This is a genomic window from Dyadobacter sp. CY326 (genome assembly GCF_021390515.1).
Taxonomy (GTDB): domain Bacteria; phylum Bacteroidota; class Bacteroidia; order Cytophagales; family Spirosomataceae; genus Dyadobacter.
The window spans coordinates 346,030-403,700 of sequence record NZ_JAJUXI010000008.1; the positions used below are offsets into that span (position 1 = coordinate 346,030).

52 protein-coding genes and 1 other RNA gene (2 of these 53 only partly in view) are annotated in these 57,671 nt (G+C 44.3%); 24 read left to right on the forward strand and 29 right to left on the reverse strand.

Annotation, left to right across the window (positions count from 1 at the left end; all coding sequences use genetic code 11):
• The 7 genes from LZG73_RS17875 to LZG73_RS17905 form a co-directional block, all read left to right on the forward strand.
• A protein-coding gene (locus tag LZG73_RS17875; RefSeq protein WP_233853142.1) for a nuclear transport factor 2 family protein crosses the window boundary here: on the forward strand, window positions 1–184 show its end. The gene continues 212 nt to the left of window position 1, outside the view; 184 of the gene's 396 nt are visible here — the last part of the coding sequence; its start codon lies off the left edge, out of view; its stop codon occupies window positions 182–184.
• 308 nt (window positions 185–492) lie between these two features.
• Window positions 493–1,446 carry a GIN domain-containing protein gene (locus LZG73_RS17880; protein ID WP_233853143.1) on the forward strand — a complete coding sequence of 318 codons (954 nt, stop codon included), beginning with the start codon at window positions 493–495 and terminating at the stop codon, window positions 1,444–1,446.
• Window positions 1,447–1,494: 48 nt separating this feature from the next.
• Window positions 1,495–3,879, forward strand: coding sequence for an ABC transporter permease (locus LZG73_RS17885; protein WP_233853144.1), 2,385 nt, complete (start codon window positions 1,495–1,497; stop codon window positions 3,877–3,879).
• Window positions 3,880–3,997: 118 nt separating this feature from the next.
• Window positions 3,998–4,534, forward strand: a complete 537-nt coding sequence (locus LZG73_RS17890; protein WP_233853145.1) for a hypothetical protein — start codon at window positions 3,998–4,000, stop codon at window positions 4,532–4,534.
• Window positions 4,535–4,797: 263 nt separating this feature from the next.
• On the forward strand, window positions 4,798–5,370 hold the full coding sequence (locus tag LZG73_RS17895) for a type VI secretion system tube protein Hcp (RefSeq protein ID WP_233853146.1): 573 nt from the start codon (window positions 4,798–4,800) through the stop codon (window positions 5,368–5,370).
• A gap of 17 nt (window positions 5,371–5,387) precedes the next feature.
• Complete coding sequence (locus tag LZG73_RS17900; protein WP_233853147.1) at window positions 5,388–6,161, forward strand: T9SS type A sorting domain-containing protein; 774 nt, start codon at window positions 5,388–5,390, stop codon at window positions 6,159–6,161.
• Between the two features lie 67 nt (window positions 6,162–6,228).
• Window positions 6,229–6,915: a DUF1579 family protein gene (locus LZG73_RS17905; RefSeq protein ID WP_233853148.1), complete on the forward strand. Its 687-nt coding sequence runs from the start codon at window positions 6,229–6,231 to the stop codon at window positions 6,913–6,915.
• Between the two features lie 234 nt (window positions 6,916–7,149).
• Here LZG73_RS17905 and LZG73_RS17910 read toward each other — a convergent pair whose 3' ends face one another.
• Complete coding sequence (locus LZG73_RS17910; protein ID WP_233853149.1) at window positions 7,150–7,413, reverse strand: helix-turn-helix domain-containing protein; 264 nt, start codon at window positions 7,411–7,413, stop codon at window positions 7,150–7,152.
• A gap of 85 nt (window positions 7,414–7,498) precedes the next feature.
• On the opposite strand from LZG73_RS17910, the gene LZG73_RS17915 reads away from it, so the two are divergent.
• Complete coding sequence (locus LZG73_RS17915; RefSeq protein WP_233853151.1) at window positions 7,499–7,855, forward strand: lipocalin-like domain-containing protein; 357 nt, start codon at window positions 7,499–7,501, stop codon at window positions 7,853–7,855.
• Window positions 7,856–7,973: 118 nt separating this feature from the next.
• Here LZG73_RS17915 and LZG73_RS17920 read toward each other — a convergent pair whose 3' ends face one another.
• The 3 genes from LZG73_RS17920 to LZG73_RS17930 form a co-directional block, all read right to left on the reverse strand.
• Complete coding sequence (locus tag LZG73_RS17920; protein WP_233853153.1) at window positions 7,974–8,528, reverse strand: hypothetical protein; 555 nt, start codon at window positions 8,526–8,528, stop codon at window positions 7,974–7,976.
• A gap of 363 nt (window positions 8,529–8,891) precedes the next feature.
• Window positions 8,892–9,500, reverse strand: coding sequence for a dihydrofolate reductase family protein (locus tag LZG73_RS17925; RefSeq protein WP_233853155.1), 609 nt, complete (start codon window positions 9,498–9,500; stop codon window positions 8,892–8,894).
• 180 nt (window positions 9,501–9,680) lie between these two features.
• Window positions 9,681–9,911 carry a hypothetical protein gene (locus tag LZG73_RS17930; protein WP_233853157.1) on the reverse strand — a complete coding sequence of 77 codons (231 nt, stop codon included), beginning with the start codon at window positions 9,909–9,911 and terminating at the stop codon, window positions 9,681–9,683.
• A gap of 51 nt (window positions 9,912–9,962) precedes the next feature.
• Here LZG73_RS17930 and LZG73_RS17935 point away from each other — a divergent pair, with 51 nt between their 5' ends.
• Together LZG73_RS17935 and LZG73_RS17940 are read left to right on the forward strand one after the other, a co-directional pair.
• Window positions 9,963–10,307 carry a PadR family transcriptional regulator gene (locus tag LZG73_RS17935; protein ID WP_233853159.1) on the forward strand — a complete coding sequence of 115 codons (345 nt, stop codon included), beginning with the start codon at window positions 9,963–9,965 and terminating at the stop codon, window positions 10,305–10,307.
• A gap of 3 nt (window positions 10,308–10,310) precedes the next feature.
• Window positions 10,311–12,938, forward strand: coding sequence for an ABC transporter permease (locus tag LZG73_RS17940; protein ID WP_233853161.1), 2,628 nt, complete (start codon window positions 10,311–10,313; stop codon window positions 12,936–12,938).
• Window positions 12,939–13,150: 212 nt separating this feature from the next.
• Here the strand turns inward: LZG73_RS17940 and LZG73_RS17945 are convergent, their stop codons facing one another.
• On the reverse strand, window positions 13,151–13,906 hold the full coding sequence (locus LZG73_RS17945) for an SDR family NAD(P)-dependent oxidoreductase (protein WP_233853163.1): 756 nt from the start codon (window positions 13,904–13,906) through the stop codon (window positions 13,151–13,153).
• Window positions 13,907–14,017: 111 nt separating this feature from the next.
• Here LZG73_RS17945 and LZG73_RS17950 point away from each other — a divergent pair, with 111 nt between their 5' ends.
• Window positions 14,018–14,428, forward strand: a complete 411-nt coding sequence (locus LZG73_RS17950) for a helix-turn-helix domain-containing protein (protein ID WP_233853165.1) — start codon at window positions 14,018–14,020, stop codon at window positions 14,426–14,428.
• A 389-nt stretch (window positions 14,429–14,817) separates the two neighbouring features.
• On the opposite strand, the gene LZG73_RS17955 is transcribed toward LZG73_RS17950, so the two are convergent.
• Together LZG73_RS17955 and LZG73_RS17960 are read right to left on the reverse strand one after the other, a co-directional pair.
• Complete coding sequence (locus LZG73_RS17955) at window positions 14,818–15,738, reverse strand: AraC family transcriptional regulator (protein WP_233853166.1); 921 nt, start codon at window positions 15,736–15,738, stop codon at window positions 14,818–14,820.
• A complete protein-coding gene (locus LZG73_RS17960) occupies window positions 15,739–16,527 on the reverse strand; it encodes an SDR family oxidoreductase (RefSeq protein WP_233853168.1) in 789 nt (262 codons plus the stop codon).
• A 403-nt stretch (window positions 16,528–16,930) separates the two neighbouring features.
• Here LZG73_RS17960 and LZG73_RS17965 point away from each other — a divergent pair, with 403 nt between their 5' ends.
• Window positions 16,931–17,266 carry a hypothetical protein gene (locus LZG73_RS17965; RefSeq protein WP_233853169.1) on the forward strand — a complete coding sequence of 112 codons (336 nt, stop codon included), beginning with the start codon at window positions 16,931–16,933 and terminating at the stop codon, window positions 17,264–17,266.
• Between the two features lie 7 nt (window positions 17,267–17,273).
• Here the strand turns inward: LZG73_RS17965 and LZG73_RS17970 are convergent, their stop codons facing one another.
• A complete protein-coding gene (locus tag LZG73_RS17970; protein ID WP_233853171.1) occupies window positions 17,274–17,612 on the reverse strand; it encodes a helix-turn-helix domain-containing protein in 339 nt (112 codons plus the stop codon).
• Window positions 17,613–17,729: 117 nt separating this feature from the next.
• Here LZG73_RS17970 and LZG73_RS17975 point away from each other — a divergent pair, with 117 nt between their 5' ends.
• The gene (locus LZG73_RS17975; protein WP_233853173.1) at window positions 17,730–18,143 is read left to right on the forward strand and encodes a DoxX family protein; all 414 of its coding nucleotides are present in this window, start codon (window positions 17,730–17,732) and stop codon (window positions 18,141–18,143) included.
• 388 nt (window positions 18,144–18,531) lie between these two features.
• Here LZG73_RS17975 and LZG73_RS17980 read toward each other — a convergent pair whose 3' ends face one another.
• The 7 genes from LZG73_RS17980 to LZG73_RS18010 all read right to left on the reverse strand — a co-directional run bounded on the left by LZG73_RS17980 (window position 18,532) and on the right by LZG73_RS18010 (window position 28,154).
• Window positions 18,532–19,440: an alpha/beta hydrolase gene (locus tag LZG73_RS17980; RefSeq protein ID WP_233853175.1), complete on the reverse strand. Its 909-nt coding sequence runs from the start codon at window positions 19,438–19,440 to the stop codon at window positions 18,532–18,534.
• 66 nt (window positions 19,441–19,506) lie between these two features.
• Window positions 19,507–20,586: an esterase gene (locus LZG73_RS17985; RefSeq protein ID WP_233853234.1), complete on the reverse strand. Its 1,080-nt coding sequence runs from the start codon at window positions 20,584–20,586 to the stop codon at window positions 19,507–19,509.
• A 14-nt stretch (window positions 20,587–20,600) separates the two neighbouring features.
• Window positions 20,601–21,761 (reverse strand): alpha/beta hydrolase-fold protein, encoded by a 1,161-nt coding sequence (locus LZG73_RS17990; RefSeq protein ID WP_310588449.1) that lies wholly within the window; start codon window positions 21,759–21,761, stop codon window positions 20,601–20,603.
• A gap of 36 nt (window positions 21,762–21,797) precedes the next feature.
• Complete coding sequence (locus LZG73_RS17995) at window positions 21,798–22,778, reverse strand: alpha/beta fold hydrolase (RefSeq protein ID WP_233853177.1); 981 nt, start codon at window positions 22,776–22,778, stop codon at window positions 21,798–21,800.
• Window positions 22,779–22,828: 50 nt separating this feature from the next.
• Window positions 22,829–25,567 carry a PQQ-dependent sugar dehydrogenase gene (locus LZG73_RS18000; protein ID WP_233853179.1) on the reverse strand — a complete coding sequence of 913 codons (2,739 nt, stop codon included), beginning with the start codon at window positions 25,565–25,567 and terminating at the stop codon, window positions 22,829–22,831.
• A complete protein-coding gene (locus tag LZG73_RS18005; RefSeq protein WP_233853181.1) occupies window positions 25,567–26,877 on the reverse strand; it encodes a serine hydrolase in 1,311 nt (436 codons plus the stop codon). The genes LZG73_RS18000 and LZG73_RS18005 overlap by 1 nt, the downstream gene beginning before the upstream one ends.
• Before the next feature lie 137 nt (window positions 26,878–27,014).
• Window positions 27,015–28,154 (reverse strand): glycoside hydrolase family 26 protein, encoded by a 1,140-nt coding sequence (locus LZG73_RS18010; protein WP_233853183.1) that lies wholly within the window; start codon window positions 28,152–28,154, stop codon window positions 27,015–27,017.
• A 336-nt stretch (window positions 28,155–28,490) separates the two neighbouring features.
• Here LZG73_RS18010 and LZG73_RS18015 point away from each other — a divergent pair, with 336 nt between their 5' ends.
• The 5 genes from LZG73_RS18015 to LZG73_RS18035 all read left to right on the forward strand — a co-directional run bounded on the left by LZG73_RS18015 (window position 28,491) and on the right by LZG73_RS18035 (window position 31,706).
• On the forward strand, window positions 28,491–28,628 hold the full coding sequence (locus LZG73_RS18015) for a hypothetical protein (RefSeq protein ID WP_233853190.1): 138 nt from the start codon (window positions 28,491–28,493) through the stop codon (window positions 28,626–28,628).
• Between the two features lie 232 nt (window positions 28,629–28,860).
• Window positions 28,861–29,271 (forward strand): helix-turn-helix transcriptional regulator, encoded by a 411-nt coding sequence (locus LZG73_RS18020; protein WP_233853192.1) that lies wholly within the window; start codon window positions 28,861–28,863, stop codon window positions 29,269–29,271.
• Window positions 29,268–30,287, forward strand: a complete 1,020-nt coding sequence (locus LZG73_RS18025) for a YhcG family protein (RefSeq protein ID WP_233853197.1) — start codon at window positions 29,268–29,270, stop codon at window positions 30,285–30,287. Before LZG73_RS18020 ends, LZG73_RS18025 begins: the two co-directional genes overlap by 4 nt.
• 313 nt (window positions 30,288–30,600) lie before the next feature.
• On the forward strand, window positions 30,601–31,170 hold the full coding sequence (locus LZG73_RS18030) for a hypothetical protein (protein ID WP_233853198.1): 570 nt from the start codon (window positions 30,601–30,603) through the stop codon (window positions 31,168–31,170).
• Window positions 31,171–31,445: 275 nt separating this feature from the next.
• The gene (locus LZG73_RS18035) at window positions 31,446–31,706 is read left to right on the forward strand and encodes a hypothetical protein (protein WP_233853199.1); all 261 of its coding nucleotides are present in this window, start codon (window positions 31,446–31,448) and stop codon (window positions 31,704–31,706) included.
• A gap of 12 nt (window positions 31,707–31,718) precedes the next feature.
• Here the strand turns inward: LZG73_RS18035 and LZG73_RS18040 are convergent, their stop codons facing one another.
• The 7 genes from LZG73_RS18040 to LZG73_RS18070 all read right to left on the reverse strand — a co-directional run bounded on the left by LZG73_RS18040 (window position 31,719) and on the right by LZG73_RS18070 (window position 37,396).
• Window positions 31,719–32,030 carry a helix-turn-helix transcriptional regulator gene (locus LZG73_RS18040; RefSeq protein WP_233853200.1) on the reverse strand — a complete coding sequence of 104 codons (312 nt, stop codon included), beginning with the start codon at window positions 32,028–32,030 and terminating at the stop codon, window positions 31,719–31,721.
• Window positions 32,031–32,032: 2 nt separating this feature from the next.
• Window positions 32,033–32,638, reverse strand: a complete 606-nt coding sequence (locus LZG73_RS18045) for a hypothetical protein (protein ID WP_233853201.1) — start codon at window positions 32,636–32,638, stop codon at window positions 32,033–32,035.
• Between the two features lie 37 nt (window positions 32,639–32,675).
• Window positions 32,676–32,858 carry a JAB domain-containing protein gene (locus LZG73_RS18050; protein ID WP_310588451.1) on the reverse strand — a complete coding sequence of 61 codons (183 nt, stop codon included), beginning with the start codon at window positions 32,856–32,858 and terminating at the stop codon, window positions 32,676–32,678.
• A gap of 193 nt (window positions 32,859–33,051) precedes the next feature.
• Window positions 33,052–34,593, reverse strand: coding sequence for a sensor histidine kinase (locus tag LZG73_RS18055; RefSeq protein WP_233853205.1), 1,542 nt, complete (start codon window positions 34,591–34,593; stop codon window positions 33,052–33,054).
• A 256-nt stretch (window positions 34,594–34,849) separates the two neighbouring features.
• Entirely contained in the window at window positions 34,850–35,497 is a 648-nt protein-coding gene (locus LZG73_RS18060; protein WP_233853206.1) for a response regulator transcription factor, read from the reverse strand.
• Between the two features lie 198 nt (window positions 35,498–35,695).
• Complete coding sequence (locus tag LZG73_RS18065) at window positions 35,696–36,610, reverse strand: AraC family transcriptional regulator (RefSeq protein ID WP_233853207.1); 915 nt, start codon at window positions 36,608–36,610, stop codon at window positions 35,696–35,698.
• 45 nt (window positions 36,611–36,655) lie between these two features.
• Window positions 36,656–37,396: an SDR family oxidoreductase gene (locus LZG73_RS18070; protein ID WP_233853208.1), complete on the reverse strand. Its 741-nt coding sequence runs from the start codon at window positions 37,394–37,396 to the stop codon at window positions 36,656–36,658.
• Between the two features lie 165 nt (window positions 37,397–37,561).
• On the opposite strand from LZG73_RS18070, the gene LZG73_RS18075 reads away from it, so the two are divergent.
• Entirely contained in the window at window positions 37,562–37,906 is a 345-nt protein-coding gene (locus LZG73_RS18075; RefSeq protein ID WP_233853209.1) for a nuclear transport factor 2 family protein, read from the forward strand.
• 65 nt (window positions 37,907–37,971) lie between these two features.
• Window positions 37,972–38,838: a nucleotidyltransferase domain-containing protein gene (locus LZG73_RS18080; protein WP_233853210.1), complete on the forward strand. Its 867-nt coding sequence runs from the start codon at window positions 37,972–37,974 to the stop codon at window positions 38,836–38,838.
• 5 nt (window positions 38,839–38,843) lie between these two features.
• On the opposite strand, the gene LZG73_RS18085 is transcribed toward LZG73_RS18080, so the two are convergent.
• From LZG73_RS18085 to LZG73_RS18110, 6 genes are all read right to left on the reverse strand, one after another.
• Window positions 38,844–42,650 carry a hypothetical protein gene (locus LZG73_RS18085; protein ID WP_233853211.1) on the reverse strand — a complete coding sequence of 1,269 codons (3,807 nt, stop codon included), beginning with the start codon at window positions 42,648–42,650 and terminating at the stop codon, window positions 38,844–38,846.
• 62 nt (window positions 42,651–42,712) lie between these two features.
• Window positions 42,713–43,414, reverse strand: coding sequence for a hypothetical protein (locus LZG73_RS18090; protein WP_233853212.1), 702 nt, complete (start codon window positions 43,412–43,414; stop codon window positions 42,713–42,715).
• Window positions 43,415–43,689: 275 nt separating this feature from the next.
• Window positions 43,690–44,061: a transfer-messenger RNA gene (gene ssrA, locus LZG73_RS18095) on the reverse strand.
• Window positions 44,062–44,297: 236 nt separating this feature from the next.
• Window positions 44,298–46,610, reverse strand: a complete 2,313-nt coding sequence (locus LZG73_RS18100; RefSeq protein WP_233853213.1) for a TonB-dependent receptor — start codon at window positions 46,608–46,610, stop codon at window positions 44,298–44,300.
• Window positions 46,611–46,773: 163 nt separating this feature from the next.
• Window positions 46,774–48,537 (reverse strand): RagB/SusD family nutrient uptake outer membrane protein, encoded by a 1,764-nt coding sequence (locus LZG73_RS18105; protein ID WP_233853215.1) that lies wholly within the window; start codon window positions 48,535–48,537, stop codon window positions 46,774–46,776.
• 34 nt (window positions 48,538–48,571) lie between these two features.
• The gene (locus LZG73_RS18110; RefSeq protein WP_233853217.1) at window positions 48,572–51,808 is read right to left on the reverse strand and encodes a TonB-dependent receptor; all 3,237 of its coding nucleotides are present in this window, start codon (window positions 51,806–51,808) and stop codon (window positions 48,572–48,574) included.
• Between the two features lie 364 nt (window positions 51,809–52,172).
• On the opposite strand from LZG73_RS18110, the gene hemF reads away from it, so the two are divergent.
• Complete coding sequence (gene hemF / locus LZG73_RS18115; RefSeq protein WP_233853219.1) at window positions 52,173–53,090, forward strand: oxygen-dependent coproporphyrinogen oxidase; 918 nt, start codon at window positions 52,173–52,175, stop codon at window positions 53,088–53,090.
• On the opposite strand, the gene menC is transcribed toward hemF, so the two are convergent.
• A complete protein-coding gene (menC, locus tag LZG73_RS18120; RefSeq protein WP_233853221.1) occupies window positions 53,061–54,143 on the reverse strand; it encodes an o-succinylbenzoate synthase in 1,083 nt (360 codons plus the stop codon). The genes hemF and menC overlap by 30 nt on opposite strands.
• A gap of 67 nt (window positions 54,144–54,210) precedes the next feature.
• Between menC and lpxK the strand changes: the two genes are divergently transcribed.
• The 3 genes in view from lpxK to LZG73_RS18135 are tightly spaced (at most 10 nt apart) and all read left to right on the forward strand, a layout consistent with a single transcriptional unit that may run on beyond the window.
• Window positions 54,211–55,263, forward strand: a complete 1,053-nt coding sequence (gene lpxK, locus LZG73_RS18125) for a tetraacyldisaccharide 4'-kinase (protein ID WP_233853223.1) — start codon at window positions 54,211–54,213, stop codon at window positions 55,261–55,263.
• 8 nt (window positions 55,264–55,271) lie between these two features.
• Window positions 55,272–57,281 (forward strand): putative porin, encoded by a 2,010-nt coding sequence (locus LZG73_RS18130; protein ID WP_233853225.1) that lies wholly within the window; start codon window positions 55,272–55,274, stop codon window positions 57,279–57,281.
• 10 nt (window positions 57,282–57,291) lie between these two features.
• Window positions 57,292–57,671, forward strand: partial view of a PD-(D/E)XK nuclease family protein gene (locus LZG73_RS18135; protein WP_233853227.1) — the start only. 2,527 nt of this gene lie beyond the right edge of the window; 380 of the gene's 2,907 nt are visible here — the first part of the coding sequence; the start codon lies at window positions 57,292–57,294; its stop codon lies beyond the right edge, outside the window.

Sequence of the window (57,671 nt, forward strand, 5' to 3'; positions counted from 1 at the left end):
CCTAGCCCTTTATTTTGAATATGAATGGACCGTAAGATCTGGCAAAATCGTCATATTTGATGTTGTTGACATTATTGAATTTAACACTGAAACTAAGATTGAAAGGTTAAAAATTATTTATGATACGGTGCTGGCCAGAAAGTTAATCGAAGATATCAGGTCTATGAACAACTCACAGCAGTGATTCTGCCAACAAACTTTCCCTGCAATTTAATTTTCGTAACTAACACGGTCGAACCGCCCTTAAAAAGGAGTTGTTTTTGCGGATAGCAGGCGCACTACTGACCTATGCAAAGTTTGTGGCAAAAGATAAAATAGTGATATTTAACGATAATCCCCCTACGCTGGCCACCGCACAATTCAATGGTTGACTGTCCGAAATCGAACATGCAAACTTTGAGTAAAGACCATTCTGAACGATTCAAGCCATCTTTGGAATCATGGTATAATAGTTGAATTGAGATAGTTAAAACAAACCTTAACTAGCTCAATTTGAAAACGTTCCTGATTGCATGCACCATGGCGCTTTGCCTATTCAATTCATTATCGGCGCAAACCCAAGGGGATATTCGGGAGGTCCGCGGCAATGGCAAGATTGTCTCCAAAGTTTTTCCTGTTACTGCTTTTGAAGCAATCGAAATAGAACAGTTTCCTGCAGATGTGTCGATAGAGGTTTCAGATAAAACACCTTCACTGGAAATTTCGCTGGATGATAACCTGCTTACCCGACTTAACGTTAAAAGCGAGAACGGCATCTTAAAACTGGCATTAAAAGATCCTGAGGATAAGAACTTCTGGATCAGCAAAGCAGCAATCGCCGTCAAAATTTCGACAAAAAACCTCAAAAGTCTCCGCAACGGATCAAATGGAAATGTCAATGTAAATGGCCTGAAAGGTGCCGCTTTCGATCTAATCAACGACGCAAATGGAAACATCACCCTGCAAGGCACATCAGGTACGTTTAGCCTGATCAGCCGCGCAAACGGAAGCATTAACGCTGAAAAACTGGAAGTAAACACTGCCTACGTGGTTGCTGACGCTAATGCCACCATCCGCTTGAATACACGGAAAATTCAGGCGGCTACCCAGGCTTTTGCAAGGATAGAAAATGTAAATGAATCCCCGGCTGCGCAGAAGACGAAAGTAGACATGCCGAATGCTGAGGACTCAAAGCTTGTGACACTCCAATTTATTAATGGCAATGCAGCAGCCCGGCAAATTACCCTCATATCTTATGCTCCCGGAGAGACAGGTAACGAGACGAACGGATTTACGCTGGCGCCCAACGAGAAAAAAGAAAAGCAATACAGGGTCGGCACCAGGGTGTACATCGCAAGCAAAAATCAGGTTGATCTTGTCATGAGTGGCAAGGAGTTGCAAGACAAACCCTTTTTGACTGTTCAGGAAAGTGATCAGGGTCGCAAGATCATGCTACCAGGTAAATAATCCGACCATTATCAAGTCCAATCCTATCACCATTGTAAATATCTTGACATGCTTGGCAACTACTTAAAAATCGCTTTCAGGAGCATTGTGAATAATAAGGTTTACTCTGCAATCAACATCATAGGATTGTCCCTGGGGCTTACCTGCTGCCTTGCAATCGGACTCTATATTGCCGATGAGCTTTCATACGATCGTTTTCATTCCCATTTCAGTTCCATCTACCGGGTTATTGAAAAACAAAAGCAGGCCGATGGTGACTATACGGTTGCCGTTACACCTGGCCCGCTTGCAGTGACATTAAAAAAAGATTTGCCCGAAATTATTGAAACGGTCCGCGTAGGCCGGTGGGGCGGCACGTTTTCGAACGGAAAACGGACCTCAGAAGCGCAAAACCTGCTGATTGTAGATCCATCGTTTTTCAGCATTTTCGACTTCCCCCTTGTTGCAGGTAATTCTGCCAAAATGTTTCAAGGCGTTAATGAAGTGATCATCAGTGAATCCATGGCGCAAAAGTTGTTCGGGACTAACTGGATAAGAAAATCGGTGATCGGCAAAACCCTTTCATTCAATAGTCAGCAGCCGCTGACGCTTGTTGGTGTCGCAAAAAACCCGCCGGTACATTCTCATTTACAGTTTGATGCATTGCTTCCATTTAAATACCTGGTTAGCATCGACCCATGGAGCGATAAATGGAACAGCAACAATTTTCATACATACCTGCGGGTGCGCCCGGAAACGGATATGGCTGCTTTTAGCTCAAAGATTCTTCCACATTTGAGCCGCTACTCGGAAGACAAATCAACTAAACTTGCCTTACAGCCGTTATCCGAGATTTACCTAAAATCTAAATTTGATTTTAAAACCGATTGGGGCAAACGAAGTGAGATCCTGTATGTCCGGATTTTTGTCGCTGTCGCGTTTATTATCCTTCTAATCGCCATTGTAAATTTTGTCAACCTGGCAACAGCAAGAGCGTCCAAACGGGCCAAAGAAGTCGGCGTCCGCAAAACGATTGGCGCGCAAAAGTCTAGCTTGGTGATTCAGTTTCTATGTGAATCTTTCCTGATGACGATCACTGCGGTAGCCGGCGCCTTTATATTAACGCAGCTATTTCTGCCATTTTTTAATGCACTGTCCGGCAAGGAGCTGACACTACCCTATGAATCGGCCCGTTTCTGGCTGGTGGTTGCAGGATTAACCATTTTAGTGGGGTTACTGACGGGCCTTTACCCTGCGTTTTTCCTTTCTACATTCCGTCCGGCGCGCGTGTTGAAAGGTGTTTTTGATGTTAAATCGGGAAAGACATTTCGCCAGTCCCTGGTAATAGCCCAATTTGCGATTTCAGTCATATTGGGAATCGGCACACTGGTAATCCATCTGCAACTGGATTTTATTCAAAACAGAAAACTCGGCTTTAATCAGTCGCAGCTCATGTTTGTGCAGTTAAAGGGTGATTTGCGAGGTAAAGCGCTCGCATTCAAAGAAGACATAATGCATTTGACTGGTGTGGAGCGTGCTTCGGCAACAACGAGCAATTTGGTAGATGTATCCAATTCCACGCAAATAGAATGGGAAGGGCAATCGCCCAAAGATCAGTTCCTGATCACACAGATGAATGTGGACGCTGATTTCTTGAAGACAACGGGGATTTCGCTTTCATCCGGACGGAATTTTTCCAATCAGATTGCTTCGGACACATCCGGCAGCAACGGGAATTACTTGATCAATGAAACGGCCGCAAAACGAATGGGCTGGACGCCGGAAAAAGCGCTGGGCAAGTCAATTAAATTCTGGGGCTCCCAGGGAAAGATCATCGGCGTATTGAAAGATTTTCACTTCCGGCCTTTGCAGGTGTCGATCGAACCTTTTGTTTTCCGCTACCGCCCCAGGGACTTTTATTTTACTATTTTGATTAAAACAAATCCCCGGGCACTAAAAAATACCATTAGCAGCATTGATCAAATTTGCAAAACATACGATCCGGCCAGTCCACTCAATTACGGGTTTGTAGACCAGGAGCTGAAAACGCTATATAAAACTGAGCAACGCACAGGTGAAATCGTGCTTAATTTTTCCATGCTGGCCATCTTCGTATCCTGCCTGGGTCTTTTCGGGCTTGCAACTTTTACAGCTGAACAACGCAGAAAAGAAATCGGTGTTCGCAAAGTAATGGGCGCTTCCATTGCTGGTATTGTGAGCTTGTTATCAAAGGATTTTGTCAAACTGATCATGCTCGCCATCGTTATTGCTTCACCCGTAGCCTGGTGGCTTATGACAAACTGGCTCCAAAGCTTCGCCTATAAAATCGAGCTCCAATGGTGGATGTTTGCTATTGCCGGAATACTTTCCATGTTGGTCGGCGTAGCAACCGTCAGCTTTCAAAGCGTAAAAGCAGCGCTTTCAAATCCTGTGAAGGCGTTGAAGAGTGAATAAATGTTTGTTTTGAAAACAGCAGAGATACTCTACATTCAGGCCTGTTACAAAATATTATTTGTTATAAATGTTTTGGGACTTGAACCTGATATTCATCTCAGTAAATCGCCCGTAAGTCATGAAGACAAGGTTGTTAATTTCCGCTATTGCAATGCTGTTTACCATCACGTCTACAACAGGCTGTGACGACCGCGATGCTATTTCAACAAAGACCCAGGAGGCATATTTCGCGGTTGTTTATGCCAATGACGCCTGGGTCCACCAGTTTCGGGGATTCATTGTAAACAAAGAAGGAAAGGTGATAACCTTTGACAAACCTCAAAATTGGCATCAGTTCGACCAGGGCTCAGAATTGACCCCGCAACAACTAATTGAAAACTTGTCCAAGACAACCCCATCATCGGTGATTATTCCAGCGGAAGAATTCACTAGATATGCGGCAAAAGTCAATTCAGTTAGCAATGCAGACTTATCCAAGCCGCAAGCCGTCGGGGCGGATGGGGGATCGACAAGTTTTTACGCTTTCCGCCTGGACAAAGGGGCGTATAAGCCTGTTTTGCTCAAACAGACCGGTGACGTGCAAATCAAAAACGACAATGAAACTGCCACAGAAATGGCGCCCTGGCTGGAAGGCATTATGCTTGAAGTTTATTAAAAATCAATGAAGCGGCCAGGAGCCCGGTGCATCATTATAACTAGCATATTGATCGGACACCTAAAACATGTTGGACATGGCTTTTAGCCGTTTTTCGAGCTCCTCAATCGTGGGCAATTTCCCTTTTAAGTTTTCTAGTATTATCGTCAAGTCCTTCCTTAACCGGAATTCCCGTTAAGTAACTAATCATGCAAGCTACAGGATATTCTTTCCTGATTCATTAAGCTTAATTGCTACCTTAGGATAAACCTTAACAGTCCCTTATGAAAACACTTTCCCGCCCATTCATTACACTTGTTTTTTGCCTTTTCGCCCAACACCTTTTTGCCCAGGCTATTTTTTTGAAGGTGGATCAGCTCACCACTGATGGTAGCCCATATGAAGGATTCACGGATTATGTTGAAATTAATAGCAGACAACTAGGAGCAATCAAAGAAGTGTCTACGACAGCTGGTTCTGGTTCCGGTTCCGGCAAAGCGCAATTTCAGGAGTTGGTAATTACCAAACCCTCTGACAAGCTTTCAAACAGACTGTGGGATTTTTTGGTTAACGGAAAGAGGATCCAAGAAATGGAGATTGTGACCACTATTAATGCTGCCAATGGCGGGTCGCGAATCGTTGTCAATAAAATGGAGTTTAAAGATGTGCAGGTCTCAAACATTTCCAGTGCTGGGGTAAAGGACTGCGAGACAGGGTGTCAGGGAATTATAGAGAGCTTCAAATTGGTCTATACCCGCATTAAAATCACCACCTATTCTCAAAATGAAAATGGGGCCTGGCAAGCGGACCCATACGTCTTTATGTACAATGTTGCAAGCGGCCAGAATCAATTTTGATCTATGACCAGCATATTATGAGACTTCTCCTATACTGCATTGCCTGTCTTATGTGCTTCGGATCTGTTTTGGCACAAGGAACGATTCCTGAATCCCCTGTAAAGATTGCCGCAGACCGATTTCTTGCGATGACACAAGCGGATTACTATCCAAATCTGATTAAGCAAAAAACACGCATTTCACATGTCAATGCGTGTGACGAAAGCTCGTGTAGTGGAACAGGCTTGCCGGTGACGCTCATCAAATTTGAGGGCGAACGGATAGACGATGCAACCGTTTCATTGTCTTGGCAGACTAGCGAGGAAATCAATAATGATTATTTCGAATTAGAGCGCACCCTCAATCCAAGCTGGGGATTTGAAACGGTGGCCAAAGTAAAAGGTGCCGGTTCTATTGCATCGCTTCAAAGCTACCATCATATTGATTTTCATCAGTACGCGGGCTACACCTATTACCGGCTCAAACAAGTGGATTTTGACGGCACCTACCAGTACAGCGCAATTATCAGCATCAAAGGGAGCTCCGCCCTCCTATCGGTAACGGCGCTCCCAAATCCAGGCCAAGGCAAAACGATTGCTTTTAAAATCGATGGTTTAAAAGAATCTGAAAAGTTTACGAGTGTGATTTATGATGCACGCGGAGCAATCATTTATTCAGATATTGATCTCCGGACGATCTCAGAGCGACAGATCATCAAGCCAACATTAAAAGACATCTCTCCTGGAAAATACACCATTAAAGTCAAAAGCGCCAATCGCCAGGCCACATTCTCTTTCGTAGTTATTCCGTAAGATTGGTAGAGATAAACGGGCTTACCAGGCGCGCCTTTCCTAGGGCCTCCATTGTTTCAATTATAACGTGATCAAACCAATGAGATTTTTAGATTCTATCAGACGTAACATGTCACCATCTTCTAAACGCATCTATGCTAAGTTTGGAATAGTAATCATCATTTTACTGCATGCGATGACTCCGACTTTTGCCCAGGTAAAATCCAATGATAATAAAGTGGGTGATACCAAAAATGAGAATGAAGCCATGAAGCAGATGCTTGATTATTCGGGGCCAGGCAGCAATCATGCAATTTTGGCTCAGCTCGCTGGCACATGGAATTTTGTAGACCCGAAGCGCCCATTTATTAAGGGGATACTCATTAGGAAACCTATTTATGACGGCCGTTTCTACACTGTTGAAATCACAGGTGGCAAATTACCGCTGCCAATTGGAAATGGCAAAATGAAGGATGGCAACTATCAAAACTTGCAAATTGAAGGTTACGATAATCCACAGGCGAAGTTTGTTACCACTTCTGTTAATAATCACATTGGTAGTAACATTGAAATGCAGAATGGATCTTTTGATAAAGAAAAAAACGCTTTCACATATGATTGGGAAACAGAGCTCGTTCCTGGACTCAAAAAAGCTAACAGAAGGGTGCTAAGGATTGTTGACAAACAGCACTATACCGAGGAATATTACGAATTGCGGGATGGCAACCAAATCAAAATCAGGGAATTAGATTTTACCAAGTCAGCAGAATATTGACAATGCTCCTTAAATATTGTTAGCATACAGACACTATTCTCTTGACTCTTCATCGCCGTGACCAATCATTTTCGGTATAAGAGCTATCCACAACTCCTCCGCGGTGCGCAATTAAGTGTATCGAGTCCCATTGCGCATCTGCACTGTTATTAAAAGGAAGGACAAGAAACATAAGATAAGGCGAAAACTAGTTTCCATCATAAGCCTCTTGCAATTTGGCGATAATCATTTTTATTAGCAAGAAAGCAGGTGGCTTTCGTCTGTAAAACTCAGTTCATCCGCAATTTCGTTGATTCGCATGTCCGTATTCAATAACCGGATTTCGATAAGCCTTATTATGTATTTGGTGATATATTCCTGCAAGGTTTCTCCGGTTTGCTTTTTAAAATACCGGCCGAGATAACTAAATGAAATCCCCAGCTGCTTACTGATTCCCTCGGCTTTGAGATCTCGGGGTGTATGAATATGCTGCTGAATGTAGTGTAGAATATCCAGCACGGTTTCGCCAATATTTTCCTAGACCATTGCACGCCAGCCCCGTCCATAATGTATACCAGTTCTGACTGTATATTAATCTAGTATAATGAAAGCGATAATGACATTTCTGTTTTCCCTGACAACATTCCGAAGTTCTCAAGCGCAGGAGGCAGGCAAAGACACAACTTCTTCCTGGAAGATTTTAATTGGAGCCTGGTCATTGGTTGCCGTGGAAAACATACTGCCCGACAAAAGCAAGGTACAGCCATACGGTGAAAATCCGCAGGGTTTGTTGGTATTTGATTCTAAGGGACATTATGCGATCCAAATACTCAAAGCATTACGGCCGAAAATAGTCGCTAATGATAAGAATAAGGCAACTTCTGATGAAAATGCAGCATTTTGCCACGGAGCGGTTGAAGTTTTGGACAGAAAGGATTGTGAGTTTACTGTAATTCAGTAGTCTTATTTGAGGATACATAGCTGGTAGAATACAATTGCGCCATTGATAGTTTCAAAAGCCGTACATCTTTTTCCAAAGCTCCATGCTCTCCATTAGTTTTCAGAGGCTGCTATATCTGCTAGATGGTCCTGAGTAGGTGGTAAATGACCAATATTCCAAAGCTGCCCAATCCAACACCCCAGAGCCAATGGTTAACCGTCAGGCAATAGCCTAACGTCAATTTGGAGTTGCCCAGTAAAGACTTTTCGTAGATATCATATTCCGGGGAAAACGCACCCAACAAGTGATTATGAATTTTCATTGCCTGTAGTGGGAGCGATGATAAAATCCAGGCACTGCAAAATATAGCAGATCCTATCATTGCAAAGGCTAGCAAGGCAAGGAACTTTTCTGGACAATGATTGAGAGTTAGGCAATGGTCATCAAATGCAAACCATGCCAATCCTCCAATAGATAAAGTCTGTATACCAGACACCCATTTTGCCCACTCTTGGATAAGGCCTATTGCCTGCATTGCACCATCCCTGGATGTAATATATTTTTTTGGTGAGGGCAGAAAGCTAATTAGAGTAAATACAATGGCAAATGATAAGACAATCCCTAATAAGTAGCAATACCATTCCATTTCTGTATTTTGATCAAGTTTGACTCCCAAACTAAGTTGTTCACTCACAAATTAGCTCTTTCAATTTAAAAATAAAGTATTGTCCGATCAAAGGTAAATTAGTTAGCGGTGTAATGACTTGCTGCTAAATTACAGCACACGGTTTTTTACAAACTCCAATTTATCACCAGAAGTGCCGCCAACCACGAGCTCTGGGCTAAAATAGGAAATTTGCTGAACACTTAGTTTGAAGACTTTCACCCATTGACATGAGCTTTCTTCAGTGAGCACCTAAATGATCAGCTCCATTTATCACCGCATTAACATTTAAAATCAATAATGGAGTGTTTTAGGATACTTAAAATTATTCTGCTATTCCCAAAGTTCACACTACGTATAGATATTGTCGTTCTGAAGGCGACTGCGCGGCGTCTACGAAGCAAATGATCCGATTGGTATCTTTCCGTTGTGTTCAAAGGACGTGATTATTACACCGGTAGTCGAGATTGCATGTTTGACGAGTTTGAAGTTAGATGGAACTGTCCCCTCCCCAAAAAGTCTTTTCCCTTTTCCAATAACAAGGGGATAGATCCAAATATTCATTTGATCAATAAGTCCATGGTGTAGCAAAGATTGAATCAGGTTGGCGCTACCATGTACTTGCAGGTCAATGCCATCGCTTAACCTTAGGGCTCTTATCTGGTCAATTGTATCCTGATTGAGCAAAATCGTATTTTCCCAAGTTGCATTTGTTAATGAATTTGTCGCAACATATTTGTTGATCCGATTAAATAAGTCAGCTGTGGGATCATCTTTCAGCAATGGCCAGTGGGCCGCAAAAATTTCGTACGTAACTCGGCCTAACAAAAGGTCATATGGGTGCTTCATTGCTTCAATCATTGCGTCATTCATAACATGATCCCATTGTGTTACCGACCAGCCACCATATTCAAATCCACTATCGGTATCTTCATCCGGGCCGCCCGGAGCCTGCATTACACCATCCAATGTCATGAAGGTGTTCGTAATAATCTTTCTCATTTGTTTATAAATATGATTTGACGGAGCAATATTATGAAAAGAGCTTAAATCAAGGTGGGTGCAAAAACGACTATTAAATGGGGGTAATGCGACAAAGCCAACGCATAACCGTCTTATGAAACGTCCAATTACGACAACTCTAACCTTAAATTTTTTACAGAGCCTATTAACAATGGAATGTTAGCGGATGTAACCCAGCACTTTTCCGCAATGGGTTTGAACAACAGCGGAATCAGCATTGGTTGAAGGCTTGTAAGTCCATTTCAATTTTAAAGAAGATTGACCTCCGGATTCGTTACAAATGATCTGGCAATATTTTTCCAATTGTTCTCGCCCGGACAGTGCCTGTTCGATTTTGAACAAGTTTATTTGGCCAGAAGCTACATTCAGGGCTTTCAGAGCATATTTCATTTCTGGTGCAGTATTTGTTTTGCATAATTAAAACTAATACTCACTCAAAAGATGAAGCGGACATTCCTGGGAGAATTCGAAGAGATTGTGTTACTGGTCGTCGCAGCCTGCACCGATCCGGCGTATGGAGTTACTATTTGGGAAAGCATTCAGCAGACAACCGGTCGGACGATCACGTTGAGTGCGGTGCACGCCACTTTATATCGGTTGGAGGAAAAAGGCTTTCTTACCTCCGAGATGGGCGGCGCGACAGCTGAGCGTGGCGGCCGGAGAAAACGGTTTTTTACCATTACCAATTACGGAAGCCGCTCATTACAGGAAATCCAGGAAATTCGTCAGCAGCTCTGGAAAGCCATTCCGCAGGAAAAAATGCACCCAAAATTAAGTTTTTCCTGAGCCATGAAAAACAAAGAGAACCTTCCACCACAATGGATCGACGCGATTTTAAAAGCTGTCATTGCACCGCATTTTCTCGAAGATGTACTCGGCGACCTTCACGAAGTTCACGCCAGAAATAGCCATCGGGATCAGCCATTAAAAGCCAGGTTTGCTTATCTGGGAATGGCCGTCACCTACCTCAGACCGTATTTCATCCGAAGAAGGCCCAGTCCATATTCATCCACTTATTTATTTAGCCCTGAAATGATAAAAAACTATCTCAAAATCGCAATGCGGACGCTTGCCAAAAACAAGGCATACAGCTTCATTAACATAACCGGATTAGCCATGGGAATGGCCGTGGCGATGCTGATCGGCTTATGGATTTATGATGAATTGTCCTACGACAGGTATCACAAGAATTATAGCAGCATTGTGCAGGTAATGCAGCACCAGACTAGTAATGGTGTCACCAACACCCAAAACTCGGTTCCGTATCCGCTGGCAAATGAGCTTCGCAGTAAATATGGCAGCGATTTCAAGCACATTGTCATGTCGAGCTGGACGTCGCCGCACATTCTCGCATTTGGTGACAGAAAAGTAAGCAAAAGCGGTAGCTATATGGAGCCTGCCGCGCCGGAAATGCTCACGCTAAAAATGCTTGCAGGAACCTGGGCCGGGCTCAAAGAACCTAATTCCATCCTGATTTCAAGGTCTGTTGCCGACGCGCTTTTCGGCGAATCCGACCCGATCGATAAGGTGATTAAAATAGATAATAGTCAGAATGTGAAGGTTACCGGCGTCTACGAGGATCTACCTTATAACACCACCTTCCGCGGATTGACTTTTCTTGCGCCGTGGTCACTTTACGAAATTATCAACCCTTCTTTGAAAACGATGGAAGATCCGTGGAGGCCCAACAGCTATCAGATTTTCGCGCAATTGAACGAGCATGCTGATGTTGAGAAGGTATCTGCGCGCATTAAAGATGTCAAAAAGAAAAATATCCGGAAGGAACAGCTGAAATTCAAACCGGATGTTTTCGTGAACCCGATGGAGAAATGGTATCTGCATTCAACTTTCAAAAATGGTCACCGTGTCGGCGGAAGAATTGAAAATGTGTGGCTTTTTGGCATGATCGGCACTTTTGTACTGCTTCTTGCTTGCATTAACTTCATGAATCTGAGTACCGCCCGCTCAGAAAAACGTGCTCGGGAAGTTGGAATCCGAAAGGCAGTCGGATCTGTCAGAAACCAGTTGGTCACCCAGTTTTTAAGTGAATCAATGTTGGTCGTTTCATTTGCATTTATCGTGTCATTACTGCTTGTTTTGCTGATGCTTCCGTTCTTTAATGATGTAGCGGACAAAAAACTTGAAATTCTCTGGGCCAGTCCTGTTTTCTGGGTTTTGGGATTGAGCTTCACATTTCTGACTGCCTTCATTGCCGGAAGTTACCCGGCATTATATCTGTCTTCATTTCAGCCTGTTAAAGTATTGAAAGGCACTTTCAAGGCTGGACGTTTTGCTGCGGTGCCAAGACAAACGCTCGTAATTGTTCAGTTTACCGTTTCGATCATTCTGATCATTGGTACAATCGTGGTTTTCCGGCAAATCCAGTTCGCTAAAAACCGGCCCGTGGGCTACACAAAAGATGGCCTGGTGACCGTTTATTTATGGACTCCCGAGATCCACAACCACTTCGAAGTTGTGAGAAATGAGCTTAAAAGCAACAATGCGATCGTTGAAATGGCCGAATCCAATAGTCCGGCAACAAACAACTGGGCGTCCACCAGCGGCATTGTCTGGAAAGATAAAGACCCGGCGCAATCCATTGATTTTAGCTACAATAATGTGTCCTACGAGTACGCACAAACAGTCGGCTGGAAATTTGTAGACGGACGGAACTTCAGCCGCGACTTTGCCAGCGATTCATCAGGGCTGATCGTGAATGAGGCTGCGGTCAAATTCATGGGTTTGAAGAATCCGGTTGGGGAGAATTTAATGTGGTTTGACTCGCACGTAAAGATTATCGGCGTCGTGAAGGACATGATCATCGAGTCACCCTATGAAAATGTCAGGCCGCTGGTTTACAGTCTGGCCGACGATATGGGTGGTGTAATCAGTTTGCGCATTAACCCAAAACTGAGTGCGAGCGCCGCATTGCAGAAAGTGGAAAGTGTTTTCAAAAAATACGACCCCGGGGTTCCATTTGAGGCACACTTTGTCGACCAGGATTACGACGGGAAGTTTTACGACGAAATGCGCATTGCAAAACTGACGTCATTCTTTTCTGCTCTTGCCATTCTGATCAGCTGCCTGGGGCTATTCGGTGTTGCCTCATTCATCGCCGAGCAGCGTACGAAGGAAATCGGCGTCCGGAAGGTTTTGGGAGCGACCGTTATCAACGTTTGGGGAATGCTTTCGAGGGACTTTGTGATCCTTATCTGCATCGCATTCATCATTGCCGCGCCGATTTCCTACTATTTCCTGAGCGGCTGGCTTAAAAAATACACCTATCGCACCGAAATTTCCTGGTGGATCTTTATGGTGACGGGTGCCGGAACGCTAATGATCACATTAATGACTGTCAGTTTCCAGGCCATCAAGGCAGCATTGATGAACCCGATTAAAAGCTTGCGTTCGGAGTGACGTTGGCGTTGTTCGTGACATCAGCAAAGGCCAGAGCCGACCAATATCTCTATCCTTTGGTTTCAACCCGAGGGCTTGACCTCACACGCTATGAAATCCGGATCTTTGCTGCGCCAGATTGATGTCAGATCGGCTTAACAGCGCTAAGGGTATAAATGTGTCCAGAAATTAATGAGCCGGCAATAAAGATTGCCAGCTCATCTGACGAGCCTTCAATTAAGGCCACCGGACACTTTAATCCTTTCGCCCGTAACCCACTTAGCGGCATCGGATGCAAGAAAGACAACAACTGATGCGATTTCTTCCGGCGTTCCGAAACGGCCCATTGGCGTTGCAGCAATCATCGCATTTTCTAACTCTTTACCCATTACATTAATAAGAGCACGGGCGCCTTCTGTTTCAGTACTACCAGGCGCAATTGTATTAACCCTGATTTTACGGGTTGCGAATTCCTTTGCGTAAGCTAGTGTTAATGCTTCGATCGCTGCTTTCGATGCAGCATACACGCCGGTGTATGGACCAGGGTTCTGGCTGGCTACCGAACTAATGTTAATTATACTTCCACCGGTTTCCGGGAAATGTTTCAATGCTTCCTGTATGGCGAGTACTGTTCCGAGCACATTCGTGTTGAATTGCCTATGGAATTCTTCTTCCAAAACAGATTCTGCCGGACCAAACTTCCCTACACCAGCATTATTGACTAGGATATCAATGGCACCAAAATTGCTTTTAGATTCTTCGAAGATGCGCTTGATATCCACGATTTTACTTACGTCGCCTTGTATAGCTATGGCTTTACCGCCGTTTGAAACAATTTCAGTCACAACCCGGGCAGCACCTTCCCTGCTTTCTGCAAAGTTAACAACAACAGATGCGCCTTCTGCGGCCATAGTTTTCGCTATTGCAGCCCCGATTCCCTTTGATGCACCAGTAATAACTGCTACTCTTCCTTTTAATTTTAGATCCATTTTTATTAGTCGTTTGTTTGAACAAAGCTACTTTGACTAACTTTACTTTGTATATGTATTTCCCAAAGGGAAGTGCTTTCCTCTGAGAAACTGATTAAACTATTGCTTATCATGCAGAAAAAAGTTTTTAAAGACGAGAAGCCCACATTTTGCCGTTCGCAGCTTCGAGCTATCCACGATACGATGGACATACTTAGTGGAAAATGGAAAATCACCATCATTGGGTGTCTTCATTTTGGCACGAAGCAATTCATGGATCTCCTGCGGGAGGTCGAGGGGATAGGTCCAAAGATGCTTTCTAAGGAGCTCCACGAGCTGGCAATCAACGGGCTGGTTAACCGTACTGTACAAGATACCAGGCCTATTACAGTTAAATATGAACTTACCGATTATGGCACGACGCTGAGGCCCATAATCCTCGCCATGGCAACCTGGGGAACGGAGCATAGGAAAAAAATTATCACAGGTGACGAGCACTTTGAGAAAACCGAGTCTGTCGATCGTGAAAATGCATATCAATGAGCTTTGTGATGTTTGATATGAATTGACACCCCTACTCCGACAATGGAAGGCAGGGTCCTTTTCATTCGCTTGGAATTTTCGGACCTGCAGGCGGGCTCCATTCGACGCTGTCCGACATGCATTCCTGACAACCCAAGATCATCATGTTATTGGCTACCCCGTATAACGGTTAACCGTAAGTGACATAGACTTACTGGATTATTACAGGATCGCTTGGCGCAAATAATTGCCCTGATGATGATGGTGAAAATACTTTGCGCATATTTTCTCCTGACCATCGCTGATTGCTGCGAGCCATATCTGGGCCCAGTTGCATTTGTGCTAATTATGAGGGTCCTCAGCCCTATCCAAGTCACTTACATTTTGCGAACAGCATAAGCTAATGGCCTTTACTGAAACGCCCGCCTGAATTCAAGCGGGGATTGTTTGGTTTTATTCTTGAATAACTTGCTGAATGATTGCAAGTGTTCAAAGCCTAGTTCGTAAGCAATTTCACTCACCGTCAAATCCGTTGTTGACAGCTTTTGCTTGGCGATTGCAATCAATTTCTCCTGAATGTGTTGCTGCGTATTAAGCCCGGTCAGTGTTTTTAGTAGCCCGCTCAAATAGTTGGGAGATACATTTAGCTTCTCGGAAATGAACTGAACAGACGGAGGTCCATAGAGTAGCTGTTTTTTTTGGTCAAAATAATCATCCAGTAAAGCCTCTAATTTTGAAAGTATGTGATGATTGTTGATGTTTCGGGTAATAAACTGCCTGTTGTAAAACCGGTCAGCATACCGGAAAAGCCCTTCCAGTTGGGCTACAATAATCAGTTGGGAAAATTGATCAATGTTACTCTGTATTTCCCGGCTAATATTTTCAATGATGCCTTTGAGTGTTTCTTCTTCTTTTTCCGATAGAAAAAGTGCTTCATGACATGCGTATCCAAAGAAATTATAGCGACCGATATCTTTGGATAAACTTGTATTCCAAAGGAAATCCGGATGGAAAAGCAGCAGCCAGCCCGATGGTTTGGAATTTATGTTTTCCAACGCTTCAAGGCGCAGTACTTGACCGGGTGCTAAAAAATACATGACTCCCTCATCGAAATCGTAGGTCTGCTGGCCATAGAACAACTTATTAGTCAGATCCCGCTTTATTGAAATAGAAAAAAAATCGAAAACTGTGCTCGATGTATTTTTTTCATGTGCATTTGAAACAGTGGAATAGTCTACCAGGCTGATCAACGGATGAAGTGGCGAAGACAACCCCGCCACCCGGTGAAATTCAGTGATGGACTTTATTCTAAGCGGTGCATTACTTACCATTTAGCGTTCATTTTTTAATTTTTCCGTTGCTTTCCGAATCGTCGAATCTACCATTTTTAATGCGGTATCTGGTGCAATACGACTCATTATTTTCAACAACTTGGACAAGCCCGGTTTGATTTCGCTGGTATCTTTCATAATGCCCTTAATAGCAACGCTGACCATTTTATCGGTTTTCATATTGATGCTGCTGTCTACTAATCCTTCAAATGGGTCTCCAAGGGAAGTATCAGTGGCAGGCGGGGCAAGTTCAATGATCTTAATATTTGTATCTCTTAATTGCAGCCGCAATATTTGAGTATAAGCATGAATGCCTGCCTTGGCAGCACTATATACTGGCGACAAGGGGAAAGGAAGAAAAGCCAAACCAGAAGAAACATTTACGACCGCCGCCGATGGCCGGTTCAGCAAATAAGGCAAAAACTGGTGCACCATCTGAATGGTTCCTGAAAGATTAATATCGATTTCAGAAGTAATATCCGTCAGGTTCAAGCCTTGGTCCCGCAGATCCAGGTTCCGCATGATTCCGGCATTGTTAATGATGATATTCAGGTTAGGAAACTGCTGAGTCACTAAGGTATATAGTTCCCGGATATCTTCCGGTTTGCTTACATCGCTTTGAAATGTATGAATCAGTGGGAATTGTGATTTGACTTTCATAAGCTTGCGGGCATCCCGCCCGGTAACGATGATGTCGGAAGGGCCAAGCGGCAACAATTGTTTCACCATTTCCAAACCAATGCCATTGGTTCCGCCTGTAATTAATATCGTGCTGTTTTTTATGTCCATTTTGAATAATATTTATATAGACAAAGTTCGGCACCAAACCCTTAAACGATTTATCCAAATCTATTTATAGTTTATCCAAATATTTGACAGATTGTATGACTGCCAGGCTAGTATCCCTAAAAACTGTAAAGGATTATATAACCTGAAAAAATAATGATTGTTAACTATCGACTGTTGGCCGTTACCGTGCGCCCGGGTATGATCCCGAGGATTATGCTTTTACCCTCTTTTCAAGACCTGTTTTAACGAACATGCTCGCTGATGCTGTGGGCAGAGAAAATATTATACTGAACAGTAAACTTGCTCACTTTGAAGAAGATGCTGATCAGGTAAACATCACTTTGACACATGGAAACAGCTTCCAGCCGATCTCCTCATTGGCGCAGACGGCGTTTATTCCACCGTGCGGCGTCAGTTGCTGCCCTCTTACCCCGCAAAAGCACATGGAGGACATCACCTCTGGAGAGCGGTCGTCGCGCCAGGCGATGAAGCAGTTCAAAATACGATCCTCACAGTTGGACATAATCGGACAAGGGGTGGTCTTGCCGGAACCGCCGGCAACCAGGTGTTTTGGATGATTAATCAGTTTGATAGCAAACAAACAACCGGAACTAAAAAAGAGCAGGCCTTGCGCCGGGCAGCCAATTTGAATGATGCCGGCTGGGGAAATTCACTCATCCGGTTGATCGAGGCCACACCGGAAGACAGCATTATATTTAGCCAGATGTTTTGCTTTTAACCCCCGCCTATTTTTCTATTACAACATCGCGGTGTGCCAAACCCCAGTAATGCAATGCTTCAAGTACATTTTCCAGCGGTCTGCCGTGTTCTGTGATCGCGTATTCAACGGTCGGCGGAAAAGTGTCATAAACGCTCCTTGTAATCAGCTTGTTGCCTTCTAAGTTTTTTAGCTCTTTTGATAATGTCTTATCTGTAATGCCTGGCACTTCCTTTGATAGCTGTTTGAATCTCTTGTTTCCACCAGATAAGGAGAACAGAATCAGCAACTTCCATCGCCCTTCCAAAGCTTCAAGCGCATCTTTAATTGAAAGTGCTGTTTTAGGACAGCCACCATTAGTTAGCATCTTGCTTTTTGTTTACTTCCAGTTACTATCCAGTTGGATAGTGCTATCCAATTAGGAAGCGCTATCATATGGAAAGCAAAGGTAGGTAGTTTTGCCGATACAATTACAGCAAAACAAATGGACAAGAAACAAGTAAAACTTAGGACGCTCAATACCTTGCTATGGTCATTGCAGATCCTTTTGACCGCAACATTTTTATGGGCAGGATTTATCAAACTTTTCACACCGGCTGAACAGCTTTCCAGGATGTGGCCTTGGACTGGGGAATATCCTTTACTCGTCTCAATTGCGGGCTTAGCAGACACGCTTGCTGGAATCGGCATGACAATTCCGCGGATACTCCGCATACGACCAGCCGTTACACTCTATGCCTGCTACGGGATTATTTTGCTAATGGTCATTGCAATTATTTTCCACGTTTCAAGAGGTGAAGTTTCTCAACTCGGTATCAATTTCGCAATAACGTTGACGGCAATAGTGGTTATATTAATTTGGAATTACCTTAAGAAAAGGCACTCAGGCTTTCACTAATAGCACGTACATAGATCAGACCTAAGTGACCGGCACTAGCGCAGTAAACGTCCCGCACTGGTCAAGAACTAATAGCAGATTCTTATTAATACCCGACGCTTCAATTTACGTTGCCTTGCGCGCAACCTCACTAACCAGCGACGTAGGGATTTTAATCACTTTGCTCATATCGATTCTTTCAAAAGTCGGCTTTCAATATCATGAACAAGCCGATCGATGTTACCTGCTCATTCATATTTGAACTTTGACACAAAGATATCCATCATGAAATTCCTTAATTGTTCTATCTAGGTCAAAAATTTGTCGATTTAGCCCCGAGATTTAAGATCTGACCTCCTGTGGTTTTCTAGCAGCCGCAAGTCCTCGCAGGCGATCCTGCCGAAGATGCTTACTTTTTCTGAATCATCCCAATATCCATTAACCACCCCAAAAAACTTTCAGGCCAGTATTTCAGGGTTTCTCCTTTCGTAAAATCCATTGCAAATCCATGAGAGCCTTTATTGTAAATATGCATTTCGGCCGGAATCCCTGCTTTCAGCAACGATGAATAAAAGTCAACACTTTTGGAGGCCTTAGTCAACTTATCGTCGTGGGCATTGATGATAAAAACCGGTGGACAACTTTCCTTTCGAACAGTATAATTTCTTAAAAATGCAGCATAAAAAAGACCCGCAAAATTGGGTTTCCAGCTCACCTTGTCCGAGCCTTCATTTATTTCGTCGGTTGCTGCGAGTTCTACCGCCAATGTTCCACCAGCCGAAAAACCTGCTATGCCAATTTTGTTGGGATCAATTTTAAGTTTAGCTGCATCTTTTCGTAAAGTGATGATGGCCTGCTTTGCATCATCGAATGCAGCTGCGAAATATGTATCTCTGGGAATTACAAAGTTTCTGCTGCTATCTCTGGTATTCAAGCGATATTTTAACACCAACGATGCCACGCCCTGTTCTTTTAGCCAAAGTGCAAGGTCGGTACCTTCCCGATCGAACCAATTATCTACAAAACCGCCTCCGGGACATATCACTACGGCGACGCCCGTTTCTTTTCCGGGCGGTGGCAGATGAAGGACGTAAGTAGGAACAGACACCTTGCGAAAGACCCGGTTCTTTTTTGAAAGCGATTGGGGATTTACATCGAAATTTACCATCTCTTCGGCAGTAGTATATTTCACGGGATTATCTTTGATACCCGATGGCCATAGCGGTTTTTCTTCGGATGTTTGCGCATCAACCGTAAATCGCAGGGTAAGCGAAAGACTAAGTGTTAACAGCGTTATCGATATGGTTTTTAGGTTCATAGCGCAGGATTTATGATTATATACTCTTCAAAAAACACGAAATTCAGTTTTTCCCTTAGGACAAAATCAATTTTTAAAGATTTCCTGCAAGGTCGTAGCGAGGTATTGCTTGCAATTTATCCAGTTATGTCCGCCGTGTACGATATAACTTTTGACACGAATTTTCTTGTCCTCAAACATGGCAATGTTCTTTTTCACGCTTTCGTATAAGAAATCATCTGTACCCACACTGATGGTAAGCAGCTTTAACTGGCTGTTGATTTTGTTGGCGTCAGGAGCATAATTCGAAAAGTTTTTTTGAAACTCTTCCGTTGCTGTATAGGGTGCGTAAGAACATATGTAGGCAAACTTGTCGGTGTTAGTTAATCCAATATTCAGCGTTTGGCCTCCACCGACAGAAAATCCTGCAACGGCTCTATGCTTACTGTCCGTAAGAACCGGGTAGTTCGATTCAACAAAAGGGATAATATCTTTCACTACATCTTTGGTAAAATCGGACATTGGAGCAGGCCTGACATTACCATAAGGCATCACGATAATCATTGGAACTGCTTTCCCTTGCGAAATCAGGTTATCCGCAATCAGATTAGCACGTCCTACTTTGGTCCAAGTTTCTTCTGTATCCGACCCTCCATGTATTAAATAAAGTACAGGATATTTTTTTGTGTCGTTTTGTTTAAATCCGGGAGGTGTATAGATCAACAATTGGCGGGTTGTTCCAAGTGTTTTTGATTGATAATAACGATAGCTGATTTTGCCATGCGGAACGTTTTGCAGGGAATGAACCAGCGGTGTTTTTCCAAGAATCTCGACGATGCTGCGCTTAAAGCGTTCATTCGCAAAAATATGGGTGTTATTTGGATCTGCGATCTGTACACTATCTACCAGGAAGGAATAGGGATAAATTTCCGGCTTCACCGGGCCAATCGTAACGCTCCAAATACCCGACGTATCTTTGGTCATGGCCTGTGGAGCATCCAGGAACTCTCCGCTCACCATTACCTTTTTAGCCGTCTTTGAATAGTATTTGAATGTTACCTTGTTATCAGCATGTACTTGTGGTGAACCGATAGAAGGTGGCCGTTGGGCAAAAGAGTTGGTCGACCCCAATAATATCAGGATTATGATAGAAATGAAGTATTTCATCGCTGATTGATTGTTCATTTAAAAAGAAGTTGAGCGGTTTCCGTCAAATAAGTCCTGACGTTTATCCATGTATGACCTCCTCCTGTGATCAGGCTTTTATAGTTGATCTTTTTTGCGGTGAGATAGTTCAAAAATGTCGCAACGTCATTGTACATGAAATCTTCGTTTCCTACACTTACCCACAGCAGTTTCAATTGTTTATTGGTGGCCTCCGCATTGGAAGTAATGGCTGAATAGGTGCCATCCAATTCACTTGTAGGTAGGTTGGCAGCATAGGCACAGATCCAGGAAAATTTATCAATGTTCCAAAATGAAGTTCGTAAGGTTTGACCGCCACCACGGGAAAAACCACCGATGGCACGACTGTCCCTGTTAGCAATGGTGCGATAGGTTTTGTCGACAAAAGGAATCACATGCTCTGTAAGGTCATCTGAAAATCGGCGCATTCTGACAATTCCATCCGGGCTGTCTCTTACCGGGTCCGGGGGCGTAGGGTCACCCTTTTGATGCGCCATTCTTGCTTCCATATTGCCATAAGGCATGACAATAATCATAGGCTTTGCTTTGCCTTCCGCAATCAGGTTATCAAGTATGAAGTTGGTACGGCCGACCTTGAAAAAAGTCTCTTCTGTATCTGTCGTCCCGCTTATTAAATAGAAAACCGGGTATTTTTTAGACGCATCTTTATCATAACCGGGAGGTGTATAGACAACCACTGTACCGGTTGTACCTTCAACAGAAGAATAATATTCGTAATTCACGGAGCCATGCGGAACGTCCCGAACAGAATGTATTAAGGGCGTAAAGCCGGAAACTTCAAATAGACTTGATTTGAAACGTTCATTGGGAGAAAAATCTTCATTTGCCGGGTCCATTACACTTACACCATCTACGACAAAATTGTAAGAATAAATGTCAGGTCGTACCGGGCCAACAGTAACGCTCCATATGCCAATGCTATCTTTTATCATGGCAACGTTTGAAGCCCCAAACAGCCCACCTGCAAGCTTTACTTCTCTTGCTGACGGAGCCAGGTAACGAAATGTAACTTTCTTGTCGGCTAGTACCTGAGGCGATACCACAAAAGGACCTCTTGGCGGCTGCGCCTTCCCATAAAAGAAAAGACAAAGCATCACCGAGGTAAACATGATTCGTGCAACAGTTGTACGGTGCATTTTATGTAAGTTATTTGAAAATCTTCTATAACGGTTTCATATCTGTTTTAAAAACTCATTCAGTACTTCCACCGTTTTCGCCAACTTGTCGTGATGCAGATTGTGCCCTGCTCCATCAATATGAATTAATTTGCCGTTTTGCATGACACGGGCCGCTTCCTCATTGGCCTTGCGCACTTCGGGCTTCGCATCTGCTTTTAATATCAGTGACGGCACCTTGATTTTTGCGAGGGCATCTGCCGTGCTCATCGTGCCTGTCAGGGCCTGAGCTTGTTCGGGCGTGTAAGGACCGTGGTATTGCTTTTTTGAGACTGCCCAATAATATATATCCAAATCAGCCCACATTGGATTCTGACGCTTCCCTTTCGCAACTACCTCTTCAAATGGCGTATTATTCTGTGCAACGAGGGTATCAGGACTTTTGAACATATTGGGCCTGCGGACTGGCGCCGCGCTTGATTGTGCAGATGCAGTTTGACCTCTACGGGCAGTATCAGCTGCCGATGGTGCAGGTTGGGCTGGACGATTACCAACAAATGGATCAAGCATGATAATGGCTTTGGCCAGATCAGGATACTGCGCCCCTACCCGCATGACGGTGGCTGCTCCCATCGAATGCCCCATTAGTATCGGCTTGTCAAATTTCATGAACTTTACAAAATCCACTACGTCTTTGATCATCGTTTCGCCATTATCCGTTGCCGTAGGCGGATCGGTCAAACCGTGACCGCGTGCATCAATCATATAAATATCATAAGCGTCCTGCAATTTCAAGGTCAGTGTAGTCCAGCTAAGCCCGATGTCGGTATAACCGTGCACCATGACCATCACAGGTTTACCCGGCGCCGGCTTGGCGTGATAGTAATGCGAGCGTATTCCATTGACATAGGCATAACCATCGGTCCAGCCTTCGGGAAATTTCACAGATTGAGCATTGACGGATATCGTCGGGATTAGCACCGACAGCATCAGCATGGATAGATACTTTTGGGCTTGTGACTTCATGGTTAATTTCATTTGTGGTTTTATTTTAAATCATGGACAAAAAATGAAAGCACAAGATTGGTTTATCCACCTGCGCCAAACCGAATTGCTTTGATTCTGATCGGAGCGCCGGTAAAGACGAAGTAAACATCTTTGACACCGGATCCTGCTCCGGCAGCAATGTCAAGAATCATTTTATCACTGTATTCACCGGAAAACTTACCTAACAGAATTCCGTCTGCGCTGCCTGCATGTGCCTCGATTGTTCCGGAAGGAGGTGTCGGTGCATTACGCCCGGGAGCACGGATAATTTCAATTTGTTTGATGCCGGTCAGATCAGTTCCTTTAAGCCTGAAAGACGCGCCGGAATTCCTGACAAATGCCATGGTACTGTCATTGTTAAAACTTATTTCTTTGACCTGGTCGGCAAGAGTGACAGGCACTACTGGATTTCGAAGGATAACAGTTGCTTCCGAGGATTGGGAGGACGCTGCTTTTGTACCGCGATCGGCGTATGCGGCGCGGAATATGAAGCTGCCTTCCGTATCACCCTTAGGCACAGCCGTTGTATAGGTACCTTTTACAGGCAATGTTTTGGCCGGTTTAGGCGCATCCGACAAGCTCATGATGTAGCGGACAATTCCTTTCACATCGCTTTCCGCCATAGTCGGGTGCGCTGGCATAAATGCGTCTCCCCAAACGCCGGAACCGCCATTTAAAATCTTCTTGGACAAGCCTGCAACTGCGGTTGGATCACCCTTGTATTTGGCAGATATAGCCGTAAAAGAAGGGCCCAGCACCTTTTCTTTAATGGCATGACAAGCCTTGCAATCTCCATTATTGATCAGCGAAATCGCCGTTGCATATTGCGCCGAAGCATCCACACTCATTTGCTTTTGTGCGATCCGGGTCAGATTAAAACCTTCTGAAAGATAGTTTGTACTGACAGAAACCTGAGAAGGCGCTATTTTCTTGTTTGCAAGACTGCCATCTTCCTTGTCGCTTACACGCACCTCATAGTCAATGCTTTTTCCTGGGAAATAGAAGGTGGAGTTTCCTTTGGTAATTTTAAATTCGACCACCGGAGGTTCATTACCTGCTTTCATTTCAACCGATTTGGTATTTTTCTCCCCAGCTTTGTCCGTGACAGTCAGGGTTGCCTGATAAGTGCCCGGCGAGGTAAAAGTGATCGACGGATTAGCCTCTTTCAGCGTTTTGAAAGCTGCATTGTTTTTCCTGACTACCCATTCATATTGCAGCGCGTCGTCTTCATCAAAGTCTTTGGTGCCTTCCGAAGATAGCGTAACCTGCATAGGAAGTGCTCCTGCCGTTTTGCTGGCTGATGCTTCTACCAATGGCTTTCTGTTCCCGCTGTTGTATTCGATCCGGATCAGTTCTGCCTCCGGATTATCTTTAAAATATCCGTTTCCATATTCCAGCACATACAGGTCACCGTCAGGCCCGAATTTCATGTCAATCGGCCCTTTTAGTTTCAGATCGGGCAGAAATCGCTCCATCGATTTGTATTCGCCGTTTTCATCCATTTCCACCACATTAATCCAGCCCCGTACCCAGTCGGTGATGAACCATTTTCCTTCATAGTAGTCGGGAAATAATCGCGATGCATTTTTGAAATCATCTTTCCTGAATACCGGCCCACCCACTGCGCTGTTGCCCCCGCTTTCCATCAGCGGAAATTCCTGGCTTTGCGCTTTTGAATACCAGATAAATGCAGGCTGTGCAGCCGGAAGCTCTTTTAAGCCCGTGCTGTTTGGAGAATTGTTGACCGGATGTAATGGGTCAAAAGGCGTTCCGGAAACTTTGGTGGCGAAGTCATATTTCACGTAAGCCTTGTTATTGGCAACAAAATACGGCCATCCGTAAAACCCGGGTCCTTTGGCGCGGTTGAATTCATCATAGGATTGCGGGCCACGTTTTTCGATGTCGTCACGCGACCCATCCGGGCCTACTTCTCCCCAGTAGAGCCATCCGGTTTTTGAATCGATCGTTGGCCGCCACGGGTTTCTGTTGCCCATCGTGTAAATTTCTGGTTTGGTCTGCGGCGTTCCCGGAGGAAAAAGGTTACCCTTTGGAATGGTGTAAGTGCCGTCGGGTTCAGGATGAATACGCAGAATTTTTCCTCTTAAATCATTTGTATTAGGAGATGATTTCTGGGAGTCTCGGGGTGATTCCCCCGGTCTTTCATCAAGAGGAGCAAATCCATCGGAGGCGCGGGAAAATGTATTATCCCCCGTAGTCAGATACAGGTTTTTATCTTTATCGAAAAGCATCCCTCCGCCCACATGACAGCATTCTTCACGCTGAACGGGCACTTCCATAACCACCTTTCGCGAGCTTTCCAGTAACTCCTTACCATGCCACTCGTAGCGCACCAGCACGTTTTTCGCCTCGTCACCAGCCAGGGAATAGTAAATGTAAATCCAATGGTTTTTGTCATAATCAGGATCCAGGATGACGCCCTGCATTCCATCTTCCCCTTCGGTGACTTCTCCCGCTTTGTTTACATATTTTGTACTGACGGCAAACTCAGCCACCATTTCCATCGTCTGCGACTTTGGATCATAAACCTTCAACTTACCCTTCCGCTCCGCATAAAGTACCCTGCCATCTTTCAAAATCTGAAACTGCATGGGCTCTTCAAGCCTTTGCGCAAGAACTACTTTGGTGAACCGGTTATTCTCCGGCTTTTTAGGTGTTTGCGCTAATAATGAGCGAATTGGCAGAAAGGCAATGAACAATGAGAAAGCCCCTAATAAAGGCTTTCTCAAACATTTTGTCAGGAAATTGTAAGTATGGAACATTATTTAAAAAGTTGATAAGCTTTACTAAGAAATGGCTTGTACATTGGCTCGTGCTTGGGCATGTTCAAGTAAAACAGCACAATCATATTGTTTTCGGGATCGATAATATAATCCGTACCGTACAATCCACCCCACGCAAATGCAGTGTTCGAAACTTCGGGAACCGGTTTCTTTTCTGCATTGTAGAGTTCAAATCCGAGCCCGAACTGAAACCCTTTTCCACCGGAATTCTCAGCAGGTAAGCGGTTGACCTTTGTCATCAGTTCAATTGTCTCGGGTTTGAGGATGCGCTTGCCATTGTACTCGCCTTTGTTGAGCAGCATTTGGCAAAACTTGGCATAGTCGCCAATAGGTCCGTTCAGACCAATAGCTCCCTCCGCATAAGTTTGTACCGGGCTGATCGTGGTTTCGCTAAATTTGTTGGATTGCGGCACCAATTTGCCGTCAATGTCGCTGTAAGCCTTCACAAACCGGTTCATTTTCGAGGGTTCATAATACCAGTCTGTTTCAGTCATCCCCAAAGGATCCAGAACCGTTGATTTGACATATTCACGCAGACTTTTGCCAGATATGAGCTCGACCATGTAAGCCAGCATATTTGTGCTGATATGGTAACTCCACTCGCTGCCGGGATCGAAACCCAGTGGGTATTTTGCCAGCGCGATCATCTCATCTTTGAGATATTTCGCCGTGCCAGCCCCGCCTGTCCGCTGTCCCGGGCCTGCCGGTGGCGTGGCTCCGGAGGTTGCAGCGGCATTCTTTTTCTCCATTTCGGCGCGACGTGCCTTTCCTACCAGTCCGGCGCTGATTCCCGACGAGTGCGACATCAAATGCGCAAATGTCATCGGCGTCTTCACTGGCCTTGTTTCGAATGTTCCATCCTCTTTGATGGCTGTCGCTACCTGATCAGAAATCTGGGGGAAATATTTAGAAACCGGATCGTCAACCGAGACCAATCCCTTCTCTACCAGGGTCATAAATGCCACGGTCGTCACTGCTTTGGTTTGAGAAAACAGGATATAATAATCATCCACAGCAGCCGGAACCTTGTTTTCAACGTCTTTGTAGCCAAATGCTTTGTTGTACACGACATTCCCGCCCTTGGCAACAAAACCTACAATGCTGCTGGCTTTCTTCTGGTCAATAAAACTTTGCAGCAGCGAGTCAATGCGTTTTGTTTTGTCTTCGCTTGTGCCGGTTGCTTTGAGATCAGCTTTGTAATTTAATTCTTGCGGCGCGGGCGATTTTTGCTGGGCTATGGTGCTGGTGAATGCAGCCAAAAGCGCAATGCTTAAATAGATTTTTTTCATACCTATTATTTTTAAATTAATAAAGGCTATTCAGCGGCAGATAATCTTTGAAATTCAATGCCGTGTCAAAAAGCATATACATGTTGAAAACCCAAAAACAGATAAGACCTACCTATTACTAGAAGCCATAAAAAGCGCTATTTGCCATATATATTCTTCAAGTCGCCTTCAAACAGCGTGTATTCGTTTTCATAAAACTTCTTGAAATCCTGTACGGCGGGATGCCCTGGAAACGGCGCGTAATAATGTGTCAGACTTTTGGTATCGTTGCGCCAGACGAGTACGTAGGAGAGATTTAACTTATTAGTTTGTAACACTTTAAGCAAAACATCGGTGTACCAAACAGGGTTAACGATGGATTCCAGACCTGTCTCGGTCATGGCAGCCAGCTTTTTGTTTTCCAGCGCAAAGTCATTTACAATTTTGAGTTTTTTGATCGCTTGTTCCAGATTGTACTTGCCGTCACGTCCCATGTCTCCATAATTATCCATTCCAACCAGGTCTACCCATTCATTGCCCGGATACCGCTCTGTAAATTCTGCGACGCTGTTGAATTTATTGTCAGGAGAAAACGCGTAAATCAGGTTATGGACAGCCAGACTATCCCGCAGATACCCTGCTGTGAATTGCCATAATGATTTGAATTCATCCGGCGTGCAATGTGCTTTGCCCCACCAAAACCAATCTCCGTCAAACTCATGATAAGGCCTGAAAATAAGCGGAATAGCCTCTCCCTCGGCACCTTTCAGACTTTTGAACCAACCTGCAAGTCCTTGTAAAATGACCTTGTAATCCTGGTGATTTTTACCACCCGGAATAATGTATTTCACCGCCGGCAGCGAAACGGAATCTTTCCAGTAAAAACCACCGCCCGAAACCGGATTAGAGAAATGCCAGGAAATGGTTGTAATTCCGCCACGCGCGTAGGTATCAGTAACCAGTTTTTTTAATCGTTCCTGATTTTTCTGTATAGACTCCGCAGACCTGCCAGTCAATGGCGCAATGTCCACACCAACTACTGCGGGGTGCGAGCCAACGACTGATTTTACGTCCGATCGTCCCGGCTCGTCTCGCCAGCTATGTCCGTAATCCGTAGCATCCTGATGTCCAAAAAGTATATGCTTTTTGGCTAACTCGTGCATATTGCGGTAAAGTGCAGCTGTCTCCCGTGTTGCTTTGGGATCAATTAGTTTTTGAGCCCAAGACAGCGAGCATGATGCAATAAAAAGTGCAGCGAAACCGATCGCTATTTTCTTGATTTTGAAATTAATGTGCATTTGAAATTAGTATTGCTGTATTGAGATGAATTCTTTGCCCTGGTAGAAAACCGTTGTTTTATCCGATTTGCCGTCACCGTCATGACTAGCTTTAAGCTTGGGAATTATTTACCGGAAGGAATAATTGGGAATAGAAAAAATAGAACTTTTTATTGCAAAAGTAGGACGGATCAGAATGCGAATGGATTATGGAAAACCCTACTTTTTTAAAATTAAGGGTTTTCCCTTAAAGTCAGTCCAAGAATCCACTCGCGATATTGTTCGCAATCATTTCTTCGTCATCGCCCCTACATCCCGGAAGAAGAACACCAGCTCCTTAAAACTTACGAACCTGTTATGTCCGCGCGGATCATAGCCAGCTTCCTGACTGAACAGCGTGAAGCCTGTATAAATGTCCCAAAGGTCTTCGATTCAGGTTTCAGCGTCACTTTGGCTAAGCAGCTCTTTGACCTTCCGGCCATAGGCCAGGTGTAGTTGGTTTAATGCGGAGTCCTCGGGCTCGTCGAAGTGTGGCAGTGCGCTCATTTTGTTAATTTTAAGAGTGTGGTACAAAATCTTGCATTTACGTTTTCTGCAAAGCACAGACTGCCGCGCACCGTTCCCAACACAATCGACCGGTAACATACATTGCGATCCTTGTAAGATATCCGAGCACTTCCCGGGGGATTTGTATAAATTGCTTTTTTAAACCAAACACCCTTTCCACATGGCACATACTACATCCAATCCGAAGATCCACGAAGGCCGTAACTTGAAGAGATTCAGGGAGATGCTTCAAATTAAACAAGATTATTTGGCGTTTGAGCTGGGCGAAGACTGGAACCAGCAAAAGATATCCCTACTTGAACAGAGGGAAAAAATCGATTCTGATATTTTGGAGCAGGTCGCGGCGATTTTGAAGATACCGGCTGATGCGATTCGGAATTTTGATGAGGAGAAGGCGGTAAATATTATCGCGAGTACATTCAATGACAATTCCTACAATCACGGCACTATTCACATTCATCCGTTTGAAAAGCTTATTCAGCTTCATGAAGAGAAGATTGCATTGTATGAGCGGATGTTGAAGGAGAAGGATGAGATGATGGGGCGGTTGGAGAAACTATTTCAGCAATGATCGAATCCAGCTCTTCCGCAATGTCCTTAATACAGGATGTTGTGCGGATTTTACAATCTGCAAGACAAAATGCTTACAAAGCTGTCAATACAGCAATGCTTGAAGCTTACTGGCAGATTGGTAAAAGAATCGTGGAAGAAGAACAATATGGGGAAGCTCGGGCTGCGTATGGAGAAGGCATCATCAAACAACTTTCAAAGGATCTGAGCCGCGAAATGGGCAAGGGGTTTTCAGTTGCAAACCTTGAAAACTTCCGAAAATTTTACCTGACTTTCTCTGATAAACAAAAATCTTACGCAGTGCGTAGGGAATTGAGTTGGACACATTATCGCCTCATTATGAGAGTCGAAGATTCTGCGGCACGAACTTATTATGAGAATGAATGTGCAGATCAAATGTGGAGTACCCGGACGTTAGAGCGTAATATCAATTCCCATTATTATCAGCGTTTGCTATCTTCTCAAACTAGTGCAGAAACGTCAATTCAAAATCAAAACTCTGACAAAATTCCCTCTAACGATTTTATTAAAGACCCATACGTTTTCGAATTCTTAAATATCCCTGAACCGATAAATGCATTAGAGCAAGACATTGAAAAAGCCTTAATTGGAAACTTGCAGCATTTTTTACTCGAATTAGGAAAAGGCTTTTCCTTTGTCGGACGACAATTTAGAATAAGCACAGAAACAAGTCATTTTTATATTGACCTTGTTTTCTACAACTATCTTCTTAAATGCTTTGTACTTTTTGATTTGAAAACAGGCAAGCTAACACACCAGGATACCGGGCAAATGGATATGTATATTCGAATGTTCGACGATTTGAAAAAGCAGGATGATGACAATCCTACGATCGGAATTATTCTTTGTACTGAAAAAGATGAGACTGTTGTGAAGTATAGTATTTTGAATGATAGCAAGCAATTGTTTGCTACGAAGTATATGCTTTATTTGCCGACTGAGGAGGAGTTAATTGCGGAGATTGAGCGGGAGAGACGGCTTCTTAGGATTAGTTAAAGGTTAAGCTTTTTTTTGTGGTAAATATTCAAATATTTGGTTAAACCCTTGCGAAACTGGTAGAGCCACTTCATTCTGACATATGCATATTGCTATGACGACGAAAAAGAATAATAGGCAACAACATTCACCCAGACGCTGCATTTTTTGTAACCTCCCTGGAACATTAACACGTCAGCACATCTTTTCAGATTTCCTGCGACACTATATAATAAGAAACAAACAGGGTAGCACCCACCTAAGATCAGATACTGGCTTCGGTCCTATTATAAGTAGCACACCAAACTTCACATCGAAAAAGGATCAAGGCGACATGGGAGTAAAGAAATTTCTGTTGGTATGCGAAACTTGTAATAGTGGATGGATTAGCGAAAACGAGAACAAAATAAAAGAGGCAATCGGAAAGCTTGTCCTCGGAGAGCAGATAAGGCTTGAAGACCAATTTATTCCTAAAATCGCGGCTTGGATCGCCATTATGACAATTATGGGAGAATTTATGGATCCCGACGAACGCGCAATCCATAGAAATCATCGAAACTTCCTTTATAAAAATCGGTATCCCAGTGATGACTGGAAAATTTGGATAGGCATTTATGAAGGCGAACAAACTCAGCTCTATCGATGGTCCCACATAATTCAAAGTGACAACCCGCAGGATGTAACAAATCCGATGTTCTCGCCCATCGACCACCCGGATCACTGCCAGGTTACAGTCATTACACTAAACAAACTATTAATTGTCTCTGCCACGAACCCGGCCGTGGATATTGATAGGATGTTCACCGAAATGATTTACAAAAGTAAACATCGGCTTGTTCAATTATGGCCAAGAGCCAGCGACAGAGTTCTCAAAAACTTGGCCACCAGAGAAAAATTCAAATGACCTTGACGTCTTAAATATATCTAATACCCTGCCAAACATCATCCATTTTTTAAAACAAACGTCGGCAAACTATCAAATAATTGGTAGTAGAAAATAGCATTCATATCTCCTTTATAAAATGCAGCGTCAATAACTTCACCGCCAAAACCTGGTTAATCCGCACAAACGCCTCAATCATTAAATTGCTATCCGCTTTCAACCATGAATGCAATATTTGCGACAATTTGAAGTTAAGAAATAAATCTCCTTATTTTGTGTACACAAAATCGTACACCATGAGAATCATAACAGCCATGGAATTTCGGGGGAAGCAGAAGGATTATCTGGATCTTGCCGAGAAGGAGCGGGTGATCATTCACCGGGGAAAGAATAAGAAGTCAGTTTTACTCACGCCAATTGATGAAAGTACTGAAACTGATGTCTTTTTTTCGGACCCGCAAGTATTAAATGCCATTAAAGAAGGCATTGAGGACGTGAAGGCTGGAAGAGTGACTTCCATTCGCGATCTCAAAAATATATGGGCAGATATTCTGTAAACTGAGATTGACTCACCCCACACTAACCCCAATCAACTCTACTCCCAAAACCTCCTCAATCCGCACAATCGTCTCAATCGTAAAATTGCCATTCCCTTTCACCCAGGAATTTACAGTCTGAGGTGTTACTTGCAATTTTTCCGCCAAATCCTTTTGGCTCATTCCAAGTTTTCGCAACTGGGCGAGTATATTAATCGAAATAATCCTGGATTTTTCAAGTGCCTTCGGATTTTCGGCTTTGCGGGCTGCGCGCTCTTTCCATTTGCTGGATTCGGCAGCGGTGACCGATTCCAATTTTTGTAATATATCTTCTCTCGTTTGCATAGTCATTCAAAATCAATGTATCCCCAATCTTCAACAGTTTCAATATTCAGTTCTTTCAAAAATTTCACGAGCACATTCAGCTTTTTAAGTTCTTCCAGCAAATGCTCTCGCTCATTCATGGTTTTTGTCAGTTTGATTGCGCTGCCGGAGATTACAAAAAAGTCGTAGTTGAGTCTTACAGCATAAATCCTAAGCCATGACTTGGCGCCTGTTCCGTAGGCTTTGCTCTTTTCATTTACAATTTTGATTCTCGCAGTTTTGCCAAGTGGTTTGAAAATATCTCCTAGTCTTTTTTCTAAATCCTGTCCTTGTGCAACTAGCAATAATTGTTTTTCAAATGCATCGGCTTCTGACATTGTAATTGAAACAGCTTGGCTTACTGTGCAATAGCCGTAAAAATCTTTTACAAGATCCCGCTCGTGCGTGGTAAAAAATGTATCCAAATACTCCGGATTGTCCCAGCAATTGAATGTGCGGTCAAACTCGTTTTCATTATTTCCTTCAAACCGCGCCGCCCATAGCGTCTCGGGAACAATGCGTGTAAGCTCAACAATCTTCATGGAAACTGCCGCACGTTGCGGCTCGATAATGTGTGTACTGACTGGCAAATACTAATTCTCAAATCTAGCAAAATTTTGTCAAAAATCAGATTATAACCTGATTTTTGACATACTTACGAGGAACAATCCCTGTTGCATTAGCTTTCAAAGCAGCTGCAAAAATGATCCTTACATCAGCACTTGCTCCTGAACTACCACCTCTGGAAACTTCAAAAATACCTAGCACGCGGCTGACATTGTTTAATAGCAGTATTTCGAACTCTTCAATAAATTAGAGTGCCGCGGCGGGGCTTCATCCTGTCAGCATTTAACCTGAACGATTTGAACATTCCTGATGATTGCTTCTTCTACTTTTTGCGGATTATGGGAACAGATATACAAACCCACAAAAAGTGGGTTTGGTAGGTCGGGCATATGAGAGGGAAAACCCGAGGTAAGAAGCAGCATTGAATTTTACATTATCAAGCCACAAACGCTTCCGCTTTTTGTAACTTTTGCATGGGCAGCGAAATCATAACGGACGTTCCTTTTCCGGCTTCGCCGTGCCACATGACATGCCCGCCTAGGTAGGCAATGCGGGACTGAATGTTGGCGATACCACTTCCTTTGGATAGCAGATTATCGAAATCAGCTCCCAGGCCATCGTCATCCACACTAATCAGGGTTGTTTCTTCATTGACCATTAGCTGGACCGTCACCACTTGGGCGTGCGCGTGTTTCAGCGCGTTGTTGAGCAGCTCTTGCACTACCCGGTAGATCATCACGGCAGCTTCATCGCCCAAAGGCGGCATCTCGCCATAATGGTCTAAAATCAGCTTTGTTTTTTTAACCAGATTTAATTTTTGCACCAGGTCTTCCAGCGCCGGAACGAGGCCGAAGGTTGACAGCGCATATGGGCGCAGATCATTGGAGATCAGCCGGGTTTCGGTGCAGGCTTCATCCAAAAACTGGTTCAACGGCTCCTTGACGGATAAAGGCAATTCTTCCTGGTGCGCCTCAATGAATAGTTTAATCCGCGAGAGTTGAATGCCCAGACCATCGTGTAGATCACGCGCAATCCGACTCCGTTCGCCTTCCTGACCTTCGATCATTGCACGTAGCGATTTAAGCTCCAAATGTCGAATCTGTTGCTGAGCGATGACCGTGTGTTGATGATCAATCAATTTTTGCTGACGTCTTAGATACGCAAGTGTAAATACGCCTATAATACTGATTATAAAGCCAATAAATAGCGCAGAATTCAATACATTCTGATTGCGACTTTTTTCTTCAATCAGTTGTTTTTCAACTGCCAGCGTTTTGATCTGACTATCCAGTTCCTGCAAACGAATACTTTTTGTTTGTTCGGATGTGTAGAACTGAACCGTAAAATCGAGCGTTTTTAATGACCAATCGTATGCTTTTTTATAGTCGCCCATACGGGAATAGCTATCTGCCGTGTGCCGCGATATTTCCCGCATCATGCCCAGACTATTTTCAGCCTTCGATAAGTTGTAGCTCTTCTGGTAGGCTTCAATAGCCGCCATAATATGTTCTCTGAACTGCTCAACCAGGCCCAGGTAAAAGTGATTTAAGGCAATTAACCAGTTAACTTTCAATTGATTTGAAATGATCAGACTTCGGCTTGCAAAATAGTATGCAGAATCGGGCTGTTTGGCACGAGAGTACGTATTGGCCAGTAGATTAAGGGCATACGCCTGGGAATAGGGCTGGTTGTACTTTACGCTAAGCCGCTCGGTTTCGCGCAGGTGCGTTATCAAACCGGGTGGCATAGGTTCTCTATAGTGAGCGATGTTGTCAATACCCAGTCGACACTCTATGATTTTTGGCATGTTATGCGTACGCTCGAAATACTGTTGGGCTTTTTTCAGGTACTGTTCAGCATAAGCCTGCATGAAGTAATCCTGGCTGTAGTAGTCTCCTATCAACAGGTACTGATTAAAATATCCGAGTGAGTCACCCATCAGGCTGTAATATTTCAAGCTACTTAAGTAAGAATCCATCGTGTATTTATTGTATCCGTACTGCCGATGGTATAGTTTACCCAGGGAATCATAAGCCTTTGCAGCCTGACTGTAATGCTTATCCTGAACCAACAGTTTAATCTGTTTTTTTAAGCTATCAACAGTCGTCGTGTCAGTTACCGCGTTAACGGATTGGAACCCGCCAGTTAGGATAACTAAGAAAAGGAGGATGATCCACCAACCAGACCGAGGAGAACAACATTTCATGAGCATTACCTGTAATGACAAAATAGAACTAGTCAATCATTTGCATCTCCATAGCCGTCTTTATCAGTAGGGCTGTGTTAGGAACGCCGAACTTCATAAGCAGACTGCTTCGGTGAAATTCGATTGCTTTGGCGCTCACAAATAACTGAGTGGCCATCTGCTGCGTTGTTAATCCCTGCGCAATGCGGGTCAGCACTTCCGATTCGCGAGGGCTGAGATGAGGTTTTACGCCAATACCGGCCGTTGACCTTCTGGTCTTAGGGCTATCGTTCAGCAGAATTTGCGTGATCGATTCATTGAAATATTGCTTCTCGTGGTGAACCGCCTGGATAGCCTGTAGCAACTCCGTTTTCGTAGTGTTCTTCAACAAATAGCCTTTCGCCCCTTTTTTCACCATCCGCTTAATGAGACTAGCATCATCGTGCATCGTCAGTGCTACCACTTTCGTTTCCGGGTATGTACGGCATATATACTCACAAAGGCCGAGGCCGTCTTCAATGTAGGGAAACGAAATATCAAGTAACACGACGTCGATTGCGGTCTGGCTTAATCGCTCAATAACTGACTGTACCGTGTAGCAGCGATCAGTCACTTCAATATCAAGTGATCCCGAAATAAGCGACTCAATGCCTTCAACAAAGACATTATGGTCATCCGCGATGAGGACTCGTATCATGTATATGTATACAAAAAAAATTTATATCTACCGAAAGTACGATGAATCAGCGGTGAACATAAACCAAAAAGTCCAAGTCTGATAAATATTAGGGAAAACCCTAAGGACGTTATTGGGGAATCAGACGTCATGTATTACGTCGCCACGGAACTGTGATGAAGCTTGGCAGGAAGCATCCATCTTGTAAGTGACCAGTTCCTAATTCGGATTCAGCAACTTACGAAAAGCAGCGGGTGACATACCGGTTTTTTGTTTGAATAATTTATTGAAAGATTGCGGATGCTCGAAGCCCAATGAATAAGCCACATCTGCTGTGGTGAGTGAATCGCTACCCATCATTTCCTTGGCTTTCTCAACGATCTTCAAATGAATATGCTGCTGGGTAGTCTGACCGGTGAGGGATTTCAGCATGTCGGACAAGTATCGCTGGGAAACTTTCAATTCTTCTGCTATTTCCTGGGTCGTCGGCAAGCCTTTGACCAGCGCCTCTTTCTTCTCAAAGCGTTCATTCAAAAATGCATTTAGCTGATCGATCAGATCGTGATGAACTACATTGCGTGTCAGAAATTGGCGGTTATAAAAACGATTACAATGATGCAGCAGCAGCTCGATCTGCGAAACCAGCACATCCACACTGAAATGATCAGTGTGCGTTCCCAGCTCCGTCGCTATTGACTCAAATACACCTTTGATTACACTCCTCTCTTTCTCGGAGAGAAACAATGCTTCGGAGATCGAATACGCGAAAAAGCCGTATCGGTGAATGCGGGATGCAAGGGGATGCTTATAAAAAAGATCGGGGTGAAAGTATAATGCGTAGCCTTCGTGCTCCTCCAAATCATCGGATAGCTGGACGATCTGATTGGGCCCAACGAAAGCAAGCCCGCCATCGCGAAAATCATAGGAGCCAGGTCCGTATTTCGCCTTGCCATTGAACCTTAACTTAAATGCTATTTTATAAAAATGCAGCAAATACTGACTTCCCGCATCAGCCAGGCCAGGTTTGTTTTCGTCATAGTTGACCAATGTGATCAGCGGATGCAGCGGTGATGGCAAGCCGACCCGCTCCATCAAAGCTGAAATATTATTAAAAACCACTGGTTGCCCCTGCATATCTGCTTACCTTTTTTTCAATTACTAATTTAAAAAACTATCACTTTAATCCTGAACAGCCGGGCGGATCACAATGTCGCCGATATCCACCTGATCTGGCTGGGCGATCGCATAGACAACAGCTTCTGCAATAGCCGTCGCAGGGATAGCAATTTCGCTCGCTTTTTGCGTCACAACATCCCGGATAGATTCATTCTTGATTTTGCCCGCGAAGGGCGTATCCACAAACCCGGGAGAAATCCCTGTCACACGCCACCGGCCTTTTGACTCTTGCCGCAAAGCTTCGCCGATCGTACGGACTGCATTTTTGGTAGCCGCATAGACGCCCATCGTAGGCACAATAGTAATGCCAGCTGTTGAAATAATATTGATAATATGTCCGGAACCCTGCATTTTGAAAACGGGCAACGCGGCGGCAATGCCATAAAGCGTTCCTTTCAGGTTCACATCGATCATTTGCTCCCAACCTTCCACATCTACATCCTCCAATAATTGCAGCTGGCTGATACCTGCATTATTAATGATCACATCTAAACGGCCAAATTCATCCAAGGCCAGATTTACCAGGGACGCTACTTCTGTCCGCTTAGTAGCATCCATTTGCAGGTAAACCGCCTGGCCGCCTGCCTGCCGGATGCGTTCTGTTAAAGTTGCTAAAAGATCTACCCTGCGAGCGCCGAGAACGACTTTCGCTCCCTTTGCTGCCAGCAGTTCTGCCGTGGCTTCACCTATGCCGCTACTTGCGCCAGTGATGGCAACTACTTTATTTTCAATTCCATTTATCATATCGTATAGTTGAATGTTACGATACAAAATTCCGGAAACGAATAGCCCAAAGTGTAGCCAGAACCGCCAAATGTGTAGTCGATAATTGCGATTAAATCTCAATGTTTACCGAGATTGGAATAATCATTCAAGATGTAGTTTTGGAATCTTGAACCAAACAATGTTATGGATTATCAAACGCTACTTCGCCAGCTATACCAGGATTTCAATGCTCGTCAGATCGATGCAGTTCTGGCGCATATGCACACAGACGTAAGCTGGCCCAATGGCTGGGAGGGCGGCTATGTATCCGGGCACGAGGAAGTGCGTGCTTACTGGCTGCGGCAGTGGCAACAGATTGATCCTATGGTCGAGCCGATTTCATTCGATGAGAAGCCGGACGGACGGATTGCGATCAAAGTCCGTCAGATCATAAAAAGTGTGGAAGGTGAAATTTTGAGCGACACGCTGTTATTTCACGTCTACACTTTTAAAAATGGAAAAGTGCGGACGATGGCTATTGAGCATTAGGGTACGCTGTAAATGATTTTTGAAATTTTGTATCTTACCGAAATTTCTAAAACCTCCGCACACGAATGAAAACCTCCCTCTCTCATCTCCCACAAAACAAGCAAGACGAGTTAAAAGAGATCACCCAAATTATCATCGAAAAGGTTCCTGCTCAAATGATTATTCTTTTCGGCAGCTATGCGCGTGGAGACTGGGTTGAGGATTACCAAGAGAAATATGAGTATGTGAGCGACTTTGACATTCTGATCGTCACCAAAGACAAAAATTCAGCAAAGCAAGTCAAGAAATCGCGTGAGCTGGAGGAGGAGCTGATGGCCAATGAGGACATCACCAGGACTAGCGTTATCTACCACAGCATTGGTTTTGTGAATGACAAGATCGAACGGAACTACTATTTCTTTGTCGATATCCTGAAAGAGGGAATCATGCTATTTGATTCCGGTAAATTCTCCTTATCTGAGCCGAAAGAACTAAATCCGGCACAACGAATTGAAAAATCGACTGAGGAATTCGAGCATTGGTTTGAGAGCGCCTCGAATTTCTTTCTCGGCTATCAGGATACCTTTAACCGAGCAAATTTTAAAGAGGCTGCCTTTCTTCTACATCAAACCACTGAAAGGTTTTATTCAGCTATCCTCCTCGTTTTCACCGATTATAAGCCTAGAATTCACGACATTGAGATATTGGGAAATCAGGTTGTTAAACAGCATGCCGAGTTTGCAATTGTTTTTCCCATGACGACTGAGGAGGAAAAGCGGCTGTTTTTGCTTCGAAAAAAGGCGTATATCGATGCGAGGTATAATAAGAATTACAAGATTGAGAAGGCGGAGTTGGAGTATCTGGGGAGTCGGGTGGCGTTGTTGAGAGATTTGACGGAGCGGGTTTGTCGGGAGCGGATTGCGCAGTTTATTGACAACCAAGTTTCTAGTTGAAATCATCATTCAAAACTTTCATTTTGAAGTTGGTTTCGTTCTTCCTCAGACCTACGGTTCAAAGCAACCTCCTTAGTCCACTCTCTAAATTTTGATCGTGCCCATTTGGAAAGCTCAGCATTCGGGCTATCAAAAAGCTCAGAAAACAATGTGAGTCTCGCTTGATACGCGTTTGCGCGAGAACCTTGTACGGCAGACGGTCGCAACGTTTGCTCAACTTCGTCTAATAATTCGACTAAATTTGAAGCGCCTTCAACCATTTTCCAAAAAATAGGTTTCCATTTCAGCAGACCTGCTTCCTCAGCTCCCTCATAGCTGATTATTGCTCCGCCAAGAAGTCTATATCTTTCCTCTGGGTTTTCATTACACCAATCTAGCAGCAAATCATTAGATAAAGTAGATAAATATGCATCATAATTGTCAACGTTACTATGAAAATCAATCCATCCAACATATTCATTAGGAATGCCCTTTTCTAATAACGTATTAAGAAAACATATTGGCTGGACCTTGACTAACTTTCTTAATATACTATCAACACGGTGTGAAAAATAATATTTGCTACGGACCAAACGCATTAGCTTTATTGTAAATTCATTAGCTGCTTCAAATGCCGCTTCTCCCGCAAGGCATATTTGCACTACAATACTAGCTTTATAATTGTCCTCCCTATTTAGCTCTTTGTCTAAGTCTTTACTTAGGAGAAGCTGTCTTCCAATTTCCAATAGCTCGCTAGTAATGTCGTTTATTGAGCCAGACTTTACTACGTGACATTTATAATAGAGAAGTTCGAAGGCTGCATCTCGACCATTAGGTCTATTCAATATTTTTTTGGTTAGATCCGCGAACTGCCCAGGTGATATGTTTGAATTAACAATAGAGTATGACAACAACTCAAATTCCTTCGAATCGATTTCCAAGTCTTCCAGAGCCTGTTGAAGATAAGCAATTCCATTTTGACTGGTGGGAATGGCAGATTGTAGGGGCAATAGTAAATGCTTCGCCTCTGGCATGTTTATCAATTGCTGCAAAATCCTATCTGAATATTCCTCGCCTTCTCTATGTGCCCCGCTTATCCAACCTTTTAGTATCAGAAATTGCCGCTCAGTTGCAGGTAATGCCAAGTATTGATCCAGCAATTTGTTCCAGACTTTTTCTTTATCTTCTGACCCAAAATATATTCCCCGACCCAAATGGAATATATCATAATTTTCTGTTACAAAAAGTAGTGATGATAACTTTTTAAAAGTTGGTGTATCTTTTATTAATTCTGTGCCTATTTTTTCATAGCGAAGAAGTCTTTTCTTGAACCCACTTTCATCCTCGTCTTCCTCTAAAATCGCATAGTCTATATCCATTCCTCGTGCATCTGACAGGAAATACGCCACAACTTGATCATGCAGATTCTTGGGTCGCAGAGATTCTTCCAGAGATAGGAGCCTTCGCTGAATAGGTAGTTCCTCATCCTTCAAATCAAATCGAACAATCGATAAAATTTCGAACCATCCCTGTCCCCAAAAATCACTACTAGTCATTTGTTCACAAATTGCTTCAACAAGATCAAACAAACGTGCCTTCGTCCAAATACCACGAAGCTTTGAAGCCAGAATATTTTTAAGAGTTGCTCTGAATGGTGTATCGTCATTGAGCATTTTAAAGCATTGCTGAACCACTTGGCTAAACCAATCTTTAAATCCTTCTGCATTTTTTGGCCAAGCACCATAGTCGCGTGATCGTGAACCAAAACTTGGATTGTGGTTAGGTCGGAAATGCCAAGCTTCCAGCGCGGCGTCAATTAATTCCGTCACAAGCTGTTGTTTGCTGGAAAGGCCGGACTCCCACAAATGCTTGACAATTTGCAAACGAACATCGACGGAAGCGTGTGTACCTGACATAATCACGTGAAACATTTCGCTCAGATCTCTGCGAATCGGATTGGTATTTTCTCCAACTCTTTCAGTTAATGCAAATTCAGCCATTACCCTCGCGCTTCTCACGAATAGGCTTTCTTCGTAGGCAATATGCCTTAACAAGTGGATAAATCGGGAGAAATGTCTATTCTCTCGACTGGCAAATTCATCTGACAGTAACGTTGCCCTTTCAATAGTAGCCAATGCGTGCTCTGGAACTATCGCTGCCAAATTTTCAAAGACAGACATCCCAAATTCATTCAAATTACTTACCTCGTTCAACCACCCAATTTTCGGTGCCAGCCAGTTCTTGACAATATCCTGTGCTCGTTCATTATTCGGAATATAGCTGAGCCGCCGACTGAATGAACGGATCAATCGCTCATTTCCTTCTCGCAACAAATATTTGTTAATGGAAGAATTAGTTACGAGCGCCAAACCACGTATCGCCAGCCTATTCGCAATAGCATGAGGAAGCACTGCCCTAAATTTTCCCCGGGATTGTACAAGGTCGCGATCTCTGAGATCGAGCGTATGTTTGAAGAGGGCTTGGGCTGGAATGGAACTTATAAGACTAAGTATTCCAAGTTCAGAGCCCTCCAACTCACGGTTTTCTATATCATAAGAATAAACCAGAGAAAGTATTTCCGCAGAGCTTTTCAAGCTTTCATTTTCAGGATTTCTTTGATTAAACAGTCTATCAAAAAGGCCATTGTTTCGAAGATGACCTATTGACTCACCCGGCTTCACGGTGTTAGCCAAAGCAATAGCTACGCGAGCATTGCCACCGGAAACGTCAGCAATTTTCCATGCATCCAGCTCGCCAATCTTAGGAAATCGTCTCAAAACCAATTTTTGAATAAGCTGATCACTGGAAGGTTCTAAATGAAAAACTCCGGTTTCATCCGGCAGATCGTCTCTGACATCGTATTCGATCGTCAATAAGCTGATGGAATGCGGTTGGGCCCTCAACTTGCTTACCAAGTCAGCATGCAACTTTGGGGTGCAATTGTCAATGATGAGAGTGACTTTATCTTGGCCAGCAACAAGCTGCTCAACCAAATTTTGCGGACTAGGTGTGGGCTCATCTGATATATCGGTATAGATGACAATGGACTTATTTAAAAACTCAGCTCCGATATTCTCATCAAAAAGAGCTTGCGAAAGCCGGGTCTTTCCTACGCCGGATAATCCTGTAAGCCTTAAATAATTTCCTGACTGAGAAAGCAAATTTCTCATTTCGGAGATTCCGCTTTCAATTGTCATTTCGAAACTATTACCATTCCGTTTATCAATAAGTCGGCAATCCTGGTCATGAAGATAAGTCTCCCCAGTTCCAAGATTTAAGGTCCAATCATTGTAGGACTTCCATCCAAAAATGGGTCTCTTGCTTCGTTGACGAACCCACAGAATAATAGAAGGATGTCCGGTCACCCAACTGGCTATACTTCTGCCATGATAGTAGTCCACCACTATATTCAGCTCGCCGACGATCTCCTTCATTTCTGACTTTCTTTCACGGTATCCTTTGGGTGTAACACTATGACGTGATACAATTATATATGCCCCGCGAGCCTCTGCAAGATCAGTTATACATTTGCGAATCGTTCCCGAAGGCATCATTTCTTTGCGAATCAAAGTGGTAGTCATATTTGTGACCTTACTTTGAAATATCACTTGTGAGCGAGGGATGTAAGATCCCGTTGGAAACTGAATGTCGGAAGTTACCAATACATCAATACCATCGTCAGGTGCATCCTGAGGCCCTCCCCATTGAATTGCGGTTGTTGAAATCCCATTCTTACTACACTCAGCCTCACATAATAAGCCAATTAGGCATCTCAAATCTGTATCATCGAGTGCAGCGATGTCTTTATCTGTAATTTCTAGCAATTCACTCATATTTATAATTCTATGCTATGGGCAAGTAATCTTAAAAAACTATCATCTAGAATGTATAGATTTTACAAATTGGATAACATCTTATCTCTGTAAATGGATACGTAAGTTATTAACCCAAGGATGATAAAACATCCTAACACTTGATATCCATAGTTAGCGGGTGTGATAAAAAATGCCCAGTTTAGTAGCGTATAAAATGAAGCTGTACCAAAAAATGTTAGTGCAACCAAATTCCTATTAGCTAAGGTGACCAGATCCAAATCCTTTATTCTACTCACTCCCGCAATTCGACATGTCGGTTCTAGCACAGCATCTTCACCATCGTAAATTACCTTTACTGAAAACGCATCTTTTGCATTTAGTAGAGTCGGATTAATTATTATAGATTGATGTATTATTAAATATTGAATTTTTAGATTTTTCGGATTCAATGCTTTTATCTCACAATCAAGTATTTGAAGACTACCATTGAGTTTAATTTCTATTGCTTCATGGAAGTCGTCACTTTTTATAGGCAAAAGGCCGTAATTCTTGATTTTAATGGATACTACCCGAAGCGCTTTGACAGCCACGCCTTTGTACGAAATGGATAGTTGGTCCGTAAACCCCAAATCCTCCGCAAACACAGATTCCGAAAATTGGATAAGATAACCTAACTTCTTTTTACGAAGCTGAACCAAGGCCAGCATTAGCCCGGCGACAGCTAGGAACACAGAAATGCCCTGCCACCATGGTTGGCCTAGAAAATTGCTGATTTGATTCATGCAGTGACGTATAGTTGGAGGTTTACATTTCGTAAGCAATATATTAATAGAATATTACTTCTGCTAGCTGTGTTGGCAAGGTCTAAAAACTCAGGGAGCTTCATGGTTATAAAAATCTTCCTCCTTTCCAACACTCCGGCAGTTCGTACATTATACCGTCACCAACGCCACCGGTTTCAGTCCCGAATTGGTCCCTTTGCTTTTTTAAATTTGAAAGACTTGCGGTGATCAACGAAAACAAAAAAGGTCTGTAAATCAATGATTTACAGACCTTTAAGTGGAGATGCGGGGATTCGAACCCCGGTCCAGAACAGGGAAACCCTGCGCCTTCTACATGCTTATCCTTGTTTAGATTTTCGTGCCTGACAAGGTACACGGCGGACCCGCGTCATAGCCTTAGATACTGGTGTCTCGTTGAATTTCCGTACCACTATTTCAACCAGCGCTGATTTGCGACACCCCGGAGCCCAACCATCAGCACGTAGGTTGGAGGGATGATGGCATTTGTTTAATCCTCCGGATTAAGCAGCCATGGCGTAAGTAGATTCGCCTGGTATTGTTTGAGACCATTATTTACGGGAGGTAATCTCAACTCCCGACATGCTTACACACAGAACCTCAGCCCGCTGTCAATTCCAGTCACCCCCATTATTAAGTTGGCATTGGATTCTAACATTCGGCAGCAAAATGCTACCAGGTGAAAGTTTCATTACAGATCAAATTACAGCATTTCAATCCAAAAAGTTCGCATCAAAACACACTTTTTTTGAACCAAACAACAATCCCGCTCAATAACTAACTAAAAATAAACCAATTAATCACATTCATTCACACATCAGCGCCCGCTCATTAATCATTCAATCATTCAGTCATTCAAAATTAATCAAAACTCCCACCGATAACTCAACACCGGGATCAACCCCAACTGATTTTGCATTACTACTTTATCCTGGCGGACGTCGAAATAGCGATATGCTTCATTCTTGGTCCCAGAAACATTCTGTAAATCTAATGCGAGTGTGCGACTGTAACGACTCTTGCTTTTTTTCCAGTAAATCCTGATGTCGGGGCGGAAGTAATCTTTCATTTTGACTGAATAAGAACCCTGATTTTCATAAATCGTATATTTAAGAATGCGTGAGTATGCCTCGTCAATAGGCATATCGCGGAAGCCGCCGATCCAAAGTATTTTTGCATTAATGCCCCAAAGACTCTCTTTGGCCGATTTCAGTTCCTTCCCCGCAGTAAGACTAAATGTATGCCGCCCGTTGAAACGGCTTGCCCTCCGGATCCCGTCCAAATCCACATAACTGGCATCGTAAAGCGAACCTGACGCAAGCATGTAGAAATCGTTTGTCAAAAACTTCTGGAAACTGGCTTCCAAACCGTAAGTCCGCGCGGAGCCTGTGTTATCGAAGCGCACATAAGGCTTTTCCTCGATGAGATTCACAGCCGAATATTGGATTCTTAGGTCAGTTCCTATCGGCACATCGAATTGGTTTTGGAGATAGGCTTCAATTTTCAGACTGTTGCTGTTGTTGAAAGTCCGCTGGTAACCCAGCACAATATGATGCGATCGCGTTGGAGTTAGATGCATGTTCCGCTGGATATTCGTGTTCCCGTAAATGGATGTGTAAACATTAGGCGATTGCATCTGACTATGAAGACCATAAGAAAGGGTTAATTGCTGACTATCTGTCACTTGCCATTTCACAGCGGCTCTTGGTTCCAATAAAAAACTGGTTTTCGCATCGGTTTCATGCAGTTTGCTAATCATTACGTGTAAGCCAATTTCGGTTGTTACTGACTGTGCAAGCTGATAAGACCAGTTTGCAAAAGGCTCTATAATCCACAATTTGACGTCGCCGATCCAAAGCGAAGGCGGAACGTCAAATTCCTGACCGGTCAAAAAGATCCCTGCTTTCAATCTATGCCTCGCATTGAAACGGTAACTAAATGTGCTGTTAAAGGATGCTTTTGAATTAGATAATGCATCGTTTCCAATCTGGTCACGACGGGCCAGCGTTTTTGGATCAACAACAAAAGCCTCCCGTGTCGTGTTCAAGCCAGAGGCTACAAAGACCGTCCGAAGTGATGCTTTGCTGCCCAGCGGCTGGTCGTAAGTGACGCCGGCCGCGCCAATTTTATTTTTATAGATAATATTTTGCCCGTCTTTGTAAAACGCCCAGGCTGCCGTGTCTTTCTCCGGCTCAAATGCGTTACTGCTCACACCACCCATTCCAAAAATCGTGAACTTCCCTCCTTTTGCTGTTGGGAAATTGAGGTTAAATGACAAATCCTGAAAACGGATGTCCTCTCCTCCAAACTTCACGCCAACCGCACCAAGCAGTCCGGTAAATGAATAGCGGTAATTAATCAAATAAGACGCTTTTGAATTTTTGGAAAGCGGCCCTTCGGCGGCGAAATCGAGCCCTAGCAAGCTGGCTTGGGCTGTGAACTCGGTTTTTTCGTTGTTGCCATTTCGTAATTGCATGTCCAGAATGCCTCCTGTAACATTGCCATATTGTGCAGGAAATGGGCCTAAGAGGAAATAGGAAGTGCCGAGAAGTTGCGTGCTCAGAATGTTGACGCCTCCACCCGTCGAGGTTGGCCGGTCACTAAATGTGCCTGCATTGGACAAGTGATTTGGATTGACAATTTCCACGCCTTCCAGCCGCCATTGCATGCTGTTGGGTGAATTGCCCCGAATGACCAATCCGTTTGCCTGGTCATTGGCGGCAGCAACTCCGGGAAAAGAAGTCGCTACGCGTGCGGGATCCATGTAAGTGGCTGCATATCTTAGCGTTTGCTCAATGGTTATTGCCTGAATGCTGTTGACCGAAATTGGTCTCGAAGCGGCTACGGTGGCTTCATTCAATTGCTTTCCTGCCATATGCAACCGGATCTGCTGTACATTTTCTTTGCCTGATTCCAAAAGTATTTCAGGGATTGTTAAAGATTCATATCCTAAAAACGAAACCGAAAGAACATATCTCCCCACCGGCAGCGCATTGAACCGAAATTCACCGGACGCGTCGGTGTTGATTCCCTGGCCGGTTCCCGAAACTGTCAATGAAGCATTGGCAAGCGGTAAGCCTGTATCGGCGTCCTTCACATTTCCGCGAATGGTCGAAGTGTATGTCTGTGCAAACGAGGATATTGAGCAAAACAAGAAAACAAGTAAAATACGATGCATACCAAAAAGTTGCCGGGTGAAAACTGTCACCGCAAAAGTAGGCTGTAACCGCTTACTTACCTGTTGATCGCGGGTTTAGTTGCACAAAAAAACCAGAGCGACCATTTGGCCGCTCTGGTAATGTTTGATATGCAGAAAATTATCTTGACGTAATCAAAACCAATTAATAACCCGGATTTTGCGTCAATGTTGGCTTTCCATCCAATTGGCTGTTCAGGATCTCGTCCTGTGGCAGCGGATAGTAATTGTTTTTTTCTGTAAAGGTTTTCCCAGCCATGTAACCCCTTTTGCTGAACGTGCGGCCAGATGGTTCTTTGCCTGGAAGCGCTTCCTCAGCAGCATATTTGTTAAGCACTTTGGCAGCGATGCCCCAGCGAACCAGATCAAAGAAGCGGTGACCTTCCATAGCAAATTCAAGTCGCTGCTCCATGCGGACAGCATTTCTTGCATAATCAGCGCCCTTGCCCGCAAATGTTCCTGCCGGATATGGCTCTACTTTGTAAGTTACCGTAGGATCCTGCACAGTACCTGTTTTCGCGCGCAGACGAATTTGATTCACATAACCCTCTGCCGCCGCCAGGTTTCCAAGTTCCACTTCACATTCCGCCAGCCACAACAACACGTGCGAAAGTTTGATCATACGGAAGTTGTTATTGACATTACGCTTGCTTGTCGAGTGCGTTGTGCTGTTTTCTTCTGCCAAATAGTACATCCATTTCTTCCCGGTAAACGGACCTGCATAAACCTGGTCACGAATCCAAGCTGAACCTGGCATTGGGCCCCAGTCCAGGAAGTTAACGCCCCGGCGACCAACAGTCCAGTCAAGACGCGGATCAACAGGAATTGTTTTGTCCAAAGTAAATGCAGCAGAAGATACGATTCCCTGGTCATTAGGGAGATCCACTTTGTTATAAGTGTCCAAAGTTCCGTCAGCAGCAGCACCGATCATTGGCAGACCGTTTTCTGTTTTAAATGCATTCACAAGGTTGTGCGAAGCCTGGTAAAAACCGCAACAGCCACGTCCGGGAGCACCGGCGGAATATGGCCAGTTCAGGTTATCACCCGCATTACCATTGTTTCCGTTTGTTCCGTCATTTACAGAAAATTGCACTTCAAAAATCGACTCAGTGTTGTTGTTTCCGGTCGTTCTGTAATTGTCGTGATAGTTGGCAACAAGCTTTTTACCCGAGTTTTTAACAACGTCGTCCAAGAGCAATTTTGCATCAGCCCATTTCTTTTGAAACAAAAATGATTTTGCAAGAAAGGATTTCGCTGCCCATTGCGTTGCTCTTCCTTTTTGCGCCTGTGTCACAGGCAGTTTATCTGCTGCAAATTTAAAGTCCGCTTCAATTTTAGGCCAAATATCCTCTGTGTTAGGGACTTTAGTAGAGTTTGGATCAGCAGACTTGTACACGGTCTCGTCAATGTAAGGAATTTTGTTCCACATTTTCTTGGCCTCAAAATGGAAAAAACCTCTTAAAAAACGTGCTTCTGCAATCACCTGCTCCTTTTCCGCATCCGTCATGTCCTTAACAAGCTCACCATTCACAATCTGGATCACTTCGTTACATCTAGCGACGCCGTCATATTGATGCCACCATTTCCCGAGGAAGTAAGTGTTATCTGAAAGCCAGTTGTATTGCTCAATAAACGACTGTTCTGGCTGGTCACCTGCATCGGTTCCTTTCACTGCGTCATCGCTTGCAATTCCACCGAAAACATAATTGGAAACAGTCGATTGCCGACCTGTATTTCCCGAACCAACCCCATCGACAAGTGAGTAAGCGCCTATTAACAAGGCATTTACGCCATTCTTATTGCTAAGTTGTTCCAAAGAAGCGCGCCCTTGTGGTTTCAGATCGAAAAAGCTGTCTGAGCAGGAAAAGCTCAGTCCAATTAAAACGATTAATATGGTTATTTTTTTCATTGTAATGATATGATATTTCGTGAATGTCAGAGGATTAGAAACCAAAACGCAAGCCTACCAGATATGATTTTGAAACCGGATAAGCACCTTCGTCCACGCCCATGTGCTTGTCTTCGTTGTTGTTACCAGATCTTCTCAGGTTGATGTCGGGATCAAGTCCTGTGTATTTGGTGAATGTGAACATGTTCTGTCCTTGCAGATAGACCTGTGCTGAGGCAATTTTCACCCTTTTAAGCAATTTAACCGGCAAAGTGTAAGTCAGCTGAACGTTTTTCACACGGAAATAAGAACCGTCTTCGAGGAAGTAAGAAGAAACCTGCTGGCTTGTTGCATCGCCAGAGTTAAGGCGCGGCAATTTGGCATCGTCACCCGATTTTTTCCAGGAATTGTAAAGCATATCCTTCGATCTGTTGCCCTGGAATACATTGAAATCGGTCCAATATCTAACATAATTGAAGATCTCATTGCCCTGAACGCCCTGGCCGAACACCGTCAAATCAAATGCTTTGTAACCCACATTCAGGTTAACACCATAGTTGAAGTCCGGGTGAGGGCTTCCGATGATCGTGCGGTCAGCAGCCGTAATGATGCCGTCGCCGTTCACATCCCTGAACTTGAATGTTCCTTCACGTGTATACGAACCAAATTTCGGAGCCGCATCAGCTTCGGCCTGATCCTTAATCACGCCATCAACAAAATAGCCGTAATAACTCGCAATCGGATAACCCGCTTTTGATGCCGACATAGCCGGAAGGCGCGTTGTGAAACCAAATATTGTTGCATTAGGATCATTGTTCAGCTTAATGACTTCATTTTTGTAGTGACCAAAATTTACGCCTGCTGCATAATAGAAGTCGCCCTTTTTGTCACGGAAGTTTAAACCAATGTCAAATCCTTTGTTGCTAACCTCTCCGATGTTCGTGTAAGGAATGGTTCCTGTTCCTGCTGTTCTTGGAATGGCGATTTGCGTTAACATATCCGTGGTCTTGCGGTTGTAAACGTCAAGCACGAATTCCAGTTTGCCATTCAGCAACACCGCGTCCAGACCAATGTTCGTGGAAGTGTTTGTTTCCCATTTACCATTATTGTTACCAAATTGTACGAGGTCAAATCCACCGACAATGGAAGTTCCCGTTCCGTTGATGTCGTAAGCATTGTTTTGTGGATCGGGCGCGTACAGCGTGTAAGCATTGTACACGTTCGGGATGAGCTGGTTACCTGTTTTACCCCAACCAAAACGAAGTTTCAAGTCGTCCAAAACCTTTTTCGCTGGCTTCATAAATTCAAGTTCCGTCATCCGCAAACCCACTGAGAATGCAGGGAATACACCATAACGATTGGCCTCCGAGAAGCGGGAAGATCCGTCACGGCGCAATGTGAAGTCAGCCAGCAAAAGCTCTTTAAATCCGTAGTTGATTTTACCAAATTGTGAGAATAGCGCAGTTCTTTCCGCACCCGCTCCTGCATTGGCCAAACCTGCCGCCGAACCTGCATCCAGATAGCGATAATCTAGGTCATCGAATGCAAAACCGCTTCTACTTGCTTGAAAACCAGCAGAATAAGTTTTAACAGCTTCCGTTCCTACGAGCACATTGAAGTTGTGCACCCCGAAAGATTTGGCATAATTCAATGTGTTGAACCATGTGATCGAACGGTCAAGGTTGTTAATCACGTTCATGCTGTTCGCATTGCGGGATTCCGCTGCTTCAATGTCGCGATGGAAATATTCAGAGCGATTTGACTGATTGTATTCAAGACCAAAGCTCGTGCGCGCAACCAATCCTGGTAAAATGTCCACTTGTGCAAACATGTTTCCAAACACGTGCGTGCCGCGTGTAATGTTGTCTTTTTCACGATAAAGACGTGCGAGCGGATTTGGGGCATTACCCAGGTTACTTCCGCGGCTTCCCGCGAAACCGTTGTAAGCAGACAAGTTTGTTCCGCCCAATTCGGCAGGGCCACCTGTGATGTCAAACACCGGAATGATCGGGTGAACGCGGATTGCAAACATGATCGGGTTACCTTCATCATTGTTTGTAATGCCTTGTCTTTCGTCATAAGAGAATGTAAGGTTCTCTCCTACAGTGATTTTGCCTTTTGTGAATTCTGTGTTGGCGCGCACCGAATATCTTTTGTATTTGGTGTATCTCAAAATCCCGTCCTGCTTGAAATGGTTTGCAGAAATCGCATATTTCGCCGATTTCGAACCACCGCTTGCTCCTATCTGATAGTTTGAAATCGGTGCCGGGTCAAAGATTACGTCTTGCCAGTCGGTTCCTTCTTTGTTGGCTTTTGTAATGTTGAAAGCCGTTTTACCAAGGGCCGGATCGGCAATGTCGTTCGTATAAGTGTAGTTGGAAGGCAATTCACCGTAAACATTTGGATAAATGTAGTCCGCAATGGTCTGGTTTCCCTTGTCGTCAAATCTGTATTGAACGGAAGGAGAAGTGACAGAAGGGTTTTTGCCGGCTCCCAAATCGGACTGATACAAATATTCACCCAACTCTTTCGTATTCAACAAATCCAACATTTTGCCCGGTCTCTGCGTGCCCGTGTAGAAGTCGAATGTAATGCTCGGATCGCCTTGCTTTCCTTTTTTCGTGGTAATGATGACAACGCCGTTTGCCGCACGTGCACCATAAATGGAAGCAGCAGACGCATCTTTCAACACCTGCATGGATTCAATGTCGTTGGGATTCAGCTGATTCAATGTTCCTTGCGTCGGCACACCATCAATTACATACAGCGGACTGTTGTTATTGATCGAACCAAATCCGCGGATACGAACCATTGTTCCACCACCCGGCGAGTTGTCATTTCCGACAGTAACACCAGCCGCGCGCCCTTGCAGCATTTGGGTCACACTGGCGGAAGGCACAGCGGTCAGTTCTTTTGTGTTAATAACTGTTACGGCACCAGTAATGTCCTTTTTACGCTGTGCAGCATAACCGGTCACAACCACTTCACTAAGCGACTTCACGTCAGCGCTCATGGCAATGTCAATCGTGCTGCGACTTCCAATCTCAACTTCCTGGGTAAAATAACCAATGTAGGAAACGACGAGCGTTCCTGTTTTAGAGGGTGTTGAAAGCGAGAAACGACCATCCGCATCGGTGGTTGTTCCACTCGTTGTTCCTTTTAAAAGAACGCTTACCCCGGGGAGGGGTACATTTTCAGACGCGTCTGTGATGCGTCCGCTCAAAGTGTTTTGTGCCCAGACCTGGATCACTGCGAAACACAATAAGATAGTCAGGTAAAGATTTTTTTTCATTAACTGTTCGGGTTGTTAAAATATTAATAAAAAAAGAAGAATTTGTAACCTACTGTTACTAGACAGAATAGGGCAGAGAACATCGTCTGACAGTGAAATAGGCTATTATTTGCAAATTATAGAAAAATTCAAAGATAGCAAATGCATAATGCATTAATTGGCAATTTAAACTTGCAACGGCCGCTCTGGGTTATTTTACGGTAACAAGTCACCAATTGTCTACTTTTATAGCACATTTCTGTTAATTAATTTCCCTTATCTTATTTTAGTACAATTTGGTTAGAGAAATTAGGAATGTGCGCGCCAACCCGATCAGCGGAGCTTGGGATTTATCGTATTTTTGCGCGTATAATAACGGTTATGTATGAAGGTTGAAGAGATAGAGGATTTTTTTAGGGCGTTGCAGGATAACATTTGCCAGGCAATCGAAGCAACCGATGGCATTGGAAAGTTTAGGGAAGACATTTGGGCGCATCATTCTGGCGGCGGAGGCAGGACGCGTTTGATCCAAAACGGCGATGTTCTGGAAAAGGGCGGCGTCAACTTTTCAAGTGTAAAAGGAGAAGTGCATCCGCGACTCCGGCAGCAAATGAACCTGGGCGATAATGATGATTTTCATTTCACGGCAACGGGCGTTTCCATCGTCATGCATCCCAAAAATCCACACGTCCCGATCATCCATATGAATGTCCGTTATTTCGAGCTAAGCAATGGCACTTGCTGGTTTGGCGGCGGCATTGATCTCACCCCGCATTATGTGGTGGAAACTGACGCGCAATTTTTTCACACAACATTGAAAAGCGCATGCGACCGCCATCATCCTGATTTTTACGAAAAATTCAGCAAATGGGCGGACGATTATTTTTATATCCCGCACAGAAATGAGACGCGCGGCATTGGCGGCATTTTCTTTGACTATATGAAACCTGACGAAGCGGGAAATGGCAATGCACTTTCGAAGCGGCAGCTTTTTGATTTTGTCAAAGATATTGGTGAATCATTTGCGCCAATTTACACTGCATTGATGCAGAAACACCGTAACGATCCTTTCACGGAGCAACAAAAACAATGGCAATTCCTGCGCCGCGGGCGTTATGTGGAGTTTAATCTGGTTTGGGATCGGGGAACTAAATTTGGTCTGGAAACAAATGGGAGGACAGAGTCAATCCTCATGAGCTTGCCGCCCCAGGCAAATTGGGAATATAATTTTGAACCCCAACCCGGCTCCGAAGAAGCGAAAACTTTGGAATTACTAAAAAAAGGGCTGAATTGGGCTTCCTGATTTGTCATAAATGAGATAACCATTTGCTACGACCAGCGGCGACTCAAAATTATTGGTGTAAAGCTGGCCCGTTCCCAAACCTTGCGGAAGTGGATTGTTGTAGGAAGCGGTAAATTGGGCAATGGCGCTGAGGCCAATGTTGGATTCCAATGCAGAAGTGATCCACCAGTCAATGTTCAACCGGTTTGCAATTTCAATCCACTCGGCTGTGTGCCGGAAGCCGCCGAGCAATGTTGGTTTTAATATAATGAAAGGCGGCATCAGCTTTTTGAGCAGGGCAAACTTTTCACGATAATCAAAAATGCCGATCAGTTCTTCATCCAACGCGACAGGAACCGGCGACGAAACACAAAGTTCCTGCATCAGCTGATGCTGCCCTGGCTTCACAGGCTGCTCAATTGAATGCAAGTCAAATTCCGCCAGTTTTTTGAGCTTATCATCCACTTCACCGGCTTCAAAAGCGCCATTGGCATCCACTCGGAGCGTAATGTTGTCCTTATCGAATTTATTCCGAATGGATTCCAGAATGCGGCATTCCTGATCAAAATTGATGGCGCCGACTTTCATTTTCAATGTCGAAAATCCTTGTGCGAGCTTGGCCTGCACTTGTTCGGACATATGCTCGTAGGAGCCCATCCAGATCAGTCCGTTCATTAAAATGCCGCTTTCGCCTCTTGAAAAAGCATTTTTAAATTGAACCCTCTCGCCGCCATTCATGATATCCAGCAAAGCCATTTCAATGCCGAAACGAACCGAAGGCAAATGTTGCGGGATAACCTGATCCAAAATAATCCCCAGATTGAAAGGAAAAACGTCCAGGTCCATCTCATTGAAGAGCGCGCAAACGGCTGCGAGCTGTTGCTCATAATCCGGCAAATCGTCGACGCTCAATCCCGGCAAAGGACCGCATTCACCATAACCTTCGACGCCCGGCTGTTCGGAATCAGTTATTTTGATAAGCCAGGAAGTCTTCTGTGTCAGAACCCCTCGTGAAGTGCGCGCTTCATTACGAAAATGCAGCGTGTAGGGTCTATACACAATTTTTAAGGGCATAATTTTGCGGTGTCAGATTTTTTCGGGGCACAATATTAGGCAAAAAATACGTAATTATGCACCAGTTATGAAAGAACATGATTGGATAAAAATTGCACTCACACCGTTCTCTTGGGTTTATGGTTTCATCACCGACCTGCGGAATTTGTGTTACGATCACCAATTATTTTCTTCTAAAAAACCTGCGCAATTCATCATTTCCATCGGCAACCTCACCGTCGGCGGAACCGGCAAAACGCCTGTTACAGAATATCTCACCCGCCTGCTTGCAAGCAAAGTTCCAACTGCCATATTAAGCCGCGGTTATGGCCGCAAGACCAAAGGTTACCGATTGGCTAACAGCGCTTCAACGGCTGAGGACATTGGCGATGAGCCCGCGCAATATTTCCGCAAATTCAACCCTGATGTGCTTGTGGCAGTCTCGGAAAGCCGCGTCAAGGGTGCAGAAAACATTGCATTGGACTTTCCTGAAATCACGCTGCTTTTGCTGGATGACGCTTTCCAACACCGGGCCATTCGTCGGGACATTAACCTGCTTTTAAATGATTTCCAAAGGCCTTTTTACAAAGATATGCCTTTCCCTGGCGGTCGCCTGCGCGAGCAGAGACGGGGCGCAAAAAGAGCTGACGCTGTTATCGTAACCAAGTCCCCTGCCCTGCTTACTGACATTGCCAGGGCGGAAATCATGGAGCATATTCATCAATACAGCCACCCCGACACGCCCGTTTTCTTTTCATCCCTCTCATATTCTGAACCGGAAAGTTATGCGGGGGGCACGGCTTCGTTAAAGAAAGTTAAAATGGCTGTCGGAATAGCAAATCCGTTGCCCTTCGCTGCACATCTGCGGGCCAGGTTTGACGTTACAGAAGAGGCGATATTTAGGGATCATCACAATTACACTGCCCATGACGTGGAAGCACTGATTAAGAACTTAAAAAACGATACTTTTGTGGTAACAACCGAAAAGGATATGGTCAAGTTGAAGCCACTGGTGGACGCTTTGGGTGCGGCAGGAAAGTTTGCCTATATTCCTGTTAATGTGAGTTTCGGCCATGATACAGCGCGCTTCCACGAGTGGATTTTTAGTCAGACAGATCACCTTTTTCGCGCAGAACGATAGTTTCCTTTATGAGAATTTGTTTTTGTATAATACTGTGGTTTTTAGGCAGTTTCATTTTTCTTAACCCAATTGCATCAGCACAGGTGCGCATGCCCGGCGGCGGCGGCATGCAGATGCCCGGAGGCATGGGCGGCGGCAACACACGAGGCCAACAGGGAAGCACAAGCGCGCCTAAACCCGGCGGCGCGATTCTGGACGACAGCACAAAAAGCATTTACGGACCCAAAACCACGCTGCATTACTACGAAAACGACATTTTAAATAACCGCGATTCGCTGCGTTATCGCGTGGACACCAGCCTCACCAACTTCCACCGCTGGACGCCCGTCGATCGCTCCTGGGGAAAGCTTACAGATCTGGGAAATACGGCAACTGCAACACGTAATCTGCTTTTTGAGCCGCGACAGGACATTGGCACGCAGCTGGGTTTTCGGGTGTATGACGCCTATGCGATCAAGCCGGAGGAAGTGCAATATATGGATACGAAATCGCAGCATACGGAGCTCAATTTCATTTCCGGCGCTCGCAAAACGTCATTAGGAAGTTTTTCTTACACGCAGAACGTCCATTCGCGTTTCAACTTCGGACTGGCTTTTCGCAGGCTGACTTCCAACAAACAATACGGATTTGTCAACACATTGAATTCAGGCGCTTTTTTGGGACAAAACTGGCAGCTTCTTATGCACACGAGCTTTTTTTCCAAAAACAAAAAATACCTGATCCTCGCACATTACAGGCACATGAACCAGAAAGTGCGCGAACAGGGCGGCGTGATTCCAAATGTGGAAAATGGCATTATCGAAAAATATTCTTACGACGGCGCGGCGCGAATCAGTGACGACGCCAATTCCTGGGAACGACGCCAGGGACTTCATATTTACCAGCAATATCGGCTTGCCAACGGTTTTCAGGTTTTCCAGCAAGCAGATTATTCCACTGTAATCGACCGTTATACTGACCTGGACATTACGCGCGGTTTGGAAAAAGAGGTTTATCCTGCGGCTAAATATGACCTCGAAAAAACGCGTCAGGACATTTATTACAGGCTTTTTGACAACAAGATTGGGATCAAAGGTTTTTATTCCGGCTTCAATTATCGTGCTTTTGTAAGACAGCGTTTTTATGGCATGCGCGGAGCAACCCAGCTTGGTAATGAAATCGGCGAAACTTATACGACTTACAAAACTGGGCTGAAATTTGACAACATTCTCGGCGCGTGGCTGGGCTATTATCTCAAAGATTCCATCCAGTATTTGACAGCTGAGGCGGATCTTAATCTCGCTGCAAATGTAGAATATCGCTTAAAAGGCGAGCTGAACACACGGTGGGGAAAAGCGGGTTTCCAAAGCATTCAAACGGCTCCCGATTTGCTTGTGCAGCGTTACCTGAGCAATCATTTTGACTGGCGTAACAACTTCGATCCTACGAAAGTGCAGACCATTTACGCGTCGCTGCCATTGAAAACCAACAAGATTTCGTTCATTCCCGAAATCCAGATTCATCAGGTCAATGACTACATTTATTACGACACATTGGCGCTTCCCAAGCAGCTGAATGCTGGTTTTCGGTTGTTACGAGTCGGTTTCAATTCTACAGCAAATTTGAAAAGATGGAATTTCACGGCAATGGGCTATCTAACATTGAATGACAACAAGGATGTAATCCGCGTTCCGGCACTGTTTGCGAGCGGCGAGGCGACGTTTGATTTTGTGTATGCCAAAGTGCTTTTCATTCAGCTTGGTTTGGCGGCGCGCTATCGTTCCGGTTATCTTGCCGACGACTATATGCCTGTGACACAACAGTTTCACCTCCAAAACGGTTATCGCCTTGGTGATAACGTGGTTGTGGACGGCTTTGCCAATGTGCGCATTACGCGCGTGCGGCTGTTCTTCAAAATGTCTTACCTGAACCAAGGCGGCAGTTTCGGGCTTTTTCCGAAAGGTTATTACGTTGCACCGGGTTACCTGGGCTTGGCAAGATCCTTTTCTTTCGGGGTCAACTGGCCATTGTTTGATTAAAACTGATTACATGCAATCCTTTCTAAATCTTGTTGCAAAGCACATTCTCAGCAACCATGCGGCACTGGAAAGGGTCAATATTGTCGTTCCTACCCGCAGGGCTGCATTCTTTTTAATGCAAGAATTAGCCAAGGAAACAACGGAGGCTATTATGAGCCCGAATGTTGTGGCCGTGGACGATTTTGTGGAAAGCATTTGCACGCTGGAAATCGAAGATCCCGTTCATTTGCTGTTTGATCTGTATGAAACATTCAAGGAAATTGACCCTGATGTGCAGTTTGACAGGTTTATGGGATGGGCGTCCGTGCTGTTGAATGACCTGGATAAAATTGATCAATATCTTGTCAAAACCTCCTATTTATTCGAATATCTGACCGAAGCGCATGCCAT

What these genes read in the sequence shown, in the direction of transcription:
- LZG73_RS17885 (WP_233853144.1), top strand. Translation starts at nt 1,495, where the DNA reads ATGCTTGGCAACTACTTAAAAATCGCTTTCAGGAGCATTGTGAATAAT.
- LZG73_RS17890 (WP_233853145.1), top strand. Translation starts at nt 3,998, where the DNA reads ATGAAGACAAGGTTGTTAATTTCCGCTATTGCAATGCTGTTTACCATC.
- LZG73_RS17895 (WP_233853146.1), top strand. Translation starts at nt 4,798, where the DNA reads ATGAAAACACTTTCCCGCCCATTCATTACACTTGTTTTTTGCCTTTTC.
- LZG73_RS17900 (WP_233853147.1), top strand. Translation starts at nt 5,388, where the DNA reads ATGAGACTTCTCCTATACTGCATTGCCTGTCTTATGTGCTTCGGATCT.
- LZG73_RS17915 (WP_233853151.1), top strand. Translation starts at nt 7,499, where the DNA reads ATGAAAGCGATAATGACATTTCTGTTTTCCCTGACAACATTCCGAAGT.
- LZG73_RS17925 (WP_233853155.1), bottom strand. Translation starts at nt 9,500, where the DNA reads ATGAGAAAGATTATTACGAACACCTTCATGACATTGGATGGTGTAATG.
- LZG73_RS17930 (WP_233853157.1), bottom strand. Translation starts at nt 9,911, where the DNA reads ATGAAATATGCTCTGAAAGCCCTGAATGTAGCTTCTGGCCAAATAAAC.
- LZG73_RS17935 (WP_233853159.1), top strand. Translation starts at nt 9,963, where the DNA reads ATGAAGCGGACATTCCTGGGAGAATTCGAAGAGATTGTGTTACTGGTC.
- LZG73_RS17940 (WP_233853161.1), top strand. Translation starts at nt 10,311, where the DNA reads ATGAAAAACAAAGAGAACCTTCCACCACAATGGATCGACGCGATTTTA.
- LZG73_RS17945 (WP_233853163.1), bottom strand. Translation starts at nt 13,906, where the DNA reads ATGGATCTAAAATTAAAAGGAAGAGTAGCAGTTATTACTGGTGCATCA.
- LZG73_RS17950 (WP_233853165.1), top strand. Translation starts at nt 14,018, where the DNA reads ATGCAGAAAAAAGTTTTTAAAGACGAGAAGCCCACATTTTGCCGTTCG.
- LZG73_RS17955 (WP_233853166.1), bottom strand. Translation starts at nt 15,738, where the DNA reads ATGGTAAGTAATGCACCGCTTAGAATAAAGTCCATCACTGAATTTCAC.
- LZG73_RS17960 (WP_233853168.1), bottom strand. Translation starts at nt 16,527, where the DNA reads ATGGACATAAAAAACAGCACGATATTAATTACAGGCGGAACCAATGGC.
- LZG73_RS17970 (WP_233853171.1), bottom strand. Translation starts at nt 17,612, where the DNA reads ATGCTAACTAATGGTGGCTGTCCTAAAACAGCACTTTCAATTAAAGAT.
- LZG73_RS17975 (WP_233853173.1), top strand. Translation starts at nt 17,730, where the DNA reads ATGGACAAGAAACAAGTAAAACTTAGGACGCTCAATACCTTGCTATGG.
- LZG73_RS17980 (WP_233853175.1), bottom strand. Translation starts at nt 19,440, where the DNA reads ATGAACCTAAAAACCATATCGATAACGCTGTTAACACTTAGTCTTTCG.
- LZG73_RS17985 (WP_233853234.1), bottom strand. Translation starts at nt 20,586, where the DNA reads ATGAAATACTTCATTTCTATCATAATCCTGATATTATTGGGGTCGACC.
- LZG73_RS17990 (WP_310588449.1), bottom strand. Translation starts at nt 21,761, where the DNA reads ATGCACCGTACAACTGTTGCACGAATCATGTTTACCTCGGTGATGCTT.
- LZG73_RS17995 (WP_233853177.1), bottom strand. Translation starts at nt 22,778, where the DNA reads ATGAAATTAACCATGAAGTCACAAGCCCAAAAGTATCTATCCATGCTG.
- LZG73_RS18000 (WP_233853179.1), bottom strand. Translation starts at nt 25,567, where the DNA reads ATGTTCCATACTTACAATTTCCTGACAAAATGTTTGAGAAAGCCTTTA.
- LZG73_RS18005 (WP_233853181.1), bottom strand. Translation starts at nt 26,877, where the DNA reads ATGAAAAAAATCTATTTAAGCATTGCGCTTTTGGCTGCATTCACCAGC.
- LZG73_RS18010 (WP_233853183.1), bottom strand. Translation starts at nt 28,154, where the DNA reads ATGCACATTAATTTCAAAATCAAGAAAATAGCGATCGGTTTCGCTGCA.
- LZG73_RS18015 (WP_233853190.1), top strand. Translation starts at nt 28,491, where the DNA reads ATGTCCGCGCGGATCATAGCCAGCTTCCTGACTGAACAGCGTGAAGCC.
- LZG73_RS18020 (WP_233853192.1), top strand. Translation starts at nt 28,861, where the DNA reads ATGGCACATACTACATCCAATCCGAAGATCCACGAAGGCCGTAACTTG.
- LZG73_RS18025 (WP_233853197.1), top strand. Translation starts at nt 29,268, where the DNA reads ATGATCGAATCCAGCTCTTCCGCAATGTCCTTAATACAGGATGTTGTG.
- LZG73_RS18030 (WP_233853198.1), top strand. Translation starts at nt 30,601, where the DNA reads ATGGGAGTAAAGAAATTTCTGTTGGTATGCGAAACTTGTAATAGTGGA.
- LZG73_RS18035 (WP_233853199.1), top strand. Translation starts at nt 31,446, where the DNA reads ATGAGAATCATAACAGCCATGGAATTTCGGGGGAAGCAGAAGGATTAT.
- LZG73_RS18040 (WP_233853200.1), bottom strand. Translation starts at nt 32,030, where the DNA reads ATGCAAACGAGAGAAGATATATTACAAAAATTGGAATCGGTCACCGCT.
- LZG73_RS18055 (WP_233853205.1), bottom strand. Translation starts at nt 34,593, where the DNA reads ATGGATTCTTACTTAAGTAGCTTGAAATATTACAGCCTGATGGGTGAC.
- LZG73_RS18060 (WP_233853206.1), bottom strand. Translation starts at nt 35,497, where the DNA reads ATGATACGAGTCCTCATCGCGGATGACCATAATGTCTTTGTTGAAGGC.
- LZG73_RS18065 (WP_233853207.1), bottom strand. Translation starts at nt 36,610, where the DNA reads ATGCAGGGGCAACCAGTGGTTTTTAATAATATTTCAGCTTTGATGGAG.
- LZG73_RS18070 (WP_233853208.1), bottom strand. Translation starts at nt 37,396, where the DNA reads ATGATAAATGGAATTGAAAATAAAGTAGTTGCCATCACTGGCGCAAGT.
- LZG73_RS18075 (WP_233853209.1), top strand. Translation starts at nt 37,562, where the DNA reads ATGGATTATCAAACGCTACTTCGCCAGCTATACCAGGATTTCAATGCT.
- LZG73_RS18080 (WP_233853210.1), top strand. Translation starts at nt 37,972, where the DNA reads ATGAAAACCTCCCTCTCTCATCTCCCACAAAACAAGCAAGACGAGTTA.
- LZG73_RS18085 (WP_233853211.1), bottom strand. Translation starts at nt 42,650, where the DNA reads ATGAGTGAATTGCTAGAAATTACAGATAAAGACATCGCTGCACTCGAT.
- LZG73_RS18090 (WP_233853212.1), bottom strand. Translation starts at nt 43,414, where the DNA reads ATGAATCAAATCAGCAATTTTCTAGGCCAACCATGGTGGCAGGGCATT.
- LZG73_RS18100 (WP_233853213.1), bottom strand. Translation starts at nt 46,610, where the DNA reads ATGCATCGTATTTTACTTGTTTTCTTGTTTTGCTCAATATCCTCGTTT.
- LZG73_RS18105 (WP_233853215.1), bottom strand. Translation starts at nt 48,537, where the DNA reads ATGAAAAAAATAACCATATTAATCGTTTTAATTGGACTGAGCTTTTCC.
- LZG73_RS18110 (WP_233853217.1), bottom strand. Translation starts at nt 51,808, where the DNA reads ATGAAAAAAAATCTTTACCTGACTATCTTATTGTGTTTCGCAGTGATC.
- hemF (WP_233853219.1), top strand. Translation starts at nt 52,173, where the DNA reads ATGAAGGTTGAAGAGATAGAGGATTTTTTTAGGGCGTTGCAGGATAAC.
- menC (WP_233853221.1), bottom strand. Translation starts at nt 54,143, where the DNA reads ATGCCCTTAAAAATTGTGTATAGACCCTACACGCTGCATTTTCGTAAT.
- lpxK (WP_233853223.1), top strand. Translation starts at nt 54,211, where the DNA reads ATGAAAGAACATGATTGGATAAAAATTGCACTCACACCGTTCTCTTGG.
- LZG73_RS18130 (WP_233853225.1), top strand. Translation starts at nt 55,272, where the DNA reads ATGAGAATTTGTTTTTGTATAATACTGTGGTTTTTAGGCAGTTTCATT.